We start from the raw sequence: 43,377 nt of genomic DNA, 5'->3' as shown, positions 1-43,377 counted from the left end.
CGGTCAACTGCTGATAATTCATGGTAGTACTGCTTGTTTCTTTGGCGAGAAGAGCGTACCACTTTCAGCAGTTGGCTTCTTCTTCTACACCTTTCCATGAATGTCGCACTTATTATCTGAAATCGGGAGTAACAAATACATTAGCATAAGCAGCCATAATCGCAAAACTTTTGGCCTAAAAGATAAAACCATTTTTAGTCTAGATGACATCTCCAATCCTATATCAATAGGAAGTTTAGATATATCAAGCCAACCATTCAAAACACCAACCTTATATAGGGGGTTAACTAAAACATTCATATCTGACCAGAACAAAGGTTTCATTATTATAGATGACAATGCAAATTTGATTCAGACAATACTTAGTAAGTCTGGAAACGTTTGGTCTATATCGAAAACAGAAAGTGAGCAGTATATAGTAAGCTTTGATACTACCGACATAGAAATCTATGACAATAACTTTAAAAGAATCAAAACATTAAAAACAGATATACTAGGTCCGAAGTCACTCGTTTTACTGGGTGATACCTTGTACGTAGCAAGTGCTAATGGATTACACACAATAAATATAAATAGTAACACAACTGAAGAACTCATAAATGACTCATTCTTTGCCTTAGAGCTTAACTCTAATAAGAATGAAATTATTGCAGGTTCCTCTAATGGAGAACTAGTAAGGTACAATACTGAAACTAAAGCAATCACCCGTCAGACAATAGACCTAGGCAACCCAATATTTGATGTAGTAGAATATAAAAACCAGTTTTTCATAGCTTCTCAAGGAGGCGTGTTTTTATATAAAAACAATACAACACATCCAATCTACTCTGAACAATTCGTTATAAGCCTTTCTATTTTAAACGACAACTTATACTTTGGAACGGGAACTGGACTTAAAAAATACAACATAGAAACATCAAAAATTGAAAACATATTCTCAAACAACAAACCCATATTTTCCATTTCAAATAAAGAGAAATTATTAATCGCGTCATCAATTAGTGAAATCATCATCAAGAATTTAGAAAATTCTAAAGTGAGAATTTTCAGTAAAGAACTGGGGGCCCAATTAGAATATAACGCCAACTCAATTTACACTGACGAAGAACGAGTTTTAATAGGTGGAGCAGCAGGAATTAGCTCAGTAAAACTCAAAAAAATAGAGCGCTTTTTAAATAACACTAATTCTCCAACAGTTAACCTGAAGGAACTATTGATATTTAACATCCCTGAAAGTTCTAATGGAAAAGTATTGAAATATCAATTTTCTAAAACCAATAAAATAAAGCTAAAGTACTCAGACTACCCATTTACTATTAAATTTAACAGCCCTGGTGTTTCATATAGTAACATAAACTATGTATACCAAATGCAAGGCCTATCTGATACCTATATTCATTCCAAAGGAACCGACTCAGCCACATATACCAACCTATCTCCCGGTGACTATCGATTCTCTATCTATGCCATAGACCCTGTCACGGGTAAACATGGGCCAACGCGAAACCTCGACATAGAGATCACTCCTCCTTGGTGGCTATCGAGTACAGCAAAGCTGGTTTACCTTCTATTCTCGCTATTCATCTCGGTATTAGTCATTAAAACCATATTGCGCCGAAGGGAAATTCAGAAGCAGATTGCTAAGAGCGAAGAACGGCTAAAACTTTCCCTATGGGGCAGCGGCGATGAGATGTGGGACTGGGATATTGAAACAGGTCAAATCTACCGCTCAAATATCTGGGGATCGCTAGAGTTTCCCCAAGATGGCCAGCGATCCGGTGGCGAGGGAGAAGAGAGTAATATTCATCCGATGGATCAGGAACGCGTTCGTGAGGCTCTGAATAAGCATTTTTATGGCGAAACTGACCATTTTGAAGCCACCTATCGTGTTAAGGGTAAAGCAAATGAGTGGGTTTGGATCTTAGACAGAGCAAAAATTGTCGAGCGTGATGAGCATGATAACGCAGTTCGTATGACGGGAACCATTAAGAATATTAGTAACTTTAAACAAGCCGAAGAGCAGTTAAGGTTATTTGAAAGAGCCATTCAAAATATTTCTGAAGGCATGTTTATTCTCGATAGAGACTTTAAGTTTGTAGAGGTTAACGAAGCCTGCTGTGATCTAGCCATGCTAGGTAAAGAAGCGTTCATTGGTAGTCTATTTAACTTCGATCTTTATCCAGATAGCTATTCAGAACAGATCCGCGCAATACTCAAACAGCAAGGGCGATGGAGTAATGAGATCGAGTCGGCGCGCGGTAACGGCACTAGCTTCCTGATGGAGCTCTCAATCGATGCAATTTACGATGAGCAAGGCGAACTGTCACATTATGTGGGGGTTTTCTCTGATGTAAGCCGTCGTAAACAGCAAGAGGAGGAGCTCAGAAAGCTCACTAACAATGATCTGCTGACCAACTTACCTAACCGCTCTAACTTAATGGTGACACTCGGTAACTTGGTTAAGCGAGACTCTCACCATACCTTAATGGTATTGGACTTAGATAACTTTAAAAAAATCAACGACTCACTAGGTCATCAGGTAGGTGATGAGCTACTAGTTCAGGTTGCTGACCGCATTCAGGTTGCAGTGCCTAACCACACCAGTATCTATCGTTTAGGTGGCGATGAATTTGCAATTCTAGTCGATAAAAACCCCGATATTGGTACCAGCGCCGTTATTGCTAAGAATGTCATTCATGCCTTTGAGACACCATTTGAACTCACGAATGAAAAAGTGGTGGTGGGCTTAAGTATCGGTATCGTGTTATATCCAGAAGATGATCAGAATGAGCAGGCTCTATTAAGAAAGGCCGATATTGCCATGTATCACGCTAAATCCGCAGGTGGTAACCGCTATCAATTCTACTCAGAATCCCTTAACAAAAACGCCATCCGCCAGTTAGAAGTGGAAAATTTGATCCGCGAAGGCCTTAAAGATGACCTGTTTGAGGTCTATTATCAGCCTAAGGTGGACTTAAAATCAGGGCAAATGGCAGGTATGGAGGCCTTAGTTCGTTTAAACCATCCGGAACACGGTCTTATTCCGCCAAATAAGTTTATTCCTCTGGCAGAAGAGAATGGCCTCATTGTCGAGATTGGTGATGTGGTATTGAAAAAGGCGTGCTTTGCTGCGCAAAAGTGGCGCACGCAAGGGTTATTCAATGGCAGGGTCGCCGTCAATTTATCGTCGAAACAGTTTGCCTTACCTGATTTACACCAGCGTATAGAGTCAATTTTACAACTCACTCAGCTACCTGCTGCTAACTTAGAGCTTGAGATCACCGAGGGCACTGTGATTAAAGAGCCGGAAAAAGCCATTAAAGTCATGCAGCAACTGACGCAGATGGGTGTTAGCCTAGCACTAGATGATTTTGGGACTGGCTACTCTTCACTCTCTTATTTAAAGCGCTTCCCTATTCATACCCTAAAGATTGATAAAGCCTTTGTTGACGATATAGACAAGTCGGATCGCGATCTAAAAATGGTCGACTCTATTATTACAATCGCCCATAACATGGGGCTTTCTGTTGTTGGCGAAGGAGTTGAGGAAGCATCTCAGCTTAGTATATTGCGCGCATTAAAATGTGAAGAGATCCAAGGCTACATATTTAGTAAAGCGGTAACCGAGCCTGAATTTACCAAGCTGCTACAAGATGACGCAAACAGAGACGCGAGCGACACACTTTCCACAAAAAACGGATAAAAAACACAAACAAAGCCAACATTGGCACAACAACTGCAACTACCTTCTCATAAGTCAAAAATATTACTTTATATTTAATACTCTATGAGAAGGTACAAAATGAAAACAATAATTAAAGGATTAGTTACTTCAGTTGCATTGGCATGTTCAGTTTCAGCGGTTGCATCTCAAAATAGCCTAGAAACCCCCGCTTACCAAGCCTCTCCGATCTCAGAAGCAATTCAAAAAAATCTTTTTGTAGGTATTCCAAACATTAAATACACCGCTGGTATTCCAAACATTAAGTACACCGCCGGTATCCCAAACATTAAGTACACCGCTGGCATTCCAAACATTAAGTACACCGCTGGTATTCCAAACATTAAGTACACCGCTGGTATCCCAAACATTAAGTACACCGCTGGTATTCCAAACATTAAGTACACCGCTGGTATTCCAAACATTAAGTACACCGCTGGTATTCCAAACATTAAGTACACCGCTGGTATTCCAAACATTAAGTACACCGCTGGTATCCCAAACATTAAGTACACAGCTGGTATCCCAAACATTAAGTACACAGCTGGTATCCCAAACATTAAGTACACCGCTGGTATTCCAAACATTAAATACACCGCTGGTATCCCAAACATCAAATACACCGCTGGTATCCCAAACATCAAATACACCGCTGGTATTCCAAACATCAAATACACCGCTGGTATTCCAAACATTAAGTATATCGGCCAAGCAACGGCTTAATTTGAGGTAATGATTATGTTTGATTCTCTAAAGAAAATGCTTGGTTTAGCACAACCGATTCGTAAGAAAGTACAGCTACCTGAAGGGCTAGATCGTTTAGAAGTTATCCCTGCCAAAGGTTGGTGGAATTAAATAAGGCATCAAGATGTCTAGGAGTATGATTATGTTTGATTCATTAATGAAAGCACTTGGATTAGCAAAGCCTGCTCGTAAGAAGGTTCAGTTGCCTGATGGTCTGAATCACTTAGAAGTTATCCCAGCCAAAGGTTGGTGGAACTAGCCTAATACACGGGCTAAAAGTTCAATTAACAAAAAAGGAGCATAGGCTCCTTTTTTGTTATCTCTATAAAACTGACTCTCTAGACTGGTTATAAACCAATGGTTCTTCCCTGCTTACCCATCGCCTTACGGTAAGCAAATTGTTTATGAGAATTAAACAAAGGGTATGCAGCAGGGCCAAATAAAGCGCCTGCAATGGCCCACCGCTTTACTGGTAAACCAGCCTTAAATGCAGCATTTCCTATAGAATACCCTGAGTACACTAATATCAATACGATAGCGAATAACACTTATCTACACCCCACTTCAAATAAGTCAGCCTTAGCAAACACTAGCCAGCAAGCGGGACATTATATAGTCTAAGCAGAATAAATAGAACATTTTTTAGGCAGTCAATAACCGACAAGCAAAAGAAAAGCGGCACAATGTTGCCGCTTTGTTAAATTGAATTATGGTTACTACCTTCTTAGCTAGAAGTTATACAACTTAATTTTAAGCTTTAGCTAAAGAAACGAGTCCCATCAGTGGCCATCTGCTTGAGTGACTGAGCAGGCTCAAATCGATTGCCATAACGGGCTTGATAGCCCTCTAAAGTCTTGACTAAGTTATCGGCCCCGAGCGTGTCGATATAATGGAAAGGCCCACCGAGGAAAGGTGGAAAACCAATTCCGAAGATTGCGCCAATATCCCCATCTCTAGGACAAGCAATAATCTTCTCCTCAAGGCAGCGTACCGCTTCATTGAGCATCTGCACTACACAGCGCTGAGCCACTTCAGCTGCTTCGGTGTCAACACCTGGCTTAAGTCCAAGAACATTGTAGACCGTCTGATCCACCTCTTTGGTCTTCTTCTTACCACCATAGACATAGAAACCTTTACCATTCTTGCGGCCCTTTCTATCATCGGCTAGGAGCTTATCGAATGCTGCTGGCGCCTTAAAACGATCACCCAACTCAGACTCTAAGATAGGTGAAATTTTAGCGCCAACATCGATACCGACCTCATCCAATAACGTCATAGGCCCGACAGGAAAACCAAACTTCACTAGTGCCTTATCAAGGTGTTCGACACTCTGCCCTTCTAATAAAAGCTGCGCCGCTTCGTTCATATACAGAGCCAGAATTCGATTGACATAAAACCCTGCGCCATCTTGCACAACAATCGGGGTTTTACCCTGCTTCTTAGCAAATGCTACCGTCGTTGCTATGGTTTCAGCCGATGTCTTTTCGTGGGCGATCACTTCAACCAATGGCATCTTCTCAACGGGTGAGAAATAGTGCAGGCCGATAACATTTTCTGGTCGGCTAGCCGCTTGAGCTATCTGCCCAATAGGTAAAGATGAGGTGTTTGAAGCAAAAATCGTATGCTCACCACATTCACGTTCAACATCTTTAACCATCTGATGCTTAAGAGATAAATCTTCAAAAACCGCCTCCACCACAATATCGGCGTCTTTAATGCCTTTATACTCAGTCGTTGTGGTCATCAGCGCCATTAAATTGTCACGTACTGCGGGGGTCATGTGACGACGCTTAACACCCTTATCCAGTAGCTTATATGCATAAGACAGCGCATTGCTTAAGCCTGTTTCACTGATATCTTTTACGCGAGCAGGTATTTTAGCTTTCGTCGTAGTAACTGAGGCGATACCGCCCCCCATTAAGCCACCGCCTAATACCATGACCTTATTCACATCACGGGGCTTAACATCACCGGCACCAGTTTCTTTCTTCATCTCTGTCGTAGCAAAGAAGATACTACGTAGAGATTCTGACTCCTTAGACATCACTAAGTCAGCAAAGTGACTCGCTTCAACCTCAAGTCCTTTCTCCATGCCTTTTGTCATACCTTGGCGAACGCAGTCAATGATCTTAGCTGGCGCAGGATAGTTACCTTGGGTCTTCTTCGCGACCTGTTTACCCGCCTGATCAAAAATAATGTTACGACCAGCACTGGTGCCTTCAAGCACCTTGTTAATTAAAGACTGTTTCTTTTTCTTTGCCGGACGCTTACCAGCTAATGCCATTTCAACCGCTGTGCGCAGTAAAATAGACTCAGGCACGGCATCATCGACTAAGCCCATCTTTAACGCTTGTTTTGGGCGAAGCTGTTTGCCAGTTAACATCATATCGAGTGCAGTCGTTACACCCACTAAACGCGGCAAACGTTGAGTACCGCCACCGCCTGGCAATAAACCAAGTTGCACTTCGGGTACACCCATCATGGTTTTTGGATTAAGCGAGCACACGCGTTTATGGCAAGCCAACGCAAGCTCTAATCCACCGCCCAAACAAGCGCCATTAATCGCGGCAACCACAGGGATAGATAAACTCTCAAGCTCGTTAAAAACCACGTGCCCTTGCTGTGATAATAGCTTGGCATCGGCAGCTGTTTCGCAAGCATCGAGCATCGAAATATCAGCGCCCGCAACAAAAGAATCTTTTTTCCCAGAGACTAAAACGAGGCCTTTGATGCTCGCATCGGCCTTAATTTCAGAAAGTACTTCACTGATCTCAGGCCCAAACTCACTGCGGAGTGTATTCATGGTTTCGCCCGGAACATCCATGGTCAGCACGGCAATACCATCTTCTCGGCGAGATAAATTAAATGTCTTTTCCATAAGAGTTACTCCACTTCCACAATCATTGCTGCACCTAAACCACCCGCAGCACATGCTGTTGCGAGACCCGTACCGCCACCACGGCGTTTCAGTTCATGACACACTTGAGTTACTAAACGCGTACCTGTCGCCGCAAACGGGTGACCATAGGCTAAAGAGCCACCAAGCACGTTGAACTTACTCATGTCGATTTCACCGATAGCGCGATTACGCCCCAGTTTCTCTTCGGCGAATTTTTTCGAACCAAACATCTGCATGTTTGCTAATGTTTGTGCAGCAAAGGCTTCATGCATCTCAATTAAGGTTAAGTCTTCTAACTCCATCCCTGCTCGCTTAAGCGCTAAAGGCGTTGCATAAGATGGCCCCATCAACATATCTTCCCAGACATCGATAGCCGTGAAAGCATAACTCTTAATGTATCCGATAGGTGTATAACCTAGCGCTTTGGCTCTACCTTCACTCATCAAGAGCACCGCCGATGCGCCATCGGTTAGTGGCGTACTGTTCGCAGCCGTTACCGAGCCATGTTTGCGGTCAAAAGCTGGGCGCAATTTAGCGTATGACTCAAGCTTGGAGTTTTCCCGAATATTGTTATCGCGGTCGATAAAGGCTTTATAAGGCGGTACGTGCGCTACCATCACCTCTTCTGCAAGCTTTCCTGCATTCCAAGTTTCGGTTGCGAGCGTGTGCGAGCGATGTGCTAAGGCGTCTTGGTCAGCACGGCTGATATTGTAGGTCTTCGCCATCTGCTCAGCTGTTTGTCCCATAGACAAACCTGTCGAGTATTCGGCAACAGCAGGTGGCACAGGTAATAGATCTTTAAGGCCTAGGCGACGAAAAATAGCCAGTCTCTGTCCGAGGCTTCGAGCTTTATTAAGATCGACTAACGCATGGGCTAACTTCTTAGAAACACCGATAGGTAACACTGATGAAGAATCAGCGCCGCCAGCAATCCCTATATCAAGATTTCCGGTCATGATAGACTCGGCCACATTCACCGTAGACTGAAAACTAGTCGCACAAGCACGGGTAACACTGTAAGCATCGGTACTCACATTCATCCCCGTCCCGAGCACGATTTCACGAGCAATATTAGGTGCAGCTGGCATCTGTACAACTTGGCCATAAACAAGCTGCTCAATCTCTTTAGGATCCAGCTCGGAGCGAGCAAGCAGTTCGTTCACAACCATCTTGCCCATGTCTAATGCCGACACACCATGAAACGCGGTGGCTTGCTTAGCAAATGGTGTACGTAATCCCGAAACAATGGCGATACGCTCGCCTCTCGCATTCGTCACCTGTTGTCTATCACTCATTTTTCGCCCTCTTATTCTGCATTGCGAACTTAACGTTGCATGCTTTCTTATATCCTTGGGAAACCTATTTATCTAAAACCAGACAGGTCTGACCATTAAAGTGTGATCTGATTCTAACTTCTTACCGAGAAGTTTTAAACACTTGTTTGTTTTTTTGTCATTAATATATGAAAAAACTGTTTATTAACAAACCTTAATGAAGCAAATTCCAATTTCCATTGTCTACGAACTTACTCACTTACCTAAGTAAGTAACCATAACGACAAATTTAGTGCGCCCCTATTGTCCTTCGTAAGATTGACTTATCAGCCTAAAGCAAAATTGGTACTAGCCAAACCCCAAGGGAATTTTTTACTATGTCGTTGGTCTATATCTCACTAACTTAAAATAAACCGAGTAGCATCATGCCTTTGAGTCGATTTCACGCATTACGCGAATACTTAAATACTGTCATTTTAGGACAGCCAATACTCACCGAGAATCTACTGATTGCATTAATTGCCGATGGTCACCTGTTAGTTGAAGGCCCACCCGGTCTTGCTAAGACCCGTGCGGTAAAAGCCCTTTGTGATGGCGTTGAAGGCGATTTTCACCGCATTCAGTTTACGCCAGATCTACTGCCGGCAGACTTAACTGGTACCGATATTTACCGTGCGCAAACGGCAACCTTTGAATTTGAAGCTGGTCCTATTTTCCATAACCTTATCTTGGCCGATGAGATCAACCGTGCGCCTGCTAAGGTACAGTCGGCTTTATTAGAAGCGATGGCTGAAGGTCAAGTCACTGTGGGTAAACACAGCTATCAGCTACCAGAGTTGTTCTTGGTCATGGCCACTCAAAACCCACTTGAAAACGAAGGCACCTACCCGTTACCGGAAGCCCAGTTAGACCGTTTCTTAATGCACTTAAACCTTGACTACCCAAGTGCAGAGACGGAATTTCAGATCATGAGAATGTCTCGAAACGAAGCGCTTAAGCAAGAATTGCCCCACATTGAGCCGATAATTCAGGGGGATATTTTTGCCGCAAGAGAGCATGCGCTGCAGATCTACCTTGCCGAGCCGTTGGAGAAGTATATCGTCGATATTATTATGGCTACCCGCAACCCTCAAGCTTATAGCCAAGAGCTAGCGAGTTGGCTTGAATATGGCGTCAGCCCTCGTGCAACCTTGTCTCTAGAGCGTTGCGCTCGTGCTCGTGCTTATCTATATGAGCGTGACTTTGTTTCGCCTGAAGATATTCAAGCTGTTGCACCTAACGTATTGCGTCATCGTTTGTTACTGAGTTATCAAGCACAAGCCGATGGCGTCAGTGCCGACAATGTGATCAATCATATCCTTTCTCAAGTTGCGGTCCCTTAATGGTCAATTCTGAGCTGCCGTTGTTTAGCAACGGCATTAACATTACGGAAAAAGAGTTACTGGCCTGTCAGAGTCTTGCCAAAGCCTTGCCGGAGAAACGAACCAAGGCCAAGGCAAGCCTTGCAGGACACCGTGCCAGCCTAATAAAAGGTCGGGGGATGGAGTTTGCCGAGGTTCGTCACTATCAAAGTGGTGACGACGTGCGCACCATCGACTGGCGCGTAACGGCGAGAACCGGAAAAGCTCACACCAAACTATTTGTAGAAGAGCGTGAGCGCCCAGTGTTGTTGTTGCTCGATCTCAGTCACAGTCTCTATTTTGGCTCAAGTTTAATGTTACAGTCGGTGCAAGCCGCTCACCTCGCAACAACCCTAGGCTGGAGCGCTATTTTACATGGCGACCGTCTCGGGGCGTTAATTGCTACGGAGCAGGAACACATTGAGCTAAAACCACGCAGTCGCCAGCAAGGCATATTGCAGGTGATCTCTGCCATTAAAAACCTTCATGGTAGGCAACTGCATAATATCGCTGAGCAGCGCCCCGAGCCCGAACATCTACTCAAGGCCTGTCAACGTCTGCGCCGACTCGCCAAGCCTGGCTCACTGATATGGATTATCTCAGATGGCAGTAACTTCACTCCAAACTGCTTAGCCGCACTATCTGATCTTAAACGTCATTGCGACTTGGGCGCCTTTTTAATAACCGATCCGCTACGTCAAGGACAGCTTGAGCTGCCTAAGCATTTCCAACTTCCAGTACGAGAAGGTGGAAAAGAGCTGGTTATCGACAGAAACAGTTATGAGCAGTGGCTGACGAATCAGCTACATCAGCAGAACCAATTTATTGAGATGATGCAAAAACTTAACGTTCAAACCCGAATCGTTGATGCGGGGCTCCGACTTAATCTACAGTTAGGAGCATTACGATAGATGAGCAATCCGGTCAATCCCGCGCTTGCTTCAATGCAAGACATTCAAACACCAGCCGAAATCGGCCTGTGGCCTCTCGCTTACGGCTACTGGATAAGCCTACTTATAGTCATTGTGGTTACCACTTTGTTTATCCTCTGGCTTAGCAAGCGCCGCAAAGTTGGCGCAGCTAAACGCGCGGCGCTTAAAGAGCTAGCCATGTTAGATCAAAACCATCAACAGTTTGCAGCCGAGGTAAGTAGCCTACTCAAGCGTGCAGCGATGAGTTATGGCGCTCGCCAACAAGTTGCACAATTAACGGGTAGCGATTGGTACAAATGGCTAAATGCGCAAGTTAACACGCCACAAGATGAGCTGTGTAAACTGTTAGCGCTGCGCTTTCAAAAGGCACAACTGAGTGATGAGGAGAAACAGTCACTTAGACGCCATGCTCAAAGCTGGTTAACAGCGGCGCTGCCACTAAGCAAAGTGAGCGCTATTAACCATAAGGTCAGCGAGGTTAGCCAATGTTAACCCTTGCCTGGCCGTTTTTATTGCTACTACTGCCTTTGCCACTGATTTTTAGAAAAAAACAGCAGCAAAAACCCATGGGTGGACACCTACTTTTACCTGGTGCAAGTTTACCAGGCCAAGTTGTCGCAACCGAAAAAAGCCAACAAAGTAAAAAACGTTATTGGCTCGTTTGGTGTTTGTTGGTGTTAGCCTGTGCTCGCCCGCTTTGGGTTGGTGAGCCTATCGAACTACCGAGTAAAGGCCGTGACCTTATGCTTTCGGTGGATCTGTCTGGCAGTATGCAAATTGAAGATATGGTCATCGACGGTAAAGTCGTCGATCGCTTCACCCTTATCCAGCATGTCATTAGTGACTTTATTGAACGCAGAAAAGGCGACCGTATCGGGCTGATCCTTTTTGCCGATCACGCCTATTTGCAATCCCCGCTAACCCAAGACAGACGCACGGTTGCACAATACCTAAAAGAGGCGCAAATCGGCCTTGTGGGTAAACAGACCGCAATTGGCGAAGCTATCGCACTTGGCGTTAAACGATTTGATAAGGTCGAGCAGAGTAATCGGGTATTGATTTTACTCACCGACGGTTCTAACAACGCAGGGGCGATTTCACCAGAGCAGGCGACACAAATTGCGGCTCAAAGAGGGGTCACCATCTACACCATAGGTGTCGGGGCTGATGTGATGGAGCGCCGAACCCTATTTGGTAAAGAGAGGGTTAATCCTTCTATGGATCTGGATGAGTCTCAATTGCAGCAAATAGCGAAGGCCACGGGTGGCCAATACTTTAGAGCTAGAAATACTGAAGAGTTAGAACAGATCTATCAAGTAATCGACACCTTAGAGCCTGTCAGCCGAGAACAGCTCAGTTATCGTCCTCAGTCTGAACTCTTTTACTGGCCACTGGCCATAGCGCTGCTAGCTTCAATTGTTACCGCTTTAAGCAATATTGCAGCATTTAGACCTAGCTTAAGCTCTAAGCCCCAATTTGCAAAAGGAGGACGTTAACGATGCACTTCTTACGTCCCGAGTGGTTCTTAGCTCTACTCCCTTTGGCCTTGCTACTGCTGCTTTTATTAAAAAGCAAAGCGGCAAATTCAAGCTGGAACCGCTATATCGCCCCCCACTTAGCCAAGGTACTAGTGGGTGGTTCGATTAAAAAGAGAAACAATAATATCGGCTACCTCGCCTTAGCTTGGTTTATTGCCGTGTTTGCCCTATCGGGGCCTGCGTTTGAGAAAAGAGCGCTGCCCGTCTACGAATCGGCACAAGGCCGCGTCATCGTCATGGACATGTCTTTGTCTATGTACGCGAATGACTTAGTGCCTAACCGTTTAACGCAAGCAAAGTTTAGAGCCACCGATCTTATCGATGCTCTCTCTGAAGGCGAAACTGGATTAATCGCCTACGCTGGGGATGCATTTACTATCAGTCCACTCACTCGCGATAAAGCGACCCTGTTAAACCTATTGCCAACGTTAACGCCGAGCATCATGCCAGTCAGAGGCTCAAACCTTGAAGCGGCGATCACTCAAGCAAAATCCTTGCTCAGTCAAGGCGGTCATATTCGCGGTGATATTATTTTGTTTACTGATGGTGTATCCACAGCACAATTTAAACGCGCAGAATCTGTACTCGCCGATAGTCAGTACCGACTGGCGATTATGGCTTTCGGAAGCCAGCAAGGCTCACCGATTAAGCTACCCGATGGTCAACTCTTGCGTGACAACGCCAACCAAGTTGTGGTCGCTAAAACCGACTATAAGCTGTTAAAAGAATTGGCAACCGAAGCCAATGGTATTTTAGTGCCTAGTCGTGCTGACGGCGCCGATGTCACCCAAATTAAACATTGGTTAGCCAATACCCAAGATACCAAGGCGAGCGATCTTGAGGGCGAAACTTGGCTAGACCTAGGTCCCTACTTTGCGCTGCTATTGTTACTACCGGCATTATTGAGTTTTAGAAACGGCATGTTAGCGAGCCTAGCGCTACTGCTCTTGATCCAGCCGAGCACGCCTGTCTATGCCAACACTTGGGACGATCTGTGGCAAACACAGGATCAACAAGCGATGCAAGCATACCAAGCTAAAGACTATCAAGGCGCAGCAAGTCAATTTGCTCACCCGCAATGGCAAGCCAGTGCACTATATAAAGCGGGGGATTATGAAGAGGCGCTTAACGCCTTTGAAAAAGATGATTCTGCTAGCGGTCTATACAATCAGGGCAATAGTCTAATGCAACTTGGCCAGTACGCCGAGGCGCAAAAGCGTTATCAATCGGCAGTTGAAAAGAATCCAGACTTTAATGCAGCCAAGAGCAATCTTGAGCTGGCCAAGAAGCTGCAACAACAGCAAGAGCAACAAGATCAACAAGATCAAAAAGACCAACAACAAAGTCCTGAGCAAAACTCTGATAACAGCTCTGATGACAACTCTGATGACAACTCTGATAAACAGTCGGATAAAAACCAAGGAGATGATCAATCCATAGGTTCTGATCAAAACAAGGCTCAATCTCAAAACTCAGAGTCAAAAGAGAGTCAACCTGGTGATCAACAAGAGAGTGATTCACAACAGGGCAAGTCTCAGCAAGATAAGCAAGAGTCTGATTCAAAACAAGAATCTCAGCAGGAGCAACAAGGTGATACTCAATCCAATGAGAGTCAATCCAATGAGAGTCAATCAGAGCAGCAAGAAGCGGCCAATAATGACGCTGAAATGCAAGCTAATCCTGAAGAGAATAACGCTGAAAAAACTCAAGCTAACAGTCAGTCAGCCCAGCAAGCCGATAAAGAGCAAACTGCAGATAATGAGCAACAAGCGCAATCTGCAGCACAGGCTCAAACGGACGAGCAGCCAGCAGGAGAAGCTAAGCAAGTTCCTGCGAGCGCGATTGCAACAGATGAGCCATTACCGCCAGAAATGGAGCGCGCCCTAAGGGCTGTAGCGGATGACCCACAGGTCTTACTGCGAAATAAAATGCAACTTGAGTACCAGAAACGTCGCCAACAAGGCATCAATACTAAGGAAAACGAACAGTGGTAATACGGCATATTTTTCTTTTAGCGATTATCGCCCTAACAGCCGCCTTCCCAGCTAGCGCGATCACAACGCTGCATGCTTCCGTAGACCGTAACCCCGTTATGGAAGGAGAGTCTTTCGTGCTGACCGTTACCGCTGATGACGATCTCAACAGTGGCAAGCTCGATACTTCAATGCTGTTAAAAGACTTTATCGTTGGCCGAACCAGCATCAGCCGTAGTAAGCAGATAATGAACTTTGACGCCAGCAATGAAACCCGTTGGCAAGTACTGTTATCGCCTAAACATATCGGCACGATTACGATTCCAGCTTTTAATATCGACGGTATCAGCTCTCAGCCTATCGAATTATCTGTTTTAAAAACGGGCTCTCAACCGCAGCAAACGCAAGATATCTTTATGCGCGCTAACTTGTCGAGTGAGCACGCTTATGTCGGCCAGATGCTGACTTACAAGGTAAAGCTGTATCTCGCATTAGAGCTGCAGCGGGGCGTGCTTAATGCGCCAAATCTTGAAGGCGCTCAAATAAAACAACTTGGAGAAGATAAAGACAGCACAGAAGTTGTCAATGGCCGCCGTTACCGAGTCATCGAGCGTAACTATGCCATTATTGCCGACCAGCCCGGTACGCTGACTATCGACGGTGCCAGCTTCTCAGGAGATGTTGTCGTGCAGTCTCGACGTAACGGCGCCATGTTCTCTTTCAATGAAAGCAGACCGACCCAGACTCAGGCTCCCAAAATGACCGTGGTTATCGAGCCGATGCCTGCTGATTATCATGGTCAGTGGTTGGTTTCTGATCTGGTCGTATTAAAAGAGGATTGGCCTGAGACGCAAACCGAATTTAAAGTTGGCGACCCTATCACGCGTACCATCAATCTGTTGGCATCAAATACCGACGAGACTAGCCTACCGGAAATCCAAGTTAGCACGCCACCAGCGCTAAAGGCTTATCCTGAAAAGCCTCAGCGTAATACCTTTTTGCGTGATAATCAGATGGTGTCTCAACTAACCCAGACCACGGCAATTGTCGCGACTCGCGCTGGTACTTATACCCTGCCGGAGATTAAGGTGCCTTGGTGGAATCCACATTTAAATAAACAACAATTTGCAACCTTACCGGCGCGTACGATCACAGTAACAGGCGGTGCGGCACCAGAACCAACTTCAGCTCAAGTGACACCAGAGTCTGGCAATACCAATGCCGGTTTTTGGCCTTGGTTATCATTAGTACTTGGAGGACTCTGGATTGGCACATTACTACTGTGGCTCAAAGAGCGGAAGAGAACTCCGATTCAACCGAGTATCAATGATACCTCGAAAGCCGTTAGCCCAAGCTCTTCGCTCGCAGCGCTACAGTCGGCTTGTCAGGCAGGTAATGCCTCTGCGGTGCTCAACACCCTCACTCGCTATTATAGCGAGCTATATCAGCGTCCAATGACCCTGAGTCAAATAGCAGCAACTAATAGCACGCTAGGTCATAGTATTAACCAACTACAGCAGGCAGCATACGCTTCGAGTCCGCAATCTGGTACGGTGGATTTTGCGAAAATCCTATCTGTAGCCAAGATGGCAAGCCCCAATACCAAGCCTGATACAGACTCGGCGCTAGATAAGCTAAACCCAAGCTAATTCTATGCTCGATGTAACGACCAACAAAGCGCCTCACTCTAGGCGCTTTTTTTGTCCAATCAGGTGCTAAGTCTCAGCCGACAAATCTAACAATTGGTATTCACTATTCAACGAGGTTAAGCTGTCATTTATTGATCCCGTTAAAAAAAATGAAAATGTTTGATAATTGGCGAAATAAAAAGTCGAAGTCCACGGTCTTTTCAGACATGGTTAGCAAACAACGACGATACGATAGCCTTGTCAGGGCACTTCATGCCGATATTTACCGTTTCGCCTATTGGCTTTGCGGGGATAAACACATCGCTGAAGATATCACTCAAGAAACATTTTTACGTGCTTGGCGATCACTTGACTCTTTAAAGGATGAAAAGGCTGCCAAAGCGTGGTTAATCACTATTTTGCGCCGTGAAAATGCCAGACGCTTTGAGCGTAAACAGTTTAACTACTCAGATGTTGAGCAAGAGTTTATCGAAGATACCTTTTCTGGTAGTACCGAAGAGCATGCAGAGCAACACTTAATTCGTAGACAGATTTACAACTTAGAGCTTGAGTATCGAGAGCCATTGCTACTACAAGTCATTGGCGGCTTTAGCGGTGATGAAATCGCAAAAATTCTCGATTTAAATCGTAATACTGTTATGACTCGTTTATTTAGAGCAAGAAACCAACTTAAGGATCAACTTGAACAACCGCAAATCAGGGGGCACTCCAATGGATGAGCTACAATTTCGCCGCCAAGCTTATAGCGACCCAAATAACCAAGATCCAGACTTTCTCGATGCTGCAATGGAATCTGCCGATAGAGAAGCTTTTTTAAGTGATCTAAAAGGCTTAGACAATAAAATTGATCGCGCCCTTAAGGTAGATGTACCCGACGACCTAGCGGCAAAATTATTGTTAGGTCAGCAACTACAGCATCACCATACCCAGCGCCGTAAAACAGGGTTCGCATTTGCCCTCGTAGCCTCAGTTGCATTTTTAGCGGGCATGACATTTACATTGTTAAGAATGGCTCCGGTTGATTTAGGTCAGCACGCCCTTGCCCATGTTTATCATGAGACAACAGCACTGACAGTTGATCAAGATGTACCGTTTCAAGATGTAAACTTTCAACTCGCTTCCCTTGCTGGAACCAACGAGATGAAGTTCACAAGGCAGCCAGGCAAAGTCTTTTACAGTACCTATTGTGATTTTCAAGGTGTGCAGAGCTTGCACCTAGTGATGCAGGGTGAGCAGGGAAAAGTCACCTTGTTTATCGTTCCGCTTGAAGATCGCATGGTGCTTGATAAAGCTTTTGCCGATAACAGATACCAAGGAATGGGCTTTGAAACCGATAATGCCTATATGTTACTAGTCGGTGAGCAACACGAAGATCTTAATTACGTGAAAAACGAAATCAAGCAAACATTTATCTAATCGACCTTTACAACCAGCGATGTTCAGTGCACATCGCTGGTTAGAACTTCATCACATCTCTCCGCTTTATTGGGCGTTAGCTCATAGATCTGCTAGCATAACGCCCACACAAATTGAAAATAAAAGAAGCGTGCATCACACATGACAATTGAATTACCAGTTTTAATAACTTTTATCGCCTACCTTACCCTTATGATGGGTATAGGCTTATGGGCTTATAAAGCAACAGACTCTGTAGACGATTACATTCTTGGCGGCCGTGGTATGGGACCTGCAGTAACTGCGCTCAGCGTGGGGGCATCCGATATGTCAGGCTGGTTACTCTTAGGTCTACCCGGAGCGGTATATCTAGGCGGACTAGGCGAAGCATGGATTGGTATTGGCTTAGTGTTCGGTGCTTGGCTAAACTGGTTATTCGTTGCTAAACGACTCAGAATTTATACCCAGTTCACAGACAATGCGCTTACCCTGCCCGATTTCTTTGAAAAACGCTTTGAAGATAATAAAGGAATATTAAAACTCGTTTCTGCTGTCACCATTTTAGTTTTCTTCACCTTCTACGCTTCATCTGGCATGGTTGGCGGTGCCATCTTATTTGAAAAAGTATTTGGTCTTGATTACACCTTAGCGCTGCTTATTGGTTCTACGATTATCGTTGCTTATACCTTTGTTGGTGGCTTCTTTGCCGTTAGTTGGACCGACTTTTTCCAAGGTTGCCTGATGCTTATCGCACTATTAATTGTACCAGTTGCAATTTTTAGCCAGCCAGAGACACAAGCAGGCTTGGAAAGCATCGACCCAGCAATGCTATCGATGTTCAATGAAAAAACCACCTTGATTGGTTTCGTATCGCTTCTCGCTTGGGGCCTAGGCTACTTTGGTCAGCCACATATTATTTCTCGCTTCATGGCTATCGCGTCACCAGAGGATATTCCTGTCTCTCGTCGCATCGCAATGGGATGGATGCTTCTAGCCCTAGCCGGTGCGTTGGCAACAGGTATCGCCGGCAGCCTTTACTTTGCATCTGAGCCCCTATCTAACCCAGAAACGGTATTTATTCACTTAGCCCACGCAGCCTTTAACCCATGGATTGGTGGTTTGTTGATTGCCGCTATCTTATCGGCCATCATGAGTACTATCGATTCGCAGCTATTGGTTTGTTCTAGTGTGATCACCGAAGACTTCTATAAGAAGTGGCTACGCCCACAGGCAACAAGTAAAGAACTAATGCTAGTCGGCCGTATTGGCGTATTGGCAATTGCCATCATTGCTGGTGTTGTTGCCCTAAACCCTGAAAGCAGCGTATTAGGTCTTGTTAGCTATGCATGGGCAGGTTTTGGTGCCGCCTTCGGACCAGTCGTATTGTTATCTCTATTCTGGCGCGGTTATAGCCGTAATGGTGCTGTGGCGACAATTGTTGTTGGCGCACTTACGGTGGTTATTTGGAAGCAGCTTACTGGCCATATTTTTGACATCTACGAAATCCTGCCTGGCTTTATTCTAGCCACGCTAACGGGTGTGATAGTCAGTAAAATGAAAAGCCCATCAGAGACAATAAAACAGCAGTTCGATAGCTTCCAAGCAAAGCTATAGCTGTAATAAAAGGCAAAACAGATAAAAAGCGTACACTTGTACGCTTTTTTTATTTTTACCGACCGCCTCCTTTTTCGGCACTCAGTTACATCTCATTAACCCGAAATCAAACCGCCTCTGTGTCCAAAGCCTCTACTGGCTATACATTCTGCCGTCTATTTTAATTACTCAGCTAATTACGAGCCAAAAAAACGCGCAACAATTAACTAATACTTAACAATAAATCGTTTCTGGTCGGAGTTGTTAGCTTGCACACATCTCCCTACTATGCACTGGTCTAATAAGTGGATCTTGCCGCTAATCATGAAATTAGCCCCAAAATAAGCAAGACCAAAATATAATAGAGATGATAATAATGAAGATTTTCAACAAGACTCTTATTGCTGTATCAGTTGCTCTAGCAAGTACTCAAACAATGGCTGCAGGTTTCCAACTAAACAGCCAGTCAGCAACTGGTATTGGCCGTGCATTTGCAGGTGACGCCGTTATCGCTGACAACGCATCAGTGCTTTCACGTAACCCAGCTGCGATGGCATTGTTTGATCAAAAACAACTTTCAATGGGCCTAACTTACGCTGACGTACAGGTAGAAGTAAGCGATGTATTCGTTAACTCAAACATTGGTGAACTACACTACGGTAGCGTAGACGATGCTGCTGAAGCTAAAGTTATTCCAAACTTTTACTATGTTAGTCCAGTAAATGATAAGTTTGCCTACGGTGTGGCTATGTTCAGTAACTTCGGTACTGGTACAGATACTAGTGAGCTATCACAGCCTAAGTCTATTTTAGGTGGCACAGCAGAAATTCCTGCGCCAGTGGATCTACTTGGTAAGACTGAAGTAACCACAATCAACTTCAACCTAAGTGCTTCATACCGTATCAATGACCACTTCAGTGTGGGTGCAGGCCTTGATGTGATCTATGGTTCAGGCACACTTACCCGCTCAGGTGAATTACCATTAGGCCAAGATGGCTCTTTTGTCCCAGTTGACCTTGTCGATGTTGATGCAGAAGGTATCGCTTTCGGTGGTATTGTTGGCGCGGTATACGAGATCAATGCCGATCACCGCTTAGGTGTTAGCTATCGTTTCAGCCCAGAGTTTACGGCCGATGGCACTGTTAACTTTGGTGTTACAGAATTCGAAGAGATCAACATTCCAATTCCAGATATCTTCCAAGTTGCTGGTTTCCACCAGTTAACAGACACATTTGCACTACACTACACAGCGCAAATGACAACTTGGGGCGATTTCCATGAGATCACAGTTACTGACCCTGCAGAAGCACAGCTAAAGAAATACGCTTGGGATGACTCATGGTTATTCAGCGTCGGTGGAACATACACGCTAAACGATAAGTGGACCCTACGTGCAGGCTACATGTTCGACCAAGGTGTTGTTGGCGAAGTGAGCTCTATCTCTATTCCAGATTCAGACCGTCAGTGGTACACCATGGGTGCGACTTACAACCTGTCAAAGAATACTAGCCTAGACTTCGGTATTGCATTTGTTCGAGGTGAAGAAACACAGCTAACTGAGCATAGCTCTGTGTTAGATCTTGTTAGCCAAGAGATGCCAATTCTTGGCTCTGATCTAGGAACAGTACACGCGACAACGACGTCAAACGCGACGTACTACTCAATCCAGTACAACTACAAGTTTTAAGCTAACCGCTTAATTGTAGATAGTATCTAGATAACAAAGCCGCATACCAATGCGGCTTTTTTATTGCGCATTTATTAAGCTAATTTCATTGTCTTCTCAAGGATATTCTTGTTAACGTTAATCAAACATCAATTGGAATTGAGTAAGCTATGTCGAAAACCAATACCCCCTCAGCCCTGATCTTAGGTAGCCTACTTTGTTTTGGTCTTATCATGTTAGGCAATACCATTGGCGATAAACTACTAAAAATGAAAGCAATGGAGCGAACCGTCACGGTAAAAGGCCTAGCCGAAAAAGAGGTTCGAGCCAATGTTGCCATTTGGCCTATTCGCTTTACCGAAGTCGACAACGATCTCAATAACCTCTACCAAACCGTACAGACTAAAACTGACAGAGTCGTCGACTTCCTAAAACAACAAGGCTTTAGCGAAGATGAAATTACCGTCGCCCTTCCTGCAATCGAAGACAGGCAAGCACAAGGTTACGTCGACCCGAATGTGAAATACCGTTATGCGGCCAAGATCTCCATTTCTCTGTATACCAACAACGTGGATCTCTTACTCACTACCCGCACCAGTATGCTTAGTCTTGCGAAAGATGGTATTGCAATCTCAGATCAAGACTACAACAGCAAAGCACAGTTTTTATTTACCGAGTTAAACAAGGTCAAGCCTGAGATGATTCAATCAGCAACTCAAAATGCTCGACAGGTTGCTGAAAAATTCGCTATAGATTCCGATTCTAAACTAGGCAAAATTAAGAAGGCGTCTCAAGGGCAATTTAGTATCAATGACAGAGACAGCAACACCCCCTACATAAAGAAAGTGCGTATCGTTTCAACATTAACCTATTATCTGAACGATTAACGCTCAAGATTCAATTCACTGATAGCAAAAAGGCTTAACTTAGGTTAAGCCTTTTCGTCTGCTACTGTTTAACTAAAATTCTTCTACGCTCTGTTGCCACCGCCCCATATAAAGTAGCGGCTGTTAATCACAAAACCTATCCATCGTATTTTTCTAATAAATAATTATTGCAGATAAAAACCACATCCATTAGAATTATCTCATGGATTAATTTTGGTGCACTATAATATGAAAAATACCATCTTTGGCTACCTACTCATTAGCTCTCTCCCCTTTATAAGTCTGTCAGCAATGGCCGAGACTCTACCTATAGAGCCGATATCAGTAAGCCTGAAACCCTACCCTAACTGGGTGCAGTTGGACGCCGTTGTCGAGCCAACAAAAGCCGCGACAGTGTCAGCACAAACTTCTGGACGTATTATTAAGCTCAACTACGACATCAATGACCTAGTTGCCGAAGGTGCACCACTACTGGAGATCACCAATAAGGAGCAAGGTGCACAGCTTGCAGCGGCAGAAGCCGATTACGCCAAAGCTAGCGCTGTCAATGTAGAAGCGCAGCAGCAGCTAACTCGTTATCAAGCACTGTTTCCAAAAGGCGCCATCTCCAAAGGTGAAATGGATGAAGCAGAGGCCAATGCAAAATCTTCACAGCAGGCAGTCAGTGCCGCGAAAGCCAAAATCACTCAAGCTCGCGAGTCTCTAAACTACACCTTAGTCAGCGCCCCCTTTGCAGGTATTGTTACCCAAAGGCATGTCGAAGAGGGTGAGACGGTAAGCCCAGGCCAAGCCTTATACTCAGGCTACTCATTAAGTCAGATGCGCGCCGTGACCCAAATTCCCCAACGCTACATTGAAGCGCTAAAGCAGCAACCTAACTTCAAATTAACCTTAGCCAACGGTAAGCAGATTAACAGTGACCAGTTAACATTGTTCACCTTTGTTGACCCTAAAAGTCATAGCTATAAAGTGCGCATTAACTTGCCAGATAATGTCGATGGCGTAATCCCTGGAAGCCTTATCAAGGCCCAATTCATCAGCGGCAGTCGAAGCGCCATATTCGTACCAGAGTCTTCACTGATCACCATGAATGAGTTAAGCGCAGTTTATATTCAGCAAAATGATAAATGGGTGTTAAATCAAGTCAGAACCGGACTTGCGGATAATGGCAATGTTGAGATTTTAGCCGGATTGTCCGATGGCGATCTGGTGGCCAAAGATGCCTATCACGCCCTATTAATGCTTAAACAAAGCCACAAGCCATAGTGCGATAACTGGAAGCTGTAATTAGGAATTAGGATACTTCATATGCCAACTCAACAGAATTTAGGTATTTCAGGGCGCATTGCTAACGCCTTTCAATCCAGTGCTATCACCCCATTATTGGCGCTATTAGGCTTATTACTGGGAATTTTTGCGGTTATCGTTACCCCTAAAGAAGAAGAGCCGCAAATCGATGTTACCTTTGCCGACGTATTTGTCCCCTTCCCAGGCGCAACGCCCCGTGAAGTGGAAAGCTTAGTTACTCTGCCAACCGAGCAGATAATCTCTGAAATTAAAGGTATAGACACCCTCTACTCATTTTCACAACCAGACGGTGCACTCTTCATCGTGGTCTTTGAGGTTGGCGTTGCTCGCAACGATGCCATTGTAAAGCTCTACAATCAAATCTACTCAAATCTAGACAAGCTGCCGCTCGCAGCAGGTGTCGGTGAGCCGTTGATAAAACCCCGCGGTATCGATGACGTACCGATTGTAAGTCTCACCCTATGGTCGAAAGACAGTTCGATTTCAGCCGAAATGCTGACCCATGTCGCTAACGGCTTAGAAACCGAGATAAAGAGGATCCCAGGCACAAGAGAGATTAGCTCTGTAGGCGATCATCAACTTAGCCTCAACGTGAGAATCGATCCGGTTAAGATGAACTATTTCAATGTCTCATTTGATGAAATAAATCAAAGCCTCAGCAATAACAACCATATCTCGATGCCAAGTTCGCTGGTTCAAGGCAATCAGGAGATAAAGGTCCAAGCTGGCCAGTTCTTACAAAATATTGAAGACGTAAAGCAGCTAGTCGTTGCAGTGAAACAAGACAGTGACGGACACTCTAGCCCTATCTTTCTAGCTGACTTTGCCGATATTACCCTCAATGCAGATCTGCCTGTAAAAAGTGCATGGCATGGCGACAAGCAAGAAATCTACCCCGCGGTAACCATCGCCATAGGTAAGCAGCCGGGCAAAAATGCCGTCGATGTGGCCAACGTTATCATGGATAGAGTGAATAAAGTGCAAAATGTGCTCATACCTGAGGGCGTCGAAGTCACTGTCTCACGCAATTATGGTGAAACCGCTGGAGACAAAGCTAACACTCTGATATTAAAGTTAGTGTTTGCTACCGCCGCAGTAGTTATTTTGGTCTTAATGACAATGGGTGTCAGAGAGGCTGTTGTAGTAGGTATTGCTATCATCATCACCTTGGCACTGACCCTGTTTGCCTCTTGGGCTTGGGGCTTCACGCTCAACCGAATATCGCTGTTTGCGCTCATTTTCTCCATCGGCATATTAGTAGATGATGCCATCGTTGTTGTTGAGAACATTCACCGGCATATGGCAATGGGCAAACGTTCTTTCTCAGAGCTAATTCCTGTCGCCGTTGACGAGGTTGGAGGCCCAACCATACTAGCAACCTTTACTGTGATCGCAGCACTACTGCCGATGGCTTTTGTATCAGGCTTGATGGGGCCCTATATGAGCCCAATACCGATCAATGCCAGTATGGGAATGCTTATCTCTCTTGCGGTGGCATTTATGATCACCCCTTGGTTAAGCCGAAAACTCCTAAAGCACTCTCAGCCCTCACACAACGAAGAGCAACAAGCACAAGGGTTCATGTTTAAACTGTTTAACCGTTTAATTGGTCCCTTTGTTCGAGGTAAAAATGCCAGAAAGGCAAGACTGGGCTTAGCGGCGGGGATTTTCATCCTCATCGCGGGAGCCGTTGTGCTACCCATGGCAAAATTAGTAGTACTGAAGATGTTGCCCTTCGATAACAAGTCAGAGTTTCAAGTGATGGTTGACTTGCCTGAAGGCACCCCCGTTGAGCAGACACAAAAAGCACTCAAAGAGTTAGGCCGTTACCTTAATCAAGTAGAAGAGGTGGATAATTATCAGCTCTACGCAGGCACCAGTGCACCGATGAACTTTAATGGTTTAGTACGTCATTACTTCCTGCGCCAAACTCAGGAGTTAGGTGATATTCAGGTTAATTTAGTCGATAAAAAACATAGAGACAGAGATAGTCACAGCATCGCACTATCGGTGCGAGCACCACTGCAGGCAATTGGTGACAAGTACAATGCCAACGTGAAAGTGGTTGAAGTGCCACCGGGACCACCTGTTTGGTCGCCAATTTTGGCCGAAGTTTATGGTCCCAGTGAAGCCATTCGTGAGCAAGCCGCTAATCAGTTACTTGGGCTGTTTAAAGAGACCAAAGATGTGGTCGATATCGATATATTCTTACCGGAGTCAGCATCAAAATGGCAAGTGATGATAGACCGAAGCAAAGCTAGCTTGCTTGGTGTTCCCTACAGCCAAATTGTTGACTTAGTCTCGACTGCTGTCGGTGGTAAGAACATTAGCTATCTCCACAAGGAGAATCAGAAACACCCAGTGCCGATTAAAATTCAGCTTCAAGAGGGAGCCAAGGTTGATTTAGAACAAGTATTGAACCTGACGCTGCGCAACAGCAGTGGCCAAGCCATTCCTGTCTCTGAATTAGTTAGAATCGTCAAAGGCAATATCGATACTCCAATTATCCATAAAAATATGATCCCGATGATCATGGTAGTTGCCGATATGGCAGGTCCCTTGGACAGTCCGCTGTACGGCATGTTCGATATGGTAGGTCAGATAAAGGGGACGCAAGGCTCAGCTTTAGACTCTAATTTTGACTTTGAACAGCACTTCATCAGCCAGCCTAGTGGACTCGATAGTGTCGCGGTACTCTGGGATGGAGAATGGAAAGTGACCTATGAAACTTTCCGCGATATGGGTATTGCTTATGCAGTGGGCATGATTGCCATCTACCTGCTAGTTGTTGCTCAGTTTAAGTCTTATAGCGTGCCGCTGATTATCATGGCGCCTATTCCATTAACCATCATTGGAGTAATGCCAGGCCATGCCTTACTCGGTGCGCAATTTACCGCCACCTCTATGATAGGAATGATAGCCCTTGCGGGGATTATAGTTCGTAACTCGATTCTTTTGGTGGACTTTATTCATCAAGAAACCGCTGCAGGCATCCCCTTTGAGCAAGCAGTTATCCACTCAGGGGCCGTTAGGGCTAAACCCATCATGTTAACTGCATTTGCGGCAATGATAGGTGCGCTATTTATCATAGATGACCCGATTTTTAACGGGCTTGCCATAAGCCTTATCTTCGGCATCTTAATTTCCACCCTATTAACGCTCGTGGTGATCCCAGTGCTTTATTACGCAGTAATGAGAAAGCGCTATCAGTAATGTTAACGATGGCGGTACACACCGTCATCGTCACTTAATCAATCAGTATACAAGGAGTAATTATGTCAATTGAACGCGCCATTATGGCATTTGCAGGTTTTATGGTTTTACTATCAATAGTCCTAACTGTATGGATTAATGATAATTTTATCTGGCTCACCGTTTTTGTTGGAGCTAATTTATTTCAAAGCGCCTATACTGGATTTTGTCCGGCAGCAATAATTATGCGCAAGTTAGGCTTTAAATCTGAAGCTCAGCTAGCCACTGCCAATAAAAATTAAATAACGATAGATAAAGGTATATTGATGAGTAACGCTTTTAATTCACAGCATAAACTGCCTAAAAACCTAGCTTGGTTATTAGGGCTAAGTGTTTTACTAATAATGTTTAGCTCTTTGGCATCGGCCGCAGATCAAGACGCTAAAGTTGCTTGGCAAAAGATTGAGGCTGGTGCTTTAGTCGTTGACGTTCGCACGCCAGAAGAGTTTGCTCAGGGACACCTACCAAACGCCATCAATATACCTTATGAGCAAATTAATACCGCCTTTAGCAACAAGCAAATCGCAAAGGACCGTTCTGTAGTGGTTTATTGCCGTAGTGGCAATCGCAGCGGAATCGCTAACCAGATGTTAGTCCGCGAAGGCTACACTAACGTTTATAATGGCGGCGGCTACCAGATGCTAATGAGCCAGAAACAGTAGTTCAGCTTAAAGTTTAATAAAAGACCTAAAATATTTTTATTTTAGGTTTTTTGTTTCTGAGAGCTTACTCCCGGCTCCAAAAACAAAGTCGAACAGTGCTTATAACTAAATTACAAACTTAAACCTCACAAAAATCTATAAAAAGCCAAAAACCAATAGATAAAACCAAAACCTAGATTCCATTTAGGTATAAGTTATAACTTTAACCTTGAGTTATGTTTATATCGTAATTTCATGCACTTACATTTAGCCTCAACTAATTTAGCAATAAAGACTATTATATCCAATCATGTCCCCCCACCCTAACAGACGCATAAAAAAGCAAATAAGCAGCATAAAGTTTTACCCCAAAGCTAAAGTAGTAAAATAATTATTCGCGTAAAGAAATCTATCCATTCCCCGTCCCTTCCCGCCACCATGTTAACAATTCATTTACAAAAACCATTTGACTAGATACATTTCTCGCCGCAACCACAGAAACTTGAATAATATTCTGTAGGTAGCACTAAAAATAACAAGATATTCTAAATGACATGGAAGACAGTAATGACAATAAAAAATATATCGAGAGCAGCGTTATCGCTTTCTGTACTTTCGCTGGCGATCTCTGCGAGTGTAAATGCAGCCCCATCATTTGATCCTCAGCTACTAAATAACGGTTCACAAGTGGGTACAGGTAACCCGTTACCCAAACGCTATATCGTTAAGTTTAAGCGCGCCGATGGCATCAACGGCTTTGCCCAATCGAGTAACGGTATTGCAGATGCCCAATACCAGCCAAGAAGCAATGAGGTTTTCTCTCATTTCCGCGCACTTAACAGCGTTGCAGCCAAAGAGATGAAACGCATCGGTCGCAGTAATAGCTACTCAGTAAAACTCGATAATAAAAGACTACAAGAACTTAGGTTTCGCGCCGATGTCGACTATGTAGAAGAAGATGTACCACGTCGACTGCTGTCAGAAACAACACCATGGGGGCAAACCTACGTTGGCGCTACTGTTTTAAGCGATAGCCAAGCGGGCAACCGCACCATCTGCATTATCGACTCGGGTTATGATCGTGGCCATAACGATCTCAACGCTAATAATGTCTCTGGCACAAATAATTCAGGCACAGGAAATTGGTTCGAGCCCGGCGCGAATAATGCTCACGGTACCCACGTTGCCGGCACCATTGCCGCCATAGCAAACAATGAAGGGGTTGTCGGTGTCATGCCCAACCAAAATGCCAATATCCACGTGATTAAGGTATTTAACTCAGATGGGTGGGGCTACTCCTCATCACTTGTTTCAGCGGTGGATACCTGCGTAAACAATGGCTCCCATGTCGTTACCATGAGTCTAGGTGGTTCAAGCTCAAGTAATACTGAAAGAAATGCTCTCGCCGCCCACGCAGACAACGGCGTGCTATTAATCGCAGCTGCTGGCAATGATGGTAACAGTAGCCATAGTTATCCCGCTTCATACGATTCAGTGATGTCGGTTGCTGCCGTTGATAGCAATAAAGACCATGCCGCATTCTCGCAATACACTGACCAAGTTGAGATCTCAGGCCCGGGTGAGGCCATTTTATCAACGGTAACCCGAGGCGAAGGTCGCCTCGCCGATATCACCGTTGCGGGACAGTCATATTTTGACAACGGGGTCGTTCCCCATAATCGATATGTTCAATCGGGTTCTAGTCATGTTAGCTCACCGATTCTTGGGAGTGTAACCGCTACACTTGCTGAATGTTCAGTTAGTGGCAGCACATTTAATTGCGACGATATGAGCAACAAGATCTGTTTAGTCGAACGTGTCGGTAATCAAGGTAGCAGCTACCCAGAAATTAATGCCGTTAAAGCCTGTAAAGCTGCTGGTGCAAGCGCAACCATTGTCTACAGTAATACAGATCTGCCCGGTTTACAGAACCCTTTCTTGGTGGACAGTAGTAATGAAGCGCCCATCGTATCGGTCTCGGTAGATCGCGCAACGGGCTTAGCACTTAGAAATCAAATCGGCAGCAGCGTTACCGTTACAAATACCGATAATGAAGACTATGAGTACTATAACGGTACTTCAATGGCCACACCACACGTATCGGGGGTGGCAACACTCGTTTGGAGCCACCATACCCAGTGTAGTGCCGCGCAGATCCGAGAAGCCCTTAAAGCAACGGCTGAAGATCTTGAAACAGCGGGACGCGATAACAAGACCGGCTTTGGCCTAGTCAATGCTGATGCAGCAAAGGCCTATCTCGATGAGTCATGTACAGGCCCGACCGATCCGGGATCAGGCCCTGGCGACAATGTGCTAGTTAACGGTGTGGTAAAAACAAACCTTGCGGGCGCGAAGAGTGATGAACTGCATTACTACATTGATATTCCTGCAGGTGCGTCCGATCTGAGCTTTAATATGAGCGGCGGAAGCGGCGACGCAGATCTCTATGTGCAGTATGGCGCAGCACCGACAACGGCTAACTATGACTGCCGTCCTTGGAAAGGAGGAAACACAGAGTCATGCCCTATCACAAATGTGCAAACTGGCACCTATTATGTGATGGTTCAAGGTTATAGCGCTTTTAGTGGCGTAAACCTTGTTGCTAGCTATAGTGAGTCCACTGGCGGCGGAGAGACAGGCGGTGCGGTAACTTACACCAATACCAATAGCTACGCTATTCCAGATAACAGCAGCGTGGGTGTAGAGAGTACAATCTCAGCCGCTCGCACAGGTGACTCAGGTACTGTCTCAGTAAAAATCGATATCAGTCACACCTATATTGGCGATCTACAAGTAGAGCTTCATAGCCCATCGGGGCAAGTCGCAGTACTGCACGACAATAGTGGCGGCAGTGCCAACGATATCGTTAAAACATATACTGTCGATATGTCGGGTGTAGACTCGGCTGGTGACTGGAAACTTAAAGCCGTAGACAGTGCTCGACGCGATGTTGGTACCATAAACTCATGGCAGCTAAGCTTCCAATAACAAGCAAATGACGTTACAAAAGAGAGCCGTACGGCTCTCTTTTTTTGCAATATTAAGCTCAAGACCTGTTATTAATAAGCTGATATAATTAACTCATTCAGGTAAGTACCAACAAGACAATTGCAATAAGACTATGACTCAAGTAAACAACCCACTCCACGGCATTAAGCTCGAAGACTTATTAACGGATCTTGTCGATCATTATGGTTGGGAAGAATTAGGTAGACGTATCGATATTCGCTGCTTTAATCATGACCCAAGCATTAAGTCGAGTTTAAAGTTTCTGCGTAAAACTCAATGGGCAAGAGATAAAGTGGAATACCTTTATTTAAAGATGAACAAACTGCCTTTACCTGCGCCAAGAGTGCGCTCTGACGATGAGTTTGTTAATAAGCCGCAAAAATCGAAAGAACCATTACCTGAGATCAATGCAAAGATTTGGGGTAAATAATCCCAATTTAAACTAACGCATAGTGTAGTGGCTTAACTTTTTGTTAAGCCACTCTACCTAGATGGGGAATTCAAAAATTAAACGCCATACCTCAACCCCATCGCCAGCGCGGTAACTTAAACCAAAGCGTTCAATATTAATTAAGTCCCAGCCTACTGGCTTGGAAAACGCAAAGGTTAAACCAACCTCAAGGCTACTGGCCACCAGCACATCCTCTTCAAATGGTGTGGTGAACTTTAAGCGATCGAAATACCAATAGCCCGCAACAAAAAAACGGGGCTCAGCTTCGACTCCCCCCATCTGGAAAAAGTAATTTGTCCCGATATCGACACCCGATTGCACCGCAGAGTAAGTTTCACTCGCACCATCATTTAAGGTGCTATAGCCAGCAAAAAAGATTCGGTTCACCCACAGGGGGTTACTATCACCAAAATCAAAGTTGAGCAGGCTAGACATGCCAGCCGAATAGATAACAACATCGTTGCCATTGGTAAAGTTAGTGCCAAAACCTAGATCGGCGTAAGTTTGAAACTCATGGTTATCAGCATTTTTTACCCTGTACTCGAGCCCTGGGGTAACGCTTAGGGTACCAACACTCGAAGGGAATTCACCGTCTGGTAAGTCACTCCAAGTAAAATTGAAGAACCCCATAGATATCGGCGTTCGTAATACCAAAGACTCCTCTTCGGAGCGCTCAAGATCAAAACTGAGTGGAATATTAACGACTGTCGCATTTTGGCCAGCAGTGCGGTAGATACCGCTGCCCAAATAGTTCGAGAAAGCATAGTGGCTGTAATCAGTTTCCGCACCAACAGGTAAACCAATTAATAGCAGCAAAACAGAAAGGACTCGTAAACGGGTCATAGATCGATTTTAAATTTAATTAAACTCTAATAGATAACCCGAATATAGCGATATAGCAGGGGAAAAGCCAAAAAAATTAAGGCTTTCCCTATCAAACTCAGTCTTTGTCGCCATCGATAAAGTGATGCTCAGACATCATATGCCCCAGCTGAGTCGACTTAGTCTTGAGGTAGCCTTCGTTATAGCGGTTCTTGCCCACTTGCAATGGCACTCGCTCAACAACTTCTAAGCCAAAGCTTTGCATCGCCTTCACTTTACGCGGGTTATTGGTCATTAAGCGTACTTTATCGACACCGATCTTTTCCATCATAGGGATGATCATGTCATATTTACGCATATCGGCCTCAAAGCCTAAACGCTCGTTAGCTTCGACGGTATTCGCACCTTGATCTTGCAGTTCATAAGCACGGATTTTATTAAGCAAACCGATGCCACGACCCTCTTGGCGCAAATAAAGAATAAACCCTTGCCCCTCTTCGGCGATATTTTGCATCGCTGTTTGTAGCTGAAAACCACAGTCACAACGTAAGCTAAATAGCGCATCACCAGTTAAACATTCCGAATGAATACGCCCAAGGATAGGTGTGTCTGGGGGAAATGTACCAAAGGTAAGCGCTACGTGCTCTTTACCTGTCTCGCTATCTTCAAAGCCATGCATTTCGAAAACACCCCAAGGGGTCGGTAATTTTGAAGACGCGATATATTTAATCGACATGAAAAAACCTTAACGACAACTCTCATTCCATGAGACTGCAAACGTCCTGATAAAGAAAATAAATGCTTGAGACGATACTCTTGCTAGCTCAATGATTCAATCAGCCTATGACTTAAACGCTAATTAATTCGCCATAGACTAAACTTGAGTCAGCATAAGCCCAGTGCTTAAAGATAACCTTGAAGCGGCTCACTAAATGAATAACAAAAAGCGCTTAAAACTCTTTAGGTGCAAAGCCTGTCACTTGCTTAATGCCCATTTCACGACCTAAAGCTGTCATAGGGTGTACAACGACCAAGCCCTTTACTGACTTTTTCAATTTACCCATGTCAGCCTGTTCGGTTTTCGTTAGCACTCGACTAAATTTGAGGCCAGAAACAGTGCTACCTTGCTTACTCAGCTCACGTGTTTGCTGACCTTTAACGCTACTAATACGTTTAGTTAAAGCAGCAATCTCCTGCTTAAACTGCATAATAACAGTCGGGTCACCACGCTTTTCAGCGGCTGCTAGCTTACGACGAAATCTGTCTAACTTATCGTTGAGCGTTTGCAGCTCCTGCTTTAAATTCATTTACAAACCTTAAATTCAAATCTAAATAACACGTCTAGAAACAAAAACAGCCTCAGTTAACTGATGCTGTTTTGCCATTAATTGCCACATTATAACAGTATCCAAGGCCATTTTGCCTAGGTTTATAGCAAGCTTATCTGAGATAGTGGATTTCTTGGTTACTGCTGCCCCTAAATAATAAGCTAGGATCGGCAAGAGACTGCTCAAACTTGCCATCTACAACAACGTTGACTATGTCGACTATCTCTTGCTGTGCGGCGCTCAAATTCCCTAAGGTATAACCTGTCCACAGCCAGATATCTTTACCAGGGCATTGCTCTCTCACCCGCTTAACTAGTGACAATATCGCCTCTAAATTGGCTGGAAATAGCGGGTCGCCTCCTGATAGCGATAGACCGCGGCGCTTAATACGCTCATCATTTAGATCATCAATAATGCGTTGCTGCATCTGCTCATCAAATAGATGTCCTGAACAGGGATTCCAAGTGGACTGATTGTAACAGCCGCGGCACTGATGCTCGCAACCCGAGACAAAAAGGGTGGCACGTGTACCCGGCCCATTAATAACATCTGTTTGATAATATTGATGATAATTCATTATTAACTCATTCCAGCTAAAGAGATAAAAAAGGCGCTGATAACAGCACCTTTTTATTTAGAGAGCGAGCAGCAGCTTATAAGTGCTTAACGCGACGCTTAACTTCTTCCTGCTTACCATAGTTAAATGGTCTTGCATCAGGGCTGCCTAAGTAGCCACATACACGCCGTGTTACCGATACACGGCTTGGCTCATGGTTACCACATTTTGGACAGGTAAAGCCTTTGCTAGTACAGCTAAACTCACCTGTATAACCACAGTCGTAACACTCATCGATTGGGGTATTAGTACCATAATAAGGCACTCTGCTATAGCTGTAATCCCACACATCTTCTAACGCTTCAACGTTATTTTGCATGTTAGGGAACTCGCCGTAGCAAATAAAGCCACCATTCGCTAGCTCAGGGTATGGCTGTTCAAAGTCGATCTTGTCGTAAGGGTTAACTTGCTTTTCAACATCCAAATGGAAGCTGTTTGTGTAATAGCCCTTAGCTGTCACGCCATCAACAACACCGAATACTTTAGTGTCTAGGGCACAGAAACGGCTACACAAGTTCTCACTTGGTGTGCTGTATAAGCTAAACGCGTAACCAGACTCTTTCTTCCAGTCTTCAGTCGCTTGCTTCATGTACTTAATCACTTCAATAGCTTTTTCACGCAGCAATTCACTGTCGTAAACATGCTCTTCAGTGCCATAAAGTGCATTAATGGTTTCGTGTAATCCGATATAACCCAAAGAGATCGATGCGCGGCCGTTCTTAAAGATCTCAGAGATATCATCATCGGCGCGTAAACGCACACCACAAGCACCTTCCATATATAGGATTGGTGCGACGCGAGCCTTAACGCCTTCTAGACGCGCGATGCGTGTATCTAAGCCCTTACGAGCGATAAGTAGACGCTGATCTAGAATACGGTAAAATTCGGCTTCATCACCATTTGCTTCTAGTGCAATACGTGGCAAGTTAAGGCTGACAACACCGAGGTTGTTACGGCCTTCATGAACTAGCTCGCCATCTTGCTCAAACGTACCAAGGAAACTACGGCAACCCATAGGTGTCTTGAACGAGCCTGTAACTCTTTCTACTTGCTCATAGTTGAGGATATCTGGATACATACGAGTCGACGCACACTTCAGCGCCAACTGCTTGATATCGTAGTTACAATCGCCAGTCTTGTGGTTAATGCCATCACGAATAGCAAATACCAGCTTAGGGAATACCGCAGTTTTACGGTTCTTACCAAGACCAGCAATACGCACCTTCATCATAGACTGTTGAATTAAGCGTGACTCCCAAGAGGTGCCTAGACCAAATCCGAAGGTTACGAATGGCGTTTGGCCATTAGCGGTATGCAGAGTATTCACCTCATACTCTAATGACTGGAATGCGTCGTGACACTCTTTCTCTGTTTGTGCTGTGGCAAACGCTTTAGCATCAGTAATGCCCCAAGTCAGAGCCACTTGGTAATGCTTGTCATAGCTCTTAGCAACGAACGGCGCTAATACTTCGTCGATACGGTTGATGGTGGTGCCGCCATAGATATGGCTCGCCACTTGAGCGATGATCTGCGCGGTAACAGCCGTTGCTGTAGAAATCGACTTAGGTGTTTCAATTTCTGCGTTACCCATCTTAAAGCCCTGGGTTAACATGCCGCTTAAATCGATTAGCATACAGTTAAACATTGGGAAGAACGGCGCATAATCTAAGTCGTGGTAATGGATCTCACCAGACTCATGGGCTGCAACCACGTCTTTTGGCAGAATGTGGCACTTGGCGTAATGCTTAGCCACAATGCCCGCTAAAAGATCGCGCTGAGTCGGGATCACTTTAGAGTCTTTGTTCGCGTTCTCGTTTAACAAAGCGGCATTGCTTTGCTCAACCAGACCACGGATCTCTTTATTTAGGCGGCTGCTAACTTCGCGCTTAATGTCACGATCATGACGGTATTCAATGTAAACACGCGCCAAAGATTTATGTGGGCCTTCCATCAGCAAGTTTTCAACTGAATCTTGTAGATCGTGAATGTTCACTTCTTCTAAATCAGATACAGTTTGACTTACTTTTTCTGCAACTTGTTGTGCATATTCAGCGCACTCAATACCTACCGAGTTAGCAGCTGCTATCACGGCATCTTTAATCCTTGTTTCGTCAAAAGGCGTACGGTAACCATCCCGTTTAATAACCACTGGCATTGTATAAATCCTCTTCGGCTCGCTAATCAAAGCAACACTACATATAGTGCTGCTTTTTCTATAAATCACAATATGTGGCGCATTAAGCTATAAAATAAGAACGGATACATTGATCCAGATCATACTTTTAAAAGAGGAAGACAATAAGAAAACAGTTCTGTCTATAAACCCGCTTATCTAAAAATATGCCCTTGACGGCGACCTAGAAGCGGGCTAGTAACAGGATAATTGAGGTATAAATTGTGGATAAAAATCTAATGCCTTTTCGCCAAGGCAAGGTAGCTGTTGAGCTGACCATTTTCTTGCTGATGCTCGCCCGTCATAGAAGCGAGTTGCATCAAAGATTTAAGCCCTTTGTACTGATTAGCTTGGGCTTCACTCAGAGGTTTTTCAGAATTTAACAACTCGGTGATATGACTTGAAACACGGTTAGCTTTCTGAGCAACTAATGGCGATTGAGAGATATCCATCGCTCCCATGACCCACTTTGCATCATCTAACATCGCAGCTAGCTTTTTGTCGTCTTCACTATCGCTCAAGCCTGCGCGTTGCTCATCAATAAAGTCAGCTAGCGATTGTTCATCGGCAGGCGGAATTTCAAAGCCACTATTAGACAAGCGGTTCAACTGCCCTTCAGATAAAATACCATCTTGATACAGTCGCTGGATAAGGGCAGGCAATTGCGCCGAGGTGAAAGTCCCGCCTTTAAAGAAGTCATTTGCCATCGCTTCGATTTTTTGCGCTCGCTCGGCACGGCCCGACAACACTAAGGTATTGTCACTCTTTGTCAGCTCTGTAGCGGCGACTTGAGTCGTCTTAGCCCCTTGGGCAGTGACATTTTCGGTATTAGCAACATTTGACTGGCCATTATTCACGCCATAGGCATCAGATAGCGTATTGGTGTTTACTGCGGTGTTGATACTGCTAAGTAGATTCATCGTCAAAAAGCCGGCGTTAAATGATAATTACCTCGTTAAAGCATTTAACGTGCCGACTTATCGACTTGAAAACCAACTGATTATTTTTGCGTCAACTCATGGGTTAAAGAGAGACATAAGGCTCTTAGTGACTCCACTTGCTCGTCGGTCATATTGACCTTATCAAGCAAGGTTTGCTTTAGCGCCAAGGCTTCCAACTTAAGCTTATGGCCAGCTTCTGTCAGTACAATCACCTTTTTACGTTCATCGGTTTCATCGGCTAGGCGCTGCAAAAATCCTTTAGCTTCAAGGCGTTTAACAATAGGTGTTAATGTGCCCATATCGAGACGTGTGGATCTAGATATATGTGTCAGGCTCACTCTGTCATGCAACCACAAAGACTGCATCACTAAATATTGGGGATACGTTAGCTCATACCGTTCCAGTAACGGCCTATAGGCTCTCATCAAGGCGTTTGCCGCAGTATAAAGCGCAAAGCAAACGTTATCAGAAAGACTGGGATCGGCAGTATTGTTTGAGTCGTTGTTGGTCACAGCAGTTAAGCTTAGGCAAGTCAGGAATGCCGCTAATATTAACTCACATTTAGGGTTGAAACTAGCTTGTGCACAATCTGTTTGTTAGCAGGCTATTTGCCACCAAATAGTTGGCGCGCAAAGTAATTGCAAAATAAATTTTACCAGCCTATGATACTGACAATTACTTTGCGCACAAATCAAATTAAGGAATGACATGAATATCCAAGAAATTCAATTGAAGTCTCGCCCTGAAGGCATGCCTAGCGCCGATAACTTTGTCCAAGCGGAAGAACAGCTCTCCTCCATAAAGCAAGGTGAGTTCCTAGTCAAAAATTTATGGATGTCTGTCGACCCTTACATGCGTGGTCGTATGATTGACAGAAAAAGTTACATTGCGCCTTTCGAGATAGGAAAAGTATTAGAAGGCGGCGCAATTGGTGAAGTCATCGAGTCTCTCAACCCTAATTTCCCCATTGGCAGTAAAGTCAGCAGTATGCTTGGCTGGCGCAGTCACTTTGTTAGTGACGGTTCAGATATCACGGTTTTGCCCGATACGCCAATTTCAGAGTCGCATTTCCTCGGTGTTCTCGGTATGCCTGGCATGACAGCTTGGACCGGTCTCAATCGTATTGCACAATTAAAAGCAGGTGAAACCCTATTTGTCTCTGCAGCTTCTGGCGCAGTAGGCAGTGTAGTGGCGCAAATAGGAAAACTCATGGGAGCCCGTGTCGTTGCCTCTGTTGGTTCGGACGAAAAGGTACAATATCTCACCTCATTAGGTGTCGACGCAGTGATTAACTATAAAACCTGTGGCGATCTAGACATAGCACTTGGCAAAGCTGCGCCAGAAGGGATTGATGTCTATTTTGAAAATGTTGGGGGTGAACACCTCAGCGCTGCACTCAATCATATGAAAGATCACGGCCGAATCGCCGTGTGTGGCATGATAGCCCAGTACAATGACACGACGCCCACTCCTGGCCCCAGCAATCTTGCACAGATCATTATTAAAAAGTTAAAAATTGAAGGCTTTATCGTATTCGAACATTGGGACCATTACCCCCAGTTTGCAAAGCAGATGGGACAATGGCTAGCCGAAGGCAAAGTGCATGCCGAGCAAACTATTTATGAGGGTTTAGAAAATGCCCCCAATGCATTTATTGGGCTGTTTGAAGGTAAAAACCGCGGTAAAATGGTGGTAAAACTGGCTTAAATTCGGCCTATAGCGCCAATACTCAATCAAAGTAAAAAGGGCCAATGGCCCTTTTTGCTTATACCGATTGGTATTAGAACTCATCGCAAATTTACGCCGTATGTTGAGCCAGTGCAGCCTCAATCAAATGCGCGACTTTCTCAACCGCGGCTTCACCCGCAGCTATCGCCTCTTCGGCACGGTGAAACTCCATAGTACCTATATCCCCCATATCCGGCACAATGCAGATATCTGGCGGATCGCCCATCAAACGCGCTCTTTTATGGCGCTGCTCTAGAATATCCATAGATTGCGACATCACTGCCAGCATTCCAGGGTTGGGGTTTTGAGGTGTGCCCGCTTTATGGCCCAAAGAGAATTTATCTGTTAGACCGGTAATATAGTCACGACCTCGAGCCAAGAGATCGGTAAACCCTTTGTCTTGGTGCTGCTCAGCTTCTTGCACTTCTTCTATCGTTGGCTTATTACTCTTCATACTGACAGGTAAAACTTGCATCCGCCCACGACGTAACCCGTGAAGATCCACAGCTATCACTAAATCTACGCCCATGGCTCGACTAACAGAAACTGGCACAGGGTTGACGACAGCGCCATCGACTAGCCAACGCTCACCCACTTTCACTGGCGGTAAAATACCTGGCATAGAGCAAGATGCGCGCACAGCATGGCGTAAGTCCCCTTCCCTAAACCATATCTCTTGGCCAGAATATAAGTCGGTCGCGACCGCCGCAAACGGCTTGTTTAAGTCTTCAATCTGTAGATCACCAATGCGTCTCTGTAAGAGGTCAAAGACACGCTCACCACCGATAAGTCCGCCTTTACCCCAGCTCAGATCCATCAAGCCAAGTACATCCCAACTGCTAAAGCTACGTACCCACTGCTCAAGCTCTTCTAGGTGACCATTTGCATAGGCAGCCCCCACAAGAGCACCTATTGAACAACCCGCTATTTTATCTGGGAAGACCCCCATCTTAGCTAAGCCATTTAGCACACCGATATGTGCCCAGCCTTTAGCAGCGCCACTGCCTAGGGCTAAACCGATACGTACTGCTTTTTTATTTGTCGACACGTGAAAATGACTCCATAGATCCGTTTCAAAAACAATTTAATAGTAAGGGCAATTCATTAACTATCAATGAACGCAAACGGAAAGAACTCCAAGAAAGTGCGCTATTTTAGCAGAGTTCTTAGGATTAGAAGAACAAAGTTGATGGGTATTCGTAGCGTATTGGTAAATCTGTAGGTTATAATACGCGGTCGTATCATTTATGGAGTACACCTTTGCAATTTACCGATTTCTCACTGGATCAACGCCTGTTACAGAGTCTCAAGCATATGGGGATAGACACCCCGACAGAGATTCAGCAGGAAGCAATTCCAGTCGCCCTTGCAGGCAAAGATCTAATGGCCTCTTCTAAAACAGGCTCAGGTAAGACATTGGCCTTTTTATTGCCGGCGATGCAGAGACTGATTTCGTGTAAAGCATTGAGTAAACGTGATCCTCGCGTGGTGATCTTATTACCAACCCGTGAGCTCGCCACTCAAGTGTACAGTCAGCTGCGTTTATTGGTCGCAAACACTCAGTTTAAAGCGATTAAAATCCTAGGTGGCGAGAATTTTAATGATCAAGCAAAAGCCTTATCCCGTGATCCACACTTTGTTGTGGCGACACCGGGCCGCCTAGCCGACCACCTTAAACAACATCACCTGCATCTAAACGGTCTTGAGCTGCTTATCTTAGACGAAGCTGACCGTATGCTCGATCTTGGTTTTGCCGAACAGCTAAAACAGATTAATAGTGCTGCCGACCATAAGCGTCGTCAAACATTGATGTTCTCGGCAACCTTAGATCATGGCGATGTCAATGAAATTGCCGCAGAGTTACTGAAAAACCCTGAACATGTCGCCATTGGTGCAGGTAACCTAGAGCACAAAGATATTACCCAGCGCATCTTCTTATGCGATCACTTAGATCATAAAGAAGCGATTTTGACTCGCATTCTAAAAGAAGAGCAGCAAAAACAGATCATCATCTTTACCGCCACAAGACAAGATACCGACCGCTTGGCGAAGAAGTTGGCCGATGATGGCTTTAAAACCGCCTCACTTAGCGGTGAGCTAAAGCAAGCGGCTCGTAACCAGATCATGGACGAATTTAGCCGTGGTATGCAGCAAATTCTCGTGACGACCGATGTTGCCTCTCGCGGACTGGATCTACTCAATGTATCGCTAGTCATCAACTTCGACATGCCTAAGTTTGCCGAAGAGTATGTCCACCGTATCGGCCGTACAGGTCGTGCGGGGGCAAAGGGCGATGCCATCTCGATTGTTGGTCCAAAAGACTGGGTTAACTTTACCCAAGTACAAACCTTCTTAAACAAGACATTCGGCTTTAGCGAGCTTGAAGGGCTTAAAGGCAAGTTCAGTGGCTTAAAGCCTAAAGCAGTGAATAAGCGTAAAGCTAAACCTGCTGTCGCTGCCAAGAAGAAAGCAGCCGCAGCCAAAAAGAAATCATCGGCAAAAGCGGCTGCTAATCGCGATAAGCGCTTTGCTACTGGCATCGATGTTGGTGATGCGCCAATGCTGAGAAAGCCTAAGTCTAAGCTTCAAGATACGCCGGAAGACTAAACCGCCCCTTCTACTCAGTGCATTGCGATGCCTTGAGTTAAATGAAAAGCCGCATTGAGTCATTCTCTCTGCGGCTTTTTTATTTTGCATCTCGCCTCTCCTCTTTAAGCGCTAGAGGAAACAAAGGCAAAAAGTTATTTGAATAACGCCTAAATCCACATTAAAACGCTGACCGTTTCGGGAAATAGCGTTACGGAAATAAACCACAAAATATTGTGAGATTGGGCTTTTAAAACCTCTACTTCGATAGCAACAAGGACGCCTATCAAGCGACTTACATAAAAAGTTAATTGAATAGCGCCCGAATCCACATTAAAACGCTGACCGTTTCGGGAAATAGCGTTACAATACCCGCAATATTGTTTTATTAAGGTTTATCATGAGAGTTTGTGGCGTAGAGTTAAAAGGTGGCGAAGCCATCATCAGTTTATTAAGTTATGAAGGCGAAACTTATAACGTGCCGGATTGCCGTCAAAAGTCGTTCGCGATTTCAAACTCTGAAAGCACTGAAACCATGCGTGATTTTCACTTTGCATTTGGCAAATTGATTGAAGACTACCGAGTCGATGAAATCGTGATTATCCAGCGTGAGCAAAAAGGTAAAGGCGCGGGCAGCGTAACTAGCTTTAAATTAGAAGCCTTGATCCAAATTTTACCTGTTCCTGTGTCTATCGTGTCGCCAGTGGCAATCAAAGAGCAGCTAAAGCGTAATCCACCTCAGGTTGATTTTGAAGGTCTAGAGCTAAAGCGTTTCCAAAAGAGCGCATTTGAAGCTGCTTATGCGTACCACAACATGACTATCTACAAGACTGACGAAGCATAAGCACTGTCACTGTCAATGGGCGCACTCAGGGCGCCCTTTTTATATCTTTAAATACATTCTTTCTCTTAAAGTATAGCTAGCCCATGCAAACACTCACCTACCTCGCCGGTTATTCAAGCGACATCCAACAGCAAGTTCAAAGCCTATTAGAGCAAGGTAAACTTGGGCAGTTTCTACTTAAGCGTCACCCAGACATCCATACGATTCGAACAGACAAAGCCCTGTACGACTACACTATCGCAATTAAAAACCAATATCTTCGAAAGTCTCAGCCGCTGTCGAAAGTGATCTTCGATGACAAGATCTCCCTAAGTCACCAAGCGCTAGGTTTACACTCTTATGTTGCCCGTAAACAAGGTGCCAAAATCAAGGCGAAAAATGAGATCCGCATCTCTTCGCGTCTTAAAAAGGTACCGGAAGGATTACTGAGAATGGTGGTGGTTCATGAGCTTGCTCATTTAAAAGAGAAAGATCATAACAAAGCCTTTTATCAGCTCTGCTGCCATATGGACGGAGATTACCATCAATTGGAGTTTGAACTAAGACTGCTACTGACCTTAATCGATGCCGAGCAAAATCCCTACCTTTAAAAAGAAAGCGAACTAGAAAATTACAGGTGAAGATAAACGCTTCATCCATTATCGCCACTATCATCATTATCACCATTAATCACCAACAAAACCTGAACGATAATGATTTTCATTTAAGTGATTTTAGATTACACTCTAAACCATTGAGCATATAGACATTCGCCGATTCTTTGGCTGACCAGTCATGAGTAGAGAATGATAGGTAAAGAGTGATGAGTGATGATTTAATTTACAAGCAGCAGAAATGTCGCCGTAAGCTGGCTAAGTATCAGCAAAAAATCAGTTATTACATTCAACTCAGTGATAGCGAGATCTCACTAAAAAAGCGCGCAGCAAAGCTGTATAAATATCGCTTAAAAGTTATCAAGCGCCAACTTAAGCTTAAGCGTATAGATGCACAAATTACCTTGTCCAGCGCCTACACTAAGCTTACTCCCGCAAATGATGCCGTTGTTAATATGCCAATATTTACCCAGCGCAATATCAACCTCACCTCCCCAGCTCAAACTGACTTGTATCGTCCCCATAAGGCTAAGCCCTGTAAAAGCTGCCCTGCTCTTCGTGGGAAAGCCTGCTTATGTGCGATGAAAAGCGAACAACGTCAACAAGCTTAGCTTCAGCCTTTGAATGAAGGCTTTTACATTTATTTTGGGGTTGGTGTTACCAAGTAGCCTGATCTGGATTATCGCTTCATTGTTATCAATCGCCTCCAGCGGGGTATGTGCAGACACTGCCGAAGCACGCCGCTAGTACGTGTAGGCTCAACGAAAACATCTGATGTGAATGGATTCACAAATGCCGCGGTGACATGGATGTCATAGAGTGGCCATGTTTTCAACGGCTTCAGCCGTATCTACACGTGGTAATTGGTGTACTCATTTAGCTTGATGTCTAACTTGGAAATGCCCCAAAGTTGGTTAGCCTTGGAACTATCAAGCTTCGCTTGACCAAAGTCGTGGCGCTTCGCCCACACCCGAGCCAAGGGGGAAAGCGCTTGTCCCCCTTAGCGAACCCTCAGCGCCCCAGACGAAGTTGTCTCCCTCGTACTTTTGGATAAATCGCTAACGCTTCCGATGGGGCATCCTGCCCCGCGAAAGCTACTCCGACATCCATGTCGGCATCACACGATTTATTCCAACGTACTTCGGCAACTCCGATGGGGAATTGGTGTTTCTTGTGAGTTTCGAGGCTTAGTTTTGCGCCGTTATGGGAGAAGCAATAAGCAGGAAAGAGCTGTGAAGAGCCTGTTGGCCTACTTTTACGAATCGATAAGTAATAATCACGAATTACTTTCGATTTAACATCAATACCAATGCTCACTTTGCTCATTTCTGTGCGCGTTTATCCAGCATGACTTTGATAGAGTCCTTATAAATCAATAGCTTTTATTCAGTAAAAATTAAATAATAGGTTTATT

The 43,377-nt window shown here is 44.8% G+C and carries 34 protein-coding genes and 1 pseudogene; 24 read left to right on the top strand and 11 right to left on the bottom strand.

The window, feature by feature from the left end; translation table 11 throughout:
• Positions 1-115 precede the first annotated feature (115 nt).
• Positions 116-3,703 (top strand): annotated as a pseudogene (locus K5Q92_RS18465) (EAL domain-containing protein); the annotation flags it as partial.
• Between the two features lie 99 nt (positions 3,704-3,802).
• Positions 3,803-4,444 (top strand): hypothetical protein, encoded by a 642-nt coding sequence (locus K5Q92_RS18460; RefSeq protein ID WP_220770359.1) that lies wholly within the window; start codon positions 3,803-3,805, stop codon positions 4,442-4,444.
• A gap of 368 nt (positions 4,445-4,812) precedes the next feature.
• On the opposite strand, the gene K5Q92_RS18455 is transcribed toward K5Q92_RS18460, so the two are convergent.
• From K5Q92_RS18455 to fadI, 3 genes are all read right to left on the bottom strand, one after another.
• Positions 4,813-5,013, bottom strand: coding sequence for a hypothetical protein (locus K5Q92_RS18455; RefSeq protein ID WP_220770358.1), 201 nt, complete (start codon positions 5,011-5,013; stop codon positions 4,813-4,815).
• Between the two features lie 209 nt (positions 5,014-5,222).
• Positions 5,223-7,343: a fatty acid oxidation complex subunit alpha FadJ gene (gene fadJ / locus K5Q92_RS18450; protein ID WP_220770357.1), complete on the bottom strand. Its 2,121-nt coding sequence runs from the start codon at positions 7,341-7,343 to the stop codon at positions 5,223-5,225.
• A gap of 5 nt (positions 7,344-7,348) precedes the next feature.
• Positions 7,349-8,659, bottom strand: coding sequence for an acetyl-CoA C-acyltransferase FadI (gene fadI / locus K5Q92_RS18445; RefSeq protein ID WP_220770356.1), 1,311 nt, complete (start codon positions 8,657-8,659; stop codon positions 7,349-7,351).
• A 404-nt stretch (positions 8,660-9,063) separates the two neighbouring features.
• On the opposite strand from fadI, the gene K5Q92_RS18440 reads away from it, so the two are divergent.
• The 17 genes from K5Q92_RS18440 (at position 9,064) to K5Q92_RS18360 (ending at position 30,311) form a co-directional block, all read left to right on the top strand.
• Positions 9,064-10,020 (top strand): MoxR family ATPase, encoded by a 957-nt coding sequence (locus tag K5Q92_RS18440; RefSeq protein WP_220770355.1) that lies wholly within the window; start codon positions 9,064-9,066, stop codon positions 10,018-10,020.
• Positions 10,020-10,949, top strand: a complete 930-nt coding sequence (locus K5Q92_RS18435; RefSeq protein ID WP_220770354.1) for a DUF58 domain-containing protein — start codon at positions 10,020-10,022, stop codon at positions 10,947-10,949. The genes K5Q92_RS18440 and K5Q92_RS18435 overlap by 1 nt, the downstream gene beginning before the upstream one ends.
• Complete coding sequence (locus K5Q92_RS18430) at positions 10,950-11,462, top strand: DUF4381 domain-containing protein (protein WP_220770353.1); 513 nt, start codon at positions 10,950-10,952, stop codon at positions 11,460-11,462.
• Positions 11,456-12,466, top strand: a complete 1,011-nt coding sequence (locus K5Q92_RS18425) for a VWA domain-containing protein (protein WP_220770352.1) — start codon at positions 11,456-11,458, stop codon at positions 12,464-12,466. Before K5Q92_RS18430 ends, K5Q92_RS18425 begins: the two co-directional genes overlap by 7 nt.
• Positions 12,467-12,468: 2 nt before the next feature.
• The gene (locus K5Q92_RS18420; RefSeq protein ID WP_220770351.1) at positions 12,469-14,502 is read left to right on the top strand and encodes a VWA domain-containing protein; all 2,034 of its coding nucleotides are present in this window, start codon (positions 12,469-12,471) and stop codon (positions 14,500-14,502) included.
• Entirely contained in the window at positions 14,496-16,130 is a 1,635-nt protein-coding gene (locus K5Q92_RS18415; RefSeq protein ID WP_220770350.1) for a BatD family protein, read from the top strand. The genes K5Q92_RS18420 and K5Q92_RS18415 overlap by 7 nt, the downstream gene beginning before the upstream one ends.
• 155 nt (positions 16,131-16,285) lie before the next feature.
• Positions 16,286-16,849 (top strand): sigma-70 family RNA polymerase sigma factor, encoded by a 564-nt coding sequence (locus tag K5Q92_RS18410; protein ID WP_220770349.1) that lies wholly within the window; start codon positions 16,286-16,288, stop codon positions 16,847-16,849.
• Entirely contained in the window at positions 16,842-17,546 is a 705-nt protein-coding gene (locus K5Q92_RS18405) for a DUF3379 domain-containing protein (protein WP_220770348.1), read from the top strand. The genes K5Q92_RS18410 and K5Q92_RS18405 overlap by 8 nt, the downstream gene beginning before the upstream one ends.
• Before the next feature lie 141 nt (positions 17,547-17,687).
• Positions 17,688-19,139 carry a sodium/proline symporter PutP gene (putP, locus tag K5Q92_RS18400; RefSeq protein WP_220770347.1) on the top strand — a complete coding sequence of 484 codons (1,452 nt, stop codon included), beginning with the start codon at positions 17,688-17,690 and terminating at the stop codon, positions 19,137-19,139.
• A gap of 355 nt (positions 19,140-19,494) precedes the next feature.
• The gene (locus K5Q92_RS18395; RefSeq protein ID WP_220770346.1) at positions 19,495-20,805 is read left to right on the top strand and encodes an OmpP1/FadL family transporter; all 1,311 of its coding nucleotides are present in this window, start codon (positions 19,495-19,497) and stop codon (positions 20,803-20,805) included.
• A 149-nt stretch (positions 20,806-20,954) separates the two neighbouring features.
• Entirely contained in the window at positions 20,955-21,671 is a 717-nt protein-coding gene (locus K5Q92_RS18390; protein WP_220770345.1) for an SIMPL domain-containing protein, read from the top strand.
• 228 nt (positions 21,672-21,899) lie between these two features.
• The gene (locus K5Q92_RS18385; RefSeq protein WP_220770344.1) at positions 21,900-22,937 is read left to right on the top strand and encodes an efflux RND transporter periplasmic adaptor subunit; all 1,038 of its coding nucleotides are present in this window, start codon (positions 21,900-21,902) and stop codon (positions 22,935-22,937) included.
• A gap of 42 nt (positions 22,938-22,979) precedes the next feature.
• Positions 22,980-26,192: an efflux RND transporter permease subunit gene (locus K5Q92_RS18380; RefSeq protein WP_220770343.1), complete on the top strand. Its 3,213-nt coding sequence runs from the start codon at positions 22,980-22,982 to the stop codon at positions 26,190-26,192.
• 62 nt (positions 26,193-26,254) lie between these two features.
• Positions 26,255-26,473, top strand: coding sequence for a DUF2892 domain-containing protein (locus tag K5Q92_RS18375; protein WP_220770342.1), 219 nt, complete (start codon positions 26,255-26,257; stop codon positions 26,471-26,473).
• A gap of 24 nt (positions 26,474-26,497) precedes the next feature.
• A complete protein-coding gene (locus K5Q92_RS18370) occupies positions 26,498-26,893 on the top strand; it encodes a rhodanese-like domain-containing protein (protein WP_220770341.1) in 396 nt (131 codons plus the stop codon).
• Positions 26,894-27,439: 546 nt separating this feature from the next.
• Positions 27,440-29,860: a S8 family serine peptidase gene (locus tag K5Q92_RS18365; RefSeq protein ID WP_220770340.1), complete on the top strand. Its 2,421-nt coding sequence runs from the start codon at positions 27,440-27,442 to the stop codon at positions 29,858-29,860.
• A 133-nt stretch (positions 29,861-29,993) separates the two neighbouring features.
• Entirely contained in the window at positions 29,994-30,311 is a 318-nt protein-coding gene (locus K5Q92_RS18360) for a VF530 family DNA-binding protein (RefSeq protein ID WP_220770339.1), read from the top strand.
• A gap of 57 nt (positions 30,312-30,368) precedes the next feature.
• Here K5Q92_RS18360 and K5Q92_RS18355 read toward each other — a convergent pair whose 3' ends face one another.
• The 7 genes from K5Q92_RS18355 to K5Q92_RS18325 all read right to left on the bottom strand — a co-directional run bounded on the left by K5Q92_RS18355 (position 30,369) and on the right by K5Q92_RS18325 (position 36,724).
• On the bottom strand, positions 30,369-31,175 hold the full coding sequence (locus K5Q92_RS18355) for a hypothetical protein (RefSeq protein ID WP_220770338.1): 807 nt from the start codon (positions 31,173-31,175) through the stop codon (positions 30,369-30,371).
• Between the two features lie 97 nt (positions 31,176-31,272).
• Positions 31,273-31,890 carry a GTP cyclohydrolase II gene (ribA, locus tag K5Q92_RS18350; protein ID WP_220770337.1) on the bottom strand — a complete coding sequence of 206 codons (618 nt, stop codon included), beginning with the start codon at positions 31,888-31,890 and terminating at the stop codon, positions 31,273-31,275.
• Between the two features lie 214 nt (positions 31,891-32,104).
• Positions 32,105-32,461, bottom strand: a complete 357-nt coding sequence (locus K5Q92_RS18345; protein ID WP_220770336.1) for a YibL family ribosome-associated protein — start codon at positions 32,459-32,461, stop codon at positions 32,105-32,107.
• A gap of 133 nt (positions 32,462-32,594) precedes the next feature.
• Positions 32,595-33,059 carry an anaerobic ribonucleoside-triphosphate reductase-activating protein gene (nrdG, locus tag K5Q92_RS18340; RefSeq protein WP_220770335.1) on the bottom strand — a complete coding sequence of 155 codons (465 nt, stop codon included), beginning with the start codon at positions 33,057-33,059 and terminating at the stop codon, positions 32,595-32,597.
• Between the two features lie 76 nt (positions 33,060-33,135).
• A complete protein-coding gene (gene nrdD, locus K5Q92_RS18335) occupies positions 33,136-35,253 on the bottom strand; it encodes an anaerobic ribonucleoside-triphosphate reductase (RefSeq protein ID WP_220770334.1) in 2,118 nt (705 codons plus the stop codon).
• 254 nt (positions 35,254-35,507) lie between these two features.
• A complete protein-coding gene (locus K5Q92_RS18330; RefSeq protein WP_220770333.1) occupies positions 35,508-36,191 on the bottom strand; it encodes a hypothetical protein in 684 nt (227 codons plus the stop codon).
• Between the two features lie 80 nt (positions 36,192-36,271).
• Positions 36,272-36,724, bottom strand: a complete 453-nt coding sequence (locus K5Q92_RS18325) for a MarR family winged helix-turn-helix transcriptional regulator (protein ID WP_220770332.1) — start codon at positions 36,722-36,724, stop codon at positions 36,272-36,274.
• Between the two features lie 196 nt (positions 36,725-36,920).
• On the opposite strand from K5Q92_RS18325, the gene K5Q92_RS18320 reads away from it, so the two are divergent.
• The gene (locus K5Q92_RS18320) at positions 36,921-37,919 is read left to right on the top strand and encodes an NADP-dependent oxidoreductase (RefSeq protein ID WP_220770331.1); all 999 of its coding nucleotides are present in this window, start codon (positions 36,921-36,923) and stop codon (positions 37,917-37,919) included.
• A 91-nt stretch (positions 37,920-38,010) separates the two neighbouring features.
• Here K5Q92_RS18320 and rssA read toward each other — a convergent pair whose 3' ends face one another.
• Positions 38,011-38,988 (bottom strand): patatin-like phospholipase RssA, encoded by a 978-nt coding sequence (rssA, locus tag K5Q92_RS18315; protein WP_220770330.1) that lies wholly within the window; start codon positions 38,986-38,988, stop codon positions 38,011-38,013.
• 212 nt (positions 38,989-39,200) lie between these two features.
• On the opposite strand from rssA, the gene K5Q92_RS18310 reads away from it, so the two are divergent.
• The 4 genes from K5Q92_RS18310 (at position 39,201) to K5Q92_RS18295 (ending at position 42,574) form a co-directional block, all read left to right on the top strand.
• The gene (locus K5Q92_RS18310; RefSeq protein WP_220770329.1) at positions 39,201-40,547 is read left to right on the top strand and encodes a DEAD/DEAH box helicase; all 1,347 of its coding nucleotides are present in this window, start codon (positions 39,201-39,203) and stop codon (positions 40,545-40,547) included.
• Between the two features lie 379 nt (positions 40,548-40,926).
• Entirely contained in the window at positions 40,927-41,370 is a 444-nt protein-coding gene (locus tag K5Q92_RS18305) for a DUF3010 family protein (protein WP_220770328.1), read from the top strand.
• A gap of 83 nt (positions 41,371-41,453) precedes the next feature.
• Positions 41,454-41,960, top strand: a complete 507-nt coding sequence (locus K5Q92_RS18300) for a M48 family metallopeptidase (protein WP_220770327.1) — start codon at positions 41,454-41,456, stop codon at positions 41,958-41,960.
• 212 nt (positions 41,961-42,172) lie between these two features.
• Entirely contained in the window at positions 42,173-42,574 is a 402-nt protein-coding gene (locus K5Q92_RS18295; protein ID WP_220770326.1) for a hypothetical protein, read from the top strand.
• Positions 42,575-43,377: the final 803 nt, after the last annotated feature.

The organism is Shewanella sp. MBTL60-007 (assembly GCF_019654915.1).
Classification (GTDB): Bacteria; Pseudomonadota; Gammaproteobacteria; order Enterobacterales; family Shewanellaceae; genus Shewanella.
Note: the sequence above shows the minus strand (reverse complement) of the source record. Positions and strands in the feature narration are given on the sequence as shown.

Bases quoted from the DNA above. Each gene is read 5' to 3' on its own strand.
- K5Q92_RS18440 (WP_220770355.1), top strand. From the start codon at position 9,064: ATGCCTTTGAGTCGATTTCACGCATTACGCGAATACTTAAATACTGTC.
- K5Q92_RS18385 (WP_220770344.1), top strand. From the start codon at position 21,900: ATGAAAAATACCATCTTTGGCTACCTACTCATTAGCTCTCTCCCCTTT.
- K5Q92_RS18460 (WP_220770359.1), top strand. From the start codon at position 3,803: ATGAAAACAATAATTAAAGGATTAGTTACTTCAGTTGCATTGGCATGT.
- K5Q92_RS18295 (WP_220770326.1), top strand. From the start codon at position 42,173: ATGAGTGATGATTTAATTTACAAGCAGCAGAAATGTCGCCGTAAGCTG.
- K5Q92_RS18390 (WP_220770345.1), top strand. From the start codon at position 20,955: ATGTCGAAAACCAATACCCCCTCAGCCCTGATCTTAGGTAGCCTACTT.
- K5Q92_RS18355 (WP_220770338.1), bottom strand. From the start codon at position 31,175: ATGACCCGTTTACGAGTCCTTTCTGTTTTGCTGCTATTAATTGGTTTA.
- K5Q92_RS18430 (WP_220770353.1), top strand. From the start codon at position 10,950: ATGAGCAATCCGGTCAATCCCGCGCTTGCTTCAATGCAAGACATTCAA.
- K5Q92_RS18425 (WP_220770352.1), top strand. From the start codon at position 11,456: ATGTTAACCCTTGCCTGGCCGTTTTTATTGCTACTACTGCCTTTGCCA.
- K5Q92_RS18370 (WP_220770341.1), top strand. From the start codon at position 26,498: ATGAGTAACGCTTTTAATTCACAGCATAAACTGCCTAAAAACCTAGCT.
- K5Q92_RS18330 (WP_220770333.1), bottom strand. From the start codon at position 36,191: ATGAATCTACTTAGCAGTATCAACACCGCAGTAAACACCAATACGCTA.
- putP (WP_220770347.1), top strand. From the start codon at position 17,688: ATGACAATTGAATTACCAGTTTTAATAACTTTTATCGCCTACCTTACC.
- K5Q92_RS18405 (WP_220770348.1), top strand. From the start codon at position 16,842: ATGGATGAGCTACAATTTCGCCGCCAAGCTTATAGCGACCCAAATAAC.
- K5Q92_RS18420 (WP_220770351.1), top strand. From the start codon at position 12,469: ATGCACTTCTTACGTCCCGAGTGGTTCTTAGCTCTACTCCCTTTGGCC.
- K5Q92_RS18380 (WP_220770343.1), top strand. From the start codon at position 22,980: ATGCCAACTCAACAGAATTTAGGTATTTCAGGGCGCATTGCTAACGCC.
- K5Q92_RS18375 (WP_220770342.1), top strand. From the start codon at position 26,255: ATGTCAATTGAACGCGCCATTATGGCATTTGCAGGTTTTATGGTTTTA.
- K5Q92_RS18435 (WP_220770354.1), top strand. From the start codon at position 10,020: ATGGTCAATTCTGAGCTGCCGTTGTTTAGCAACGGCATTAACATTACG.
- K5Q92_RS18360 (WP_220770339.1), top strand. From the start codon at position 29,994: ATGACTCAAGTAAACAACCCACTCCACGGCATTAAGCTCGAAGACTTA.
- K5Q92_RS18320 (WP_220770331.1), top strand. From the start codon at position 36,921: ATGAATATCCAAGAAATTCAATTGAAGTCTCGCCCTGAAGGCATGCCT.
- K5Q92_RS18300 (WP_220770327.1), top strand. From the start codon at position 41,454: ATGCAAACACTCACCTACCTCGCCGGTTATTCAAGCGACATCCAACAG.
- K5Q92_RS18365 (WP_220770340.1), top strand. From the start codon at position 27,440: ATGACAATAAAAAATATATCGAGAGCAGCGTTATCGCTTTCTGTACTT.
- K5Q92_RS18345 (WP_220770336.1), bottom strand. From the start codon at position 32,461: ATGAATTTAAAGCAGGAGCTGCAAACGCTCAACGATAAGTTAGACAGA.
- nrdD (WP_220770334.1), bottom strand. From the start codon at position 35,253: ATGCCAGTGGTTATTAAACGGGATGGTTACCGTACGCCTTTTGACGAA.
- fadJ (WP_220770357.1), bottom strand. From the start codon at position 7,343: ATGGAAAAGACATTTAATTTATCTCGCCGAGAAGATGGTATTGCCGTG.
- nrdG (WP_220770335.1), bottom strand. From the start codon at position 33,059: ATGAATTATCATCAATATTATCAAACAGATGTTATTAATGGGCCGGGT.
- K5Q92_RS18395 (WP_220770346.1), top strand. From the start codon at position 19,495: ATGAAGATTTTCAACAAGACTCTTATTGCTGTATCAGTTGCTCTAGCA.
- K5Q92_RS18305 (WP_220770328.1), top strand. From the start codon at position 40,927: ATGAGAGTTTGTGGCGTAGAGTTAAAAGGTGGCGAAGCCATCATCAGT.
- K5Q92_RS18410 (WP_220770349.1), top strand. From the start codon at position 16,286: ATGTTTGATAATTGGCGAAATAAAAAGTCGAAGTCCACGGTCTTTTCA.
- ribA (WP_220770337.1), bottom strand. From the start codon at position 31,890: ATGTCGATTAAATATATCGCGTCTTCAAAATTACCGACCCCTTGGGGT.
- fadI (WP_220770356.1), bottom strand. From the start codon at position 8,659: ATGAGTGATAGACAACAGGTGACGAATGCGAGAGGCGAGCGTATCGCC.